50 protein-coding genes, 1 tRNA gene, 6 pseudogenes and 2 other annotated features (1 of these 59 running past the window's edge) are annotated in these 57,671 nt (G+C 37.4%); of the genes and pseudogenes, 41 read left to right on the top strand and 16 right to left on the bottom strand.

Translation table 11 applies throughout. The annotated features are described in order from the left end of the window. From DVW83_RS06995 to DVW83_RS06980, 4 genes are all read left to right on the top strand, one after another. On the top strand, nucleotides 1–572 hold the 3' portion of the coding sequence (locus DVW83_RS06995; protein WP_104661113.1) for a uracil-DNA glycosylase. Its footprint begins 109 nt before the window's first position; only the last 572 of its 681 coding nucleotides appear in the window; its start codon lies off the left edge, out of view; its stop codon occupies nucleotides 570–572. Between the two features lie 152 nt (nucleotides 573–724). Continuing rightward, nucleotides 725–1,705, top strand: a complete 981-nt coding sequence (pta, locus tag DVW83_RS06990) for a phosphate acetyltransferase (RefSeq protein ID WP_005878037.1) — start codon at nucleotides 725–727, stop codon at nucleotides 1,703–1,705. A 213-nt stretch (nucleotides 1,706–1,918) separates the two neighbouring features. Then, on the top strand, nucleotides 1,919–2,392 hold the full coding sequence (tsaE, locus tag DVW83_RS06985) for a tRNA (adenosine(37)-N6)-threonylcarbamoyltransferase complex ATPase subunit type 1 TsaE (protein WP_104661112.1): 474 nt from the start codon (nucleotides 1,919–1,921) through the stop codon (nucleotides 2,390–2,392). Then, the gene (locus DVW83_RS06980) at nucleotides 2,385–2,906 is read left to right on the top strand and encodes a GNAT family N-acetyltransferase (protein ID WP_104661111.1); all 522 of its coding nucleotides are present in this window, start codon (nucleotides 2,385–2,387) and stop codon (nucleotides 2,904–2,906) included. The genes tsaE and DVW83_RS06980 overlap by 8 nt, the downstream gene beginning before the upstream one ends. A 309-nt stretch (nucleotides 2,907–3,215) precedes the next feature. On the opposite strand, the gene DVW83_RS06975 is transcribed toward DVW83_RS06980, so the two are convergent. Both DVW83_RS06975 and DVW83_RS06970 read right to left on the bottom strand, forming a co-directional pair. After that, entirely contained in the window at nucleotides 3,216–3,749 is a 534-nt protein-coding gene (locus tag DVW83_RS06975) for a 3'-5' exonuclease (RefSeq protein WP_016177034.1), read from the bottom strand. 219 nt (nucleotides 3,750–3,968) lie between these two features. Then, nucleotides 3,969–4,721, bottom strand: a complete 753-nt coding sequence (locus DVW83_RS06970; RefSeq protein WP_104661110.1) for an exodeoxyribonuclease III — start codon at nucleotides 4,719–4,721, stop codon at nucleotides 3,969–3,971. A gap of 105 nt (nucleotides 4,722–4,826) precedes the next feature. Here DVW83_RS06970 and DVW83_RS06965 point away from each other — a divergent pair, with 105 nt between their 5' ends. From DVW83_RS06965 to DVW83_RS06955, 3 genes and pseudogenes are all read left to right on the top strand, one after another. Further along, a complete protein-coding gene (locus tag DVW83_RS06965) occupies nucleotides 4,827–5,753 on the top strand; it encodes a Gfo/Idh/MocA family protein (protein WP_104661109.1) in 927 nt (308 codons plus the stop codon). Nucleotides 5,754–5,823: 70 nt separating this feature from the next. After that, entirely contained in the window at nucleotides 5,824–6,744 is a 921-nt protein-coding gene (gene murB, locus DVW83_RS06960; protein ID WP_005878049.1) for a UDP-N-acetylmuramate dehydrogenase, read from the top strand. A gap of 80 nt (nucleotides 6,745–6,824) precedes the next feature. Then, a pseudogene (locus DVW83_RS06955) lies at nucleotides 6,825–7,391 on the top strand (GNAT family N-acetyltransferase); the annotation flags it as partial. Between the two features lie 233 nt (nucleotides 7,392–7,624). Here the strand turns inward: DVW83_RS06955 and DVW83_RS06950 are convergent. Next, nucleotides 7,625–8,428 (bottom strand): hypothetical protein, encoded by an 804-nt coding sequence (locus DVW83_RS06950; protein ID WP_104661108.1) that lies wholly within the window; start codon nucleotides 8,426–8,428, stop codon nucleotides 7,625–7,627. A gap of 270 nt (nucleotides 8,429–8,698) precedes the next feature. Here DVW83_RS06950 and DVW83_RS06945 point away from each other — a divergent pair, with 270 nt between their 5' ends. Further along, complete coding sequence (locus tag DVW83_RS06945; protein WP_137239171.1) at nucleotides 8,699–10,213, top strand: flavocytochrome c; 1,515 nt, start codon at nucleotides 8,699–8,701, stop codon at nucleotides 10,211–10,213. Between the two features lie 412 nt (nucleotides 10,214–10,625). Further along, nucleotides 10,626–11,783 (top strand): EndoS/ChiA family endoglycosidase, encoded by a 1,158-nt coding sequence (locus tag DVW83_RS06940; RefSeq protein ID WP_104661106.1) that lies wholly within the window; start codon nucleotides 10,626–10,628, stop codon nucleotides 11,781–11,783. 71 nt (nucleotides 11,784–11,854) lie between these two features. On the opposite strand, the pseudogene DVW83_RS06935 reads toward DVW83_RS06940, so the two are convergent. From DVW83_RS06935 to DVW83_RS06910, 6 genes and pseudogenes are all read right to left on the bottom strand, one after another. Beyond that, nucleotides 11,855–12,839 (bottom strand): annotated as a pseudogene (locus tag DVW83_RS06935) (NAD(P)H-quinone oxidoreductase). A gap of 4 nt (nucleotides 12,840–12,843) precedes the next feature. Next, the gene (locus DVW83_RS06930; RefSeq protein ID WP_104661105.1) at nucleotides 12,844–13,494 is read right to left on the bottom strand and encodes an NAD(P)-binding oxidoreductase; all 651 of its coding nucleotides are present in this window, start codon (nucleotides 13,492–13,494) and stop codon (nucleotides 12,844–12,846) included. Between the two features lie 189 nt (nucleotides 13,495–13,683). After that, complete coding sequence (locus DVW83_RS06925) at nucleotides 13,684–14,319, bottom strand: ECF transporter S component (RefSeq protein WP_104661104.1); 636 nt, start codon at nucleotides 14,317–14,319, stop codon at nucleotides 13,684–13,686. A 16-nt stretch (nucleotides 14,320–14,335) separates the two neighbouring features. Further along, nucleotides 14,336–14,887 (bottom strand): phosphopantothenoylcysteine decarboxylase, encoded by a 552-nt coding sequence (gene coaC, locus DVW83_RS06920; protein WP_104661103.1) that lies wholly within the window; start codon nucleotides 14,885–14,887, stop codon nucleotides 14,336–14,338. A gap of 150 nt (nucleotides 14,888–15,037) precedes the next feature. Further along, nucleotides 15,038–15,790, bottom strand: a complete 753-nt coding sequence (locus DVW83_RS06915) for a phosphopantothenate--cysteine ligase (protein WP_104661102.1) — start codon at nucleotides 15,788–15,790, stop codon at nucleotides 15,038–15,040. Next, a complete protein-coding gene (locus DVW83_RS06910; protein ID WP_104661115.1) occupies nucleotides 15,787–16,776 on the bottom strand; it encodes an acrylyl-CoA reductase family protein in 990 nt (329 codons plus the stop codon). Before DVW83_RS06910 ends, DVW83_RS06915 begins: the two co-directional genes overlap by 4 nt. A 239-nt stretch (nucleotides 16,777–17,015) precedes the next feature. Here DVW83_RS06910 and DVW83_RS06905 point away from each other — a divergent pair, with 239 nt between their 5' ends. From DVW83_RS06905 to DVW83_RS06875, 7 genes are all read left to right on the top strand, one after another. Then, the gene (locus DVW83_RS06905) at nucleotides 17,016–17,558 is read left to right on the top strand and encodes a helix-turn-helix domain-containing protein (protein ID WP_104661101.1); all 543 of its coding nucleotides are present in this window, start codon (nucleotides 17,016–17,018) and stop codon (nucleotides 17,556–17,558) included. Nucleotides 17,559–17,574: 16 nt separating this feature from the next. Next, nucleotides 17,575–18,660, top strand: coding sequence for an ABC transporter ATP-binding protein (locus DVW83_RS06900; RefSeq protein ID WP_104661100.1), 1,086 nt, complete (start codon nucleotides 17,575–17,577; stop codon nucleotides 18,658–18,660). A gap of 12 nt (nucleotides 18,661–18,672) precedes the next feature. After that, nucleotides 18,673–19,482 (top strand): ABC transporter permease, encoded by an 810-nt coding sequence (locus tag DVW83_RS06895; protein ID WP_104661099.1) that lies wholly within the window; start codon nucleotides 18,673–18,675, stop codon nucleotides 19,480–19,482. Continuing rightward, nucleotides 19,479–20,306, top strand: a complete 828-nt coding sequence (locus DVW83_RS06890; RefSeq protein ID WP_104661098.1) for an ABC transporter permease — start codon at nucleotides 19,479–19,481, stop codon at nucleotides 20,304–20,306. The genes DVW83_RS06895 and DVW83_RS06890 overlap by 4 nt, the downstream gene beginning before the upstream one ends. Beyond that, entirely contained in the window at nucleotides 20,303–21,376 is a 1,074-nt protein-coding gene (locus tag DVW83_RS06885) for an ABC transporter substrate-binding protein (protein ID WP_104661097.1), read from the top strand. The genes DVW83_RS06890 and DVW83_RS06885 overlap by 4 nt, the downstream gene beginning before the upstream one ends. Nucleotides 21,377–21,436: 60 nt before the next feature. Continuing rightward, nucleotides 21,437–21,667 (top strand) — a binding site (T-box leader). A 57-nt stretch (nucleotides 21,668–21,724) separates the two neighbouring features. Then, complete coding sequence (locus DVW83_RS06880) at nucleotides 21,725–22,861, top strand: 5-methyltetrahydropteroyltriglutamate--homocysteine S-methyltransferase (RefSeq protein ID WP_123862309.1); 1,137 nt, start codon at nucleotides 21,725–21,727, stop codon at nucleotides 22,859–22,861. Nucleotides 22,862–23,016: 155 nt separating this feature from the next. Then, on the top strand, nucleotides 23,017–24,012 hold the full coding sequence (locus DVW83_RS06875; RefSeq protein ID WP_104661095.1) for a hypothetical protein: 996 nt from the start codon (nucleotides 23,017–23,019) through the stop codon (nucleotides 24,010–24,012). Between the two features lie 409 nt (nucleotides 24,013–24,421). Here the strand turns inward: DVW83_RS06875 and DVW83_RS06870 are convergent, their stop codons facing one another. Together DVW83_RS06870 and DVW83_RS06865 are read right to left on the bottom strand one after the other, a co-directional pair. Continuing rightward, nucleotides 24,422–26,035, bottom strand: a complete 1,614-nt coding sequence (locus DVW83_RS06870) for an FAD-dependent oxidoreductase (protein ID WP_104661094.1) — start codon at nucleotides 26,033–26,035, stop codon at nucleotides 24,422–24,424. Nucleotides 26,036–26,394: 359 nt separating this feature from the next. Then, on the bottom strand, nucleotides 26,395–28,332 hold the full coding sequence (locus DVW83_RS06865) for an ABC-F family ATP-binding cassette domain-containing protein (protein ID WP_104661448.1): 1,938 nt from the start codon (nucleotides 28,330–28,332) through the stop codon (nucleotides 26,395–26,397). A gap of 222 nt (nucleotides 28,333–28,554) precedes the next feature. Between DVW83_RS06865 and DVW83_RS06860 the strand changes: the two genes are divergently transcribed. From DVW83_RS06860 to DVW83_RS16110, 4 genes and pseudogenes are all read left to right on the top strand, one after another. Beyond that, complete coding sequence (locus tag DVW83_RS06860; protein WP_005878084.1) at nucleotides 28,555–29,211, top strand: redox-sensing transcriptional repressor Rex; 657 nt, start codon at nucleotides 28,555–28,557, stop codon at nucleotides 29,209–29,211. 206 nt (nucleotides 29,212–29,417) lie between these two features. Continuing rightward, complete coding sequence (gene dinB / locus DVW83_RS06855; RefSeq protein ID WP_104661449.1) at nucleotides 29,418–30,533, top strand: DNA polymerase IV; 1,116 nt, start codon at nucleotides 29,418–29,420, stop codon at nucleotides 30,531–30,533. Between the two features lie 188 nt (nucleotides 30,534–30,721). Next, nucleotides 30,722–30,793 (top strand): annotated as a pseudogene (locus DVW83_RS16115) (hypothetical protein); the annotation flags it as partial. A gap of 426 nt (nucleotides 30,794–31,219) precedes the next feature. Beyond that, nucleotides 31,220–31,306 carry a putative holin-like toxin gene (locus tag DVW83_RS16110; RefSeq protein ID WP_219842350.1) on the top strand — a complete coding sequence of 29 codons (87 nt, stop codon included), beginning with the start codon at nucleotides 31,220–31,222 and terminating at the stop codon, nucleotides 31,304–31,306. A 312-nt stretch (nucleotides 31,307–31,618) separates the two neighbouring features. Here the strand turns inward: DVW83_RS16110 and nrdG are convergent, their stop codons facing one another. Both nrdG and nrdD read right to left on the bottom strand, forming a co-directional pair. Beyond that, nucleotides 31,619–32,221 (bottom strand): anaerobic ribonucleoside-triphosphate reductase activating protein, encoded by a 603-nt coding sequence (gene nrdG, locus DVW83_RS06850; protein ID WP_104661450.1) that lies wholly within the window; start codon nucleotides 32,219–32,221, stop codon nucleotides 31,619–31,621. A 322-nt stretch (nucleotides 32,222–32,543) separates the two neighbouring features. Further along, a complete protein-coding gene (gene nrdD, locus DVW83_RS06845; RefSeq protein ID WP_104661451.1) occupies nucleotides 32,544–34,733 on the bottom strand; it encodes an anaerobic ribonucleoside-triphosphate reductase in 2,190 nt (729 codons plus the stop codon). Between the two features lie 322 nt (nucleotides 34,734–35,055). Between nrdD and DVW83_RS06840 the strand changes: the two genes are divergently transcribed. The 11 genes from DVW83_RS06840 (at nucleotide 35,056) to DVW83_RS06790 (ending at nucleotide 46,627) form a co-directional block, all read left to right on the top strand. Further along, nucleotides 35,056–35,823, top strand: a complete 768-nt coding sequence (locus DVW83_RS06840; protein ID WP_005878090.1) for an ABC transporter ATP-binding protein — start codon at nucleotides 35,056–35,058, stop codon at nucleotides 35,821–35,823. Then, nucleotides 35,813–37,873, top strand: coding sequence for an FtsX-like permease family protein (locus tag DVW83_RS06835; RefSeq protein ID WP_104661452.1), 2,061 nt, complete (start codon nucleotides 35,813–35,815; stop codon nucleotides 37,871–37,873). The genes DVW83_RS06840 and DVW83_RS06835 overlap by 11 nt, the downstream gene beginning before the upstream one ends. A 284-nt stretch (nucleotides 37,874–38,157) precedes the next feature. Next, nucleotides 38,158–38,307, top strand: coding sequence for a teichoic acid D-Ala incorporation-associated protein DltX (locus tag DVW83_RS06830; protein ID WP_104661453.1), 150 nt, complete (start codon nucleotides 38,158–38,160; stop codon nucleotides 38,305–38,307). Between the two features lie 10 nt (nucleotides 38,308–38,317). Then, nucleotides 38,318–39,835 (top strand): D-alanine--poly(phosphoribitol) ligase subunit DltA, encoded by a 1,518-nt coding sequence (gene dltA / locus DVW83_RS06825; protein WP_104661454.1) that lies wholly within the window; start codon nucleotides 38,318–38,320, stop codon nucleotides 39,833–39,835. Continuing rightward, nucleotides 39,832–41,037, top strand: coding sequence for a D-alanyl-lipoteichoic acid biosynthesis protein DltB (gene dltB / locus DVW83_RS06820; protein WP_137239169.1), 1,206 nt, complete (start codon nucleotides 39,832–39,834; stop codon nucleotides 41,035–41,037). Before dltA ends, dltB begins: the two co-directional genes overlap by 4 nt. Before the next feature lie 54 nt (nucleotides 41,038–41,091). Then, nucleotides 41,092–41,325 (top strand): D-alanine--poly(phosphoribitol) ligase subunit DltC, encoded by a 234-nt coding sequence (dltC, locus tag DVW83_RS06815; protein ID WP_005881129.1) that lies wholly within the window; start codon nucleotides 41,092–41,094, stop codon nucleotides 41,323–41,325. Nucleotides 41,326–41,327: 2 nt separating this feature from the next. Beyond that, entirely contained in the window at nucleotides 41,328–42,608 is a 1,281-nt protein-coding gene (dltD, locus tag DVW83_RS06810; RefSeq protein ID WP_104661456.1) for a D-alanyl-lipoteichoic acid biosynthesis protein DltD, read from the top strand. Nucleotides 42,609–42,923: 315 nt separating this feature from the next. Then, nucleotides 42,924–44,006: a M42 family metallopeptidase gene (locus DVW83_RS06805; RefSeq protein WP_081133914.1), complete on the top strand. Its 1,083-nt coding sequence runs from the start codon at nucleotides 42,924–42,926 to the stop codon at nucleotides 44,004–44,006. Further along, on the top strand, nucleotides 44,006–44,818 hold the full coding sequence (locus DVW83_RS06800) for a DUF975 family protein (RefSeq protein ID WP_104661457.1): 813 nt from the start codon (nucleotides 44,006–44,008) through the stop codon (nucleotides 44,816–44,818). The genes DVW83_RS06805 and DVW83_RS06800 overlap by 1 nt, the downstream gene beginning before the upstream one ends. 50 nt (nucleotides 44,819–44,868) lie before the next feature. Then, entirely contained in the window at nucleotides 44,869–45,609 is a 741-nt protein-coding gene (locus DVW83_RS06795; protein WP_137239167.1) for an MBL fold metallo-hydrolase, read from the top strand. Between the two features lie 13 nt (nucleotides 45,610–45,622). Continuing rightward, nucleotides 45,623–46,627: a lipoate--protein ligase gene (locus tag DVW83_RS06790; RefSeq protein WP_104661459.1), complete on the top strand. Its 1,005-nt coding sequence runs from the start codon at nucleotides 45,623–45,625 to the stop codon at nucleotides 46,625–46,627. Nucleotides 46,628–46,922: 295 nt separating this feature from the next. Here DVW83_RS06790 and DVW83_RS06785 read toward each other — a convergent pair whose 3' ends face one another. Then, nucleotides 46,923–48,701, bottom strand: a complete 1,779-nt coding sequence (locus tag DVW83_RS06785) for a GHKL domain-containing protein (RefSeq protein WP_238699379.1) — start codon at nucleotides 48,699–48,701, stop codon at nucleotides 46,923–46,925. Between the two features lie 242 nt (nucleotides 48,702–48,943). Between DVW83_RS06785 and DVW83_RS06780 the strand changes: the two genes are divergently transcribed. From DVW83_RS06780 to DVW83_RS15950, 7 genes and pseudogenes are all read left to right on the top strand, one after another. After that, nucleotides 48,944–49,480, top strand: a complete 537-nt coding sequence (locus DVW83_RS06780) for a signal peptidase I (RefSeq protein ID WP_104661461.1) — start codon at nucleotides 48,944–48,946, stop codon at nucleotides 49,478–49,480. Between the two features lie 64 nt (nucleotides 49,481–49,544). Then, nucleotides 49,545–50,228, top strand: a complete 684-nt coding sequence (locus DVW83_RS06775; protein ID WP_137239165.1) for an O-methyltransferase — start codon at nucleotides 49,545–49,547, stop codon at nucleotides 50,226–50,228. A gap of 273 nt (nucleotides 50,229–50,501) precedes the next feature. Then, nucleotides 50,502–50,575, top strand: a tRNA-Arg gene (locus DVW83_RS06770). A gap of 587 nt (nucleotides 50,576–51,162) precedes the next feature. After that, nucleotides 51,163–51,824: pseudogene (locus tag DVW83_RS06765) on the top strand (glycoside hydrolase family 88 protein); the annotation flags it as partial. A gap of 561 nt (nucleotides 51,825–52,385) precedes the next feature. Further along, nucleotides 52,386–52,745 (top strand): DUF1304 domain-containing protein, encoded by a 360-nt coding sequence (locus DVW83_RS06760; protein WP_104661994.1) that lies wholly within the window; start codon nucleotides 52,386–52,388, stop codon nucleotides 52,743–52,745. Between the two features lie 130 nt (nucleotides 52,746–52,875). After that, nucleotides 52,876–54,495, top strand: coding sequence for a SulP family inorganic anion transporter (locus DVW83_RS06755; RefSeq protein ID WP_104661993.1), 1,620 nt, complete (start codon nucleotides 52,876–52,878; stop codon nucleotides 54,493–54,495). Between the two features lie 159 nt (nucleotides 54,496–54,654). Beyond that, a pseudogene (locus tag DVW83_RS15950) lies at nucleotides 54,655–54,777 on the top strand (DUF3788 family protein); the annotation flags it as partial. Between the two features lie 95 nt (nucleotides 54,778–54,872). Here the strand turns inward: DVW83_RS15950 and DVW83_RS06745 are convergent. Further along, a complete protein-coding gene (locus tag DVW83_RS06745; RefSeq protein WP_104661406.1) occupies nucleotides 54,873–55,517 on the bottom strand; it encodes a uracil-DNA glycosylase in 645 nt (214 codons plus the stop codon). 151 nt (nucleotides 55,518–55,668) lie between these two features. Continuing rightward, nucleotides 55,669–55,745 (top strand) — a sequence feature (ribosomal protein L21 leader region). A gap of 19 nt (nucleotides 55,746–55,764) precedes the next feature. Between DVW83_RS06745 and rplU the strand changes: the two genes are divergently transcribed. From rplU to rpmA, 3 genes are read left to right on the top strand one after another with little or no spacing between them, the layout of a single operon-like run. Beyond that, nucleotides 55,765–56,073 (top strand): 50S ribosomal protein L21, encoded by a 309-nt coding sequence (gene rplU / locus DVW83_RS06740; RefSeq protein ID WP_104661407.1) that lies wholly within the window; start codon nucleotides 55,765–55,767, stop codon nucleotides 56,071–56,073. A 30-nt stretch (nucleotides 56,074–56,103) separates the two neighbouring features. Next, nucleotides 56,104–56,448 carry a ribosomal-processing cysteine protease Prp gene (locus DVW83_RS06735; RefSeq protein WP_002289451.1) on the top strand — a complete coding sequence of 115 codons (345 nt, stop codon included), beginning with the start codon at nucleotides 56,104–56,106 and terminating at the stop codon, nucleotides 56,446–56,448. 12 nt (nucleotides 56,449–56,460) lie between these two features. Further along, nucleotides 56,461–56,742 carry a 50S ribosomal protein L27 gene (gene rpmA / locus DVW83_RS06730; protein ID WP_104661408.1) on the top strand — a complete coding sequence of 94 codons (282 nt, stop codon included), beginning with the start codon at nucleotides 56,461–56,463 and terminating at the stop codon, nucleotides 56,740–56,742. An 87-nt stretch (nucleotides 56,743–56,829) separates the two neighbouring features. Here rpmA and DVW83_RS06725 read toward each other — a convergent pair. Continuing rightward, nucleotides 56,830–57,593 (bottom strand): annotated as a pseudogene (locus DVW83_RS06725) (tyrosine-type recombinase/integrase); the annotation flags it as partial. Nucleotides 57,594–57,671 lie beyond the last annotated feature (78 nt).

The raw sequence follows: 57,671 nt of genomic DNA, 5'->3' as shown, positions 1-57,671 counted from the left end.
AAATCCATCCAGACATGTATCATATCTTTGAAGCACTGGAATTGACTCCTTATGAAAAGGTAAAGGTAGTTATTTTAGGACAAGATCCGTATCATGGGGCCAACCAAGCACATGGATTATCTTTTTCAGTACAACCAGGTGTGAAAATCCCACCATCATTAAATAATATCTATAAAGAGCTACAAAGTGATCTAGGTATCAAACCTGTAAATCATGGAAATTTAGTTTCATGGGCCAAACAAGGTGTCTTATTGTTGAATACAGTTTTAACCGTTAGAGAAGGGCAAGCCTATTCTCACCGAGGACAAGGGTGGGAGAGACTAACGGATACGATCATTGAGAAGTTAAATGAACGAGAACAACCAGTCGTATTTATTTTATGGGGTAAACCTGCGCAGGAAAAAATGAAGATGATCGATAGAAGCAAACATATCATCCTTACTTCTTCACATCCAAGTCCTTTATCCGCACATCGTGGGTTTTTAGGTTCAAAACCTTTCTCAAAAACAAATGATGCTTTGTTGGCACTTGGGGAACAACCAATCGATTGGCAACTACCTGAAACAGTGTAATAAAACAGCGCTTTCCTGTTATAGCCCAATTTTTAAGTTATGTGAAATTCTTCATTTTTATTGTGTTTTTGACTAATACAGATAAAATAAACTGTTCTTTTTTTTATGAATAGTGTATGATGAAGACATAAAAAATATCTGGAGGTCATCTTGTGGAATTGTTTGATAGTTTGAGATTCAAAATCGTACGTCGGAGTATTAAAATCGTTTTCCCTGAAGCAACAGATGCAAGAATTTTAGGAGCAGCTGCTCGTCTGAAAGCAGAAGAATTGGTTGAACCTATTTTGATTGGTAGTGAAGAAGAAATTAAAGATGCAGCCCATGCACGTGGTATCAAGACATCTAGTTTTACGATCATTGATCCGAATAATTACGAAAAGTGGGATGAAATGGTTGCAGCTTTTGTTGAACGTAGAAATGGAAAGGCATCCAAAGAACAAGCAGAGAGTATCTTGAAAGATGTCAACTACTTTGGAACGATGCTGACTTATATGGGCGTTGCTGATGGCATGGTATCCGGTGCGATCCATTCAACGGGTGATACAGTTCGCCCAGCTTTACAGATCATCAAGACAAAACCTGGAGTAAGCCGTACAAGTGGCGCAATGATCATGGTACGTGGACGCGACCAAGAGAAATATGTTTTCTCTGATTGTGCAATCAATGTAAACCCAAATGCGCAAGAATTAGCAGAAATCGCAGTAGAATCTGCTAAAACAGCAGAATTATTCGATATCGATCCAAAAGTTGCGCTTATGAGTTTTTCAACGAAGGGTTCTGCAAAAGCCCCAGAAGTAGATAAAGTAGTGGAAGCAACAAAAATTGCGAAAAAATTAGCACCACAATATACGATTGATGGTGAGCTTCAATTCGATGCTTCTTATGTGCCTGGTGTAGCTCAACTGAAAGCGCCTAATTCAGAAGTGGCTGGACAAGCTACTGTCTTTGTATTCCCTGAGTTGCAATCTGGTAATATTGGCTACAAAATTGCTCAACGTTTTGGTAACTTTGAAGCAATCGGACCTATTTTACAAGGATTGAACAAACCAGTTTCTGATTTGTCTCGTGGAGCCAATGAAGAAGATGTATACAAACTAGCAATCATCACTGCAGCTCAAACATTACTTGACTAAGAGTGATAGCACATTTATTCGTCTATTAAAGTAGGCAAGATGCTAAGTGAATCATTGATGAATAGCTAGTTAAAAAAGTTTATTGTTAGTCAAGATATTGGTTATTGGATAGTAGAGAGTTGGGACGAATGTTCCAACCTCTTTTTTTACTTTAAAAATTTTGCTGTACACGATATACTGACAAAAAAGCAGACTAAGGGAGTAATTTAGGAAATGATTGAATTGAATGGATTAGAACAGACAGAAACATTTGCTGGAGTGATCGGGGAAGTTGCGATGGCCGGGGATAATTTAGTATTAACTGGAGATTTAGGCGCAGGTAAAACGACTTTGACAAAAGGAATTGCGCAAGGTCTAGGAATTGACCAAATGATCAAAAGTCCAACGTATACGATCATTCGTGAATACAATCAGGGAAGACTTCCTTTGTACCATATGGATATTTATCGTGTAGCAGCTAGTGGAGCTGATCTTGGCTTAGATGAGTATTTTGAAGGGGAAGGTTTATCCGTAGTCGAGTGGGGTAATCTATTAGAGGAAGCTTTGCCTGAAGATTACTTGGAACTGGTTTTAGAAAAAAGTGATACAGATTTAGAAAAACGCTATGTGAAATTGCATGCATACGGTGAGCAGGGATCAGATTTTAAAAAGCGGATCATGGAGCAGTGGGGGAAAATGAATGACTGAAGAAATCGCATTGATCATCCGAGAAGCAGTTCCTGAAGATGCACAAAACGTATTGGCAATGATGCAAAAGGTGGGACAAGAAACAGATTTTCTAGTCATGGATGAAAAAGGATCAAGTCTAACACCAGCAGCCTTAGCTATTGAAATCGACTACCTCAGAGACAGCATAAATAATCTACTGCTTGTAGCCATTCTAGATGAAACAATCGTTGGAATGATTTCTGTTAGAGCAGCAGAACAATATCGGATTTCCCATGTCGGTGAAATAGGAATCAGTATTTTAAAGGAGTATTGGGGAATGGGACTAGGAACGATGATGCTTGAGGAAGTTTTGTTTTGGGCGAAAGAAAATGGTGTCCTTTTCAGACTAGAATTAGATGTCCAGACACGAAATGAACGGGCAGTCCATCTTTATAAGAAATTAGGCTTCCAAATCGAAGCTACAATGAAAAGAGGGGCAAGGAAAGATAACGGAGAATTTCTCGATGTCTATCGAATGAGCTTACTGATTTAGTGTGGGATAGATAGGGGTATTGAAAAGCCAAGCGAATTTTAGGCTTGATGCAGCCCAGCCTTTTCACAACCTTTATTCACGGTGTTCAAAGACCAACTCCTTGAAATAAGTCTGAATTTTTCAAAACATGAGAAGCAGTTTCGAAAAATCCATTCTTATTGTCGGCGGAGCTGAACGGTCTTTTTACAACCTTACTCTCAGTGTTCAAAGAGCTGACCTTCGGCAATAAGTCAAAAAATCTCAAAACATGGAAAGCTGTTTCGAGATTTTACTTCTTATTGCTCAGGTCAAAGCGCTCTTTTCACAACCTTATTTCAAAGTAACCAACTTCTTCAATGGGTCTGTTCCAAAGTGTTTTTCTTGGTAGAGTAAGATTTCTGCACAGGCACGGCTGTCTTCTAGCGCATCGTGGTGGTTGTTTAGAGTAATGTTTAAATTCTCACACACTGTATTCAATCGATGATTGGGCATTTCTGGGAATAAGCGACGGCTGGTTTTTACTGTACATAACGATAAATAATTAGGTTGTGCCAATCCATAGTAATCTAAACAACCAGCTAAAATTTTTGTATCAAAAGCGGCATTATGCGCCACGACTAAACGGTTCTGTTGGAAATACTTTTGGATTCCTTGCCAGACATCAGGAAACTTGGGCGCATTTCTGACATCTTCCTGGTGGATACCATGTATCTGGACGTTTCGCCAGAAGAATGGTGTTTCTGGTTGGATTAACGTATAATACTCATCGACGATCTGACTGTTTTGAACCATCACTAAGGCTAAAGAACAAGCACTGTGAGCTTGATGATTCGCTGTTTCAAAGTCCATTGCGACAAAATTCATATTCATAAAACCTCCTTAAAATAGCAAGACTAACATATATAATCAATAAATGAAATGGTTAGTTGAAAGTATGTAGGAATGATCGAAAATAAGATAAAAAAACGGTCTTTTCCTAAGTGTAAAGACGAAATATCAGTAGACTAAATTCTCCCAGAAAACAGTTCGCTAGAGAGACTAGCATTTTGCTGTTTTTTGAGAGAATTTATTTTAACAAGTCATTCAAGTTAAATCTAATTCAACTGGGCAATGGTCACTCCCCATGATCGTTGTGTGGATTTTTGCATCTGCTAAACGTGGTGTGAGATCATCACTTGTCAAAAAGTAATCGATGCGCCATCCAGCATTATTTTTTCTAGCATTGAAACGATAACTCCACCATGAATAAACGCCTTCTTGATCAGGATAGAAGTGTCGGAAGGTATCAACGAATCCATTCGCTAATAGATGAGAGAATGCTTCACGTTCTTCCATCGTGAAACCAGCATTTTTTTGATTGGTTTTCCAATTTTTCAAATCAATATTCTGGTGGGCAACATTCAGATCCCCACAGATGATTACAGGTTTTTGCTTTTTCAATTCTTCTAAATAAAGATAAAATGCTTTTTCCCATTCTAGACGATAGTCTAAACGCTTCAACTCACTTTGAGAATTAGGCGTGTAGCAAGTAACCAAGAAAAATTCAGGATATTCTAAAGTGATCAACCGGCCTTCTTGATCGTGAACATCGATACCCATACCATATGAAACATTCAAAGAGGGTTCTTTGGCAAAAATTGCAGTACCAGAGTATCCCTTTTTTTCAGCATAGTTCCAGTATTGATGATAACCTGGTAGATCTAATTCAATTTGTCCAGCTTGCAATTTTGTTTCTTGCAAGCAGAAAAAATCTGCATCTAATTCATTAAAGACTTCAAGAAAATTTTTATTGACGATAGCTCGAAGTCCATTAACATTCCAAGAGATAAATTTCAAATCAATACGCTCCTTTACTTTTATCTTGTGGCTCTATTGTACCTCATTTTCTTTAAAAATAGTGTAAGATAAGAGTAGCTAAATTTTGGCTGGAGGAAAAAGAAAATGAATATTGGAGTAGTAGGTGTAGGAAATATCGCAGAGAAAGCATATCTACCAATTTATGCAAAAAATCAGGGTGAAATCGATTTTTATTTTGCTACTAGAAATAAAGAAACCAAAAAAAGAATCCATGATCAATATGGATTTGAACATCTTTATGACACGATCGATGAATTGATCGAGCATAATCATAATATTGAAGCCTGCATGATTCATGCAGCGACAAGTGTCCATTATGAACTGGCAAAAAAATGTCTTGAAAACAAAATCCATGTATACATCGATAAACCTTTGAGTGTCAATCTGAAAGAAGTGCAGGAATTACAAAAGTTAGCAAAAAAAAACAAAGTGATTTTGATGGTGGGCTTTAATCGCCGTTTTGCGCCGATGGTAGAAAAACTTAAAGCAATCCCTGATAAACGGATCATCCAATTACAGAAAAATCGCGTAGCCGCTCAAGAGACAACAGAATATGTCATTTATGATTTATTTTTGCACTTAGTTGATACTGCTGTCTATTTGTTGGATGAACCAGTCGTGCAAATGAAGTGCCAGATCAAAGAAACAAAAGAATTTTTGGATCATGCGATTTTACAGTTAGAAACAGCAAACCAAACAGCTATTTTGGTCATGGATCTAGTTAGTGGTGCCAATACGGAACGCTACCAAGTGACTAGTCCTAGTGGTACGTATGAAGTCAATGATTTAACAGAGATGGTCATCCAGACAGCGAATGGCGTGGAACTAGAAAAATTTGATGATTGGGAAAATACGTTGGTCAAACGCGGGTTTGAGCCCATGGTCCAGTCATTTTTTGCACAAATAAAAACAGGCGCAATAAGAAGCGAAGGGTTACGGCAAGAAAACATCTACCAAAGTCACGCTCTTTGTGAAGAAATGTTACGGAAACAAATCAGACACCAGATGTGAGGTAGACTGGTAAGTTTGTTTTAAGCGTGATAAAATGATGAGGACGTTTGAAAAGAAAGGAAAATCCTCAGTGAATAAAGAAGACTTAGTTAAAAATTTACCAGAGATTGATCTGTTGTTTGATGAACCGTTGATGAATTATACCTTTACAAAAACAGGTGGACCAGCGGATGTGCTTGTTTTTCCGAAAACAAAAAATGAAGTAAAAGAAGTTGTTGATTATTGCAGAATCCATGATCTACCTTGGTTGGTACTAGGTAATGCCAGTAATTTGATCGTTCAAGATGGTGGAATTCGCGGTGTAGTCTTGATGCTGACGGAAATGAAGGCAATACGAGTGGAAGGCTCAATGGTCGTTGCAGAAGCAGGGGCCAAATTGATCGATACGACATATGCAGCGCTTGATGCTTCTTTAACAGGGTTTGAATTTGCTTGTGGAATACCAGGAAGCATTGGCGGAGCCGTGTACATGAATGCAGGTGCTTATGGTGGCGAGATCAAAGATGTCTTTGCAGAAGTAGATGTCTTGTTGGCTGATGGGTCCATGAAAACATTGTCGAATGAAGAGATGGCCTTTTCTTATCGTCATAGCGCTATTCAAGAGTTGAATGGGATCGTCTTAGAAGCAAGATTTCAATTGACAGCTGGTGATTTTGAAACGATCAAAGGCCGAATGGTGGAGTTGACAGAATTGCGTCAATCAAAACAGCCGTTAGAATATCCATCTTGTGGTAGTGTGTTCAAGCGTCCAGTAGGGCATTATACCGGACAATTGATCCAACAAGCTGGTTTGCAAGGATTAAAATGGGGCGGCGCTCAAATTTCTGAGAAACATGCAGGGTTTATTGTCAATATCGATCATGCCACAGCTACTGATTATACCGAGTTGATTGCGCATATCCAAGAAGTGATCAAGGAAAAATTCGATGTGACTTTGGAAACAGAAGTACGCATCATTGGTGAAAAAAAGAGTATAACAACACGCGGGTAATTATAAGTAAGAGCAGCTAGTAATCAAAGTTGCTCTTTTTTATTACAAAAAAGAAGAAACGAATGAAAGGGAGTGAAGGGATGTTAGACAAACAAGTACCTTACGCAGAAATTTGGATGGTCCGTTCTATCGATACAGAAGTACCTTCTGTTCTATTAGCAGACGGATATCATTTTGAGTATTATCAGCCAGGAGATGAAAGCGATTGGGTAAGAATTGAATGTGCAGTCGGAGAGTTTGAGAATGAAAAAGAGGGTCATATTTATTTTCAACGTTCATTTGCGCCATATCCGGAAGAGCTTAAGAAGCGAATGCTGTTCGTTGTGAATGATCTGGGAGAGAAAGTTGGAACTTGTACCGCATGGTTCAAAGAGCGTTTTGACGGGACTTACCCACTTTTCCACTGGTTGGCTGTTGTCCCTGAGCATCAGGGGAAAGGGTTGGCAAAAGCTTTGACAGTAGAAATACTTACTCTTTTCCAAAAAGCAGAACTACAACGGCCTATTTACCTGCACACGCAAACTTGGAGTCATCCAGCGATCAAGTTGTATCAAAAATTAGGATTTTCACTTCTTTCTGAAAATTTTGATGGTAGTGAGAATTCAGATTATCCATTAGCAATGGAAGTTTTGAAACGGCTAGAAAAGGAAAAAGGATGGAAGAAAAATGTAATCTCAAGGAGTGAGAAAAAGATGCAAGAAAACTATTTTTCCACTTTTCTCATAATATCGGTTGTTTTTTTTTTTGAATAGTTTATGATCGTTTCTGTGATTTACTTCAACAAAGAGGGCAAGACAATTTCATTTTTATCTTAACCTCTTTGTGTAGTATTCAAAAAATATGTGTAATCGCTGATGTATCAAAGCACTTTACGAGTGTATCACTTGGCTTTTCTAGGAATAAAGTTCCTGATAAAGGTGAATTTCCGATAGTCATTGCGACTATAAAGATAGCCAAAGATACTAAAGGTCAAAGCACCAATAAAGTTGACAAATAGGTCCTTCATCGTATCCATGATACCGATATCTAAATAGCCACCGGAAATGACAGTTGTTTCAGTTTTTCCAGCATCATTTTTGTATTCGATCTCGGTTTTTTCAATATTAGGGATGGTGTGAACAGTATTTCCATCTTTACTGAGTTCTACACTATTTATTTGTTGAACAAGTGTGTCCTTTTGCATATCTAATTGGAATAAATGATCGGCTGAGAATTCAACAAATTCCCAAGCGACACCAACGGTCATTGAAAAACAAAAAGAAACAATAGCAAGAAGCAAAGGGGTCAAATTCATTGTTTTTGTATTTTTGTTGAGTAAATAGACCAATGAAAAACCTACTCCACCAGCTAAAAAGCCGCTTAATGCATGAAGAAATGTGTCCCACATAGAAAAATACCCATAAAAATCGCTCAATTCACCTAAAACTGTCGAACTAAAAATAAAAGAAATTAAAATGATTTCTAACATATTAGGAATCTGGATCTTAAGTATTTTTTCTAAGAGATAAGGTATTTCAAATAAAACTAAAGTGAGTAATAACAGAAATGTATTACCCATGTTTTGTTGGATCAATTGATCGACTAACATGATTGTGACGATGGCGCGTAAGAGGATATAGATACCGTGGGTGACTCTGCCAGCAGTTTTTGTACCATTCATAAAAAATCGTTTAATATAATTCATCATTTAACTCCTTCACGTATACTAGAGATTATACTAGTTATCAAGAACGAACCACAACTTTTTGAACTGGATACAGCAAATATTAGTTGAAAGAGAGTCAAGTGACAAATTTGTTCGAAAGGAAAAACCAACGAAAAATGGTCGATAGGAAAGCTTTTTATTCACATTAATTATTTTTTAGCCTGATTATCAAGAAAAATTAATAATATAGTTGATATTGTGAAAATATTCACTTATCATAAGAGGGAAGAATTACTTTAGGAGGGAAAAATGAAAAAAGTAGTAAAAAGTTTAGTGGTTTTGACATCCGTGTTGGCAATGGGAGCTTGTAGTCCTGATAAAAAGGAAGCCGCGACTTCATCAAGTACGAAAGCAACAGAGAAAACAGAAGCTACATCAGGGGCATCGGAACAATCCTATACAGACCCAACAGAAATGAAAAAAGTGTACGATATCGTTATCGTTGGTGCTGGTGGTGCGGGGATGTCGGCAGCAATCGAAGCGAAAGATGTTGGATTAAATCCTGTTATTTTTGAAAAAATGCCAGTTGCTGGTGGAAATACGTCTAAATCATCAAGTGGTATGAATGCGTCAGAAACAAAATTCCAAAAAGAAAATGGAATCAATGATTCAAATGATGCTTTTTATGAAGAAACATTAAAAGGAGGCGGAGGAACAAATGACAAAGAACTTCTTCGTTATTTTGTTGATCACTCAGCCGATGCAATCAACTGGTTAGATCAAAATGATATCAAGTTAGATAATTTAACGATCACAGGTGGAATGAGTGAAAAAAGAACGCATCGCCCATCTGATGGCTCAGCAATTGGTGGCTACCTTGTCGAAGGATTACTAAAAAATGTCCATGAAAGAAATATTCCGATTTTTGTAAATACAGATGTCACTGACATCAAAGAAAACGATGGAAAAGTCAATGAAGTGACTGTCCAAGTCCAAGGAGAAAAACCTAAAGATATTACTGGTAAAGCAATTATCGTAACTACTGGCGGATTCGGTGCTAATGAAGAATTTATCAAAAAATATCGTCCCGATCTAGAGGGCTACGTTACCACCAACCAATCCGGTTCAACCGGTGACGGAATCACAATGATCGAAAAATTAGGCGGACAAACTGTTGATATGGATAAAATTCAGATCCATCCGACGGTTCAACAAGATGAAGGTGTCTTGATCGGAGAAGCGGTTCGTGGCGAAGGGGCAATCTTAGTCGACCAAACAGGAAACCGGTTTGTCAATGAGTTGGATACAAGAGATAAAGTATCTGCTGCTATCACAGTTTTACCAGAAAAATCGGCATATCTGATTTTTGATCAAGGTGTGAGAGACCGCGCGAAAGCAATTGATTTTTATGAGAAAAAAGGCTATGTGATTTCTGGAGAAAGTATCGAAGAATTAGCAGAAAAAATGAATCTTCCAAAAGAGGATTTGTCTCAGACGATAGAAACTTGGAATACAGCTGTTGTGGCGAAAAAAGATGAACAATTTAATCGGACAACAGCGATGGATCATGATCTGTCACAACCTAACTACTATGCAATCAAAATTGCTCCAGGAATCCATTACACAATGGGAGGAATAAAAATCAATACGAATACGGAAGTATTGAATAAAGAAGAACAACCAATAACAGGGTTATACGCTGCGGGTGAAGTAACCGGCGGACTACATGGAAATAACCGTATTGGCGGTAATTCAGTCGCTGAGATCATTATCTTCGGTCGTCAAGCTGGGATACAAGCAGCAAAATATGCAGCTGAAAATTGAGATAAAAGTTTTAACTCGCTCGTTGAGGAAGAAGGAATTTAAGTTCCTATATAAGAATCCACTGTAAACGAACGAGCTAATTAATTTCTTTATTATTGCAAGATAGCAAGCCGTAAGTCACGAATCTGGTTTTAGCCGTTTTTGTGATTTACGGCTTATTTTAATACCTTAATTCAGGATATGAAGAAAGCAAATTAGCAATAAACAAGTCGCTATGCTTCATTCGGTTCGAAAAATATGAAAGTCTAAATTTGTTGCTGAATGTTCTTTTTTTCCAAAAATATTTTTTCTTTTTTTTCAATAATTCCCTATCGGTTTACTAGAAATTTTTATATAATTAATTCAGAAAGCGTTTTCTTTTTGCCGGTGTTTTTTTGCAAGGTAGTTGGACTTATAAAATAGGAGGAATAAAATGCAGCTTTATATGTTACTTTTACTGACTGTAATGGGTACATTAGTTTTTTCTACAAAAGTATCAGCGCAAGTCCAGAGTGGTTCTCCCAAGATGATGGTCTATTATCGTGCTTGGCGAGATAAAGAAATGAAAGGTGTTAATACTAGTTTGACAGATGAAAATTGGTTATCGATGGAAGATATTCCTTATGGTATTGATATTGTGAATATTTTCAGTTACGTTCCTGAAGGACAAGAAGCTGCTGCGGCACCGTTTTTCAAAAAATTAAAAGAAAGCTACGTACCAACTCTTCATGCCCGTGGTGTGAAATTAACGAAAGCAATCGATTATTCTGTGTTATTGAAAATACCATATAGTGGTACTTTTCCGACGGAACAAGAATTTGACACATATGCGAATCAACTATTAGATGAACATGTCCGTGCCTATGGTATAGATGGTTTAGATATTGATATGGAGACATTCCCTAGTCAAGCTGATATTGCTTTGTCTGATGGAGTGATTCGAGCATTAGCACGTTATATCGGACCATCAGCAAATAATAATACCGTTTTTGTTTACGACACGAATGGTTCAAATGCAGGTCCATTACAAAATGTCGCCGAACATTTTACCTATTTAGGATATCAGCAATATGGCTCTGATGCAGGTAGAACAGCAAAGGCAATCAATGACTATGCAAAATTGATTCCCAAAGAACGATTCATGCCTGGACTGACTTTCCCTGAAGAACAAGATCATAATCGTTGGTATGATACAGGAGAACCATACGAACAAAGTAATTTGTACAAAGTAGCGAAGTATACGGCAGAAAATCATCTGTACGGGATGTTCCTTTACGCATTGGATCGGGATGGTCGTACGTATAATGAGTATGACTTGAATCATGTCATTCCTTCTAATTTTTTATGGACGAAGACAGCAATTCTAGAAGCGAAAGGCTTTACCTTGGAGCAAGCGAAAAAGATAGCGAACCACCACTGGAAGCGTATAGGGAACAACGCTTTGAATCAAGCAGTTGTGGAAGAAAAAATCCACCAAGCAAAATCAATCTGTGAAGTAAATAAAGTATTACTAGGATCAAGTGAACACTTTGGAACGGATGGGGTGAGTACTGAGTATGATCCAATTTACGAATGGTCATTGATGAATTGATCGATTGGAACTAAAACAAAACCAGCAAGTCGCGACCTGAGAGGTAACTGTTTGCTGGTTTTTGTGTTTTTTTATGATTGAATCGTTAAAATGATTTTTCCAATGTTTTTATTGGCTTCCATATATTCATGTGCTTCTTTCACTTGATCAAGAGGAAAAGTACTATCTATGATCGGCTTTACTTGACCATCTGAAAGATAAGGGCCTACATTGTCCATGAATTCTTGAGTCAATTGTGCTTTATAGGAATCGCTACGGGGAGTTAACAAAGTGCCTACCAGATGCACCCGTTTTGAGATCAATGTGCCTAAATCTATTTCTGAAACGATGGTGCCGCCTAGCATGCCAATCAAGACCCATCGGCCATCAACGGCGATCGAAGCGAGATTTTTTTTGCCAATAAGAAGCACCAATAAAATCTAAAATGACATCCACGCCTCGACCGTTCGTTATTTTTTGAACTTCTTTTTCAAAGTCTTGAATTTTATAGTTGATCAGTTCATCTGCGCCCAGTTCTTGACAAAAAGCAAGCTTTTCGGTTGAACCAGCGGTAACGATCACTTTTGCCTTCGACAATCGTTTAGCTAATTGAATGGCTGCTGTACCGACACCACTAGCGCCTGCATGGATCAATACGGTTTCATGTTCTTGCAGTTTTCCCAACCAATAAAGGGTCTGGTAAGCAGTAAGAAACACTTCGGAGATTCCAGCGGCAGCCACGTAATCTAAAGAGTCGGGAAGCAAAATTGCTCGATCAGCAGGCATGACAGCATATTCGGCATAGCCTCCTAAATTAACTAAGCCGCAAACCCGTGTTCCAGGTGTGAACTTGCTGTCTGCACTCTTGTTCTCAATGACCTCACCTGCAACTTCTACGCCTAAAATGGGATAAGGCGGTTCTTGATCTGCTGATTCCCGGCGCATGATATCGGTCCGATTCACTGCTGCAGTGTGGACTTTGAGCAAAAGCTGTCCTTTTTCAGGGCGTGGTTTGGGTGCATCGATTTCTTGAAGGACATCGACTGCTCCTGGTTGTTTGAATGTTATTGCCCGCATAAAATTATTCCCCCTGATGCCAGTTTTTAAGAGTACTTGAAAGGTCATCATTGCCTTCAGATACTACGATCGTTGTTTTTTTGATTTCTGGTTGGTCGACCAAAGCAGTCAAAACGGCTGCAACAGTTTTGCGACTGATTGTTTCAGCAGTTTCTTCCGTTGGTTTGGCTAGTTGAACGGGTGTCACTTCCTCGTCGTTTGTCAATGAAACAGGCTGGATAATGACATAATCCAAAGAAGTACGATTCTTGAGCCATTCGTCTGCATAATGTTTCGTGATGTAGTAGTCGATCATCGATTCTGGCCATTTGTTTCGATCATCTGCAAAGACAGCACTGATCATCAAATAACGGGATACATTGGTAATTTCTGCTCCGATCATTGTTTTGATTGCGCCATCTAGATCAACTTGTAAAAGATTTTTCCCTTGAGAACCAGCGGTGAAAATCAACACATCACTCCCTTTAAATGACTGTGCCATTTCTTCAGGAGTCCATGTTAAATCGAAAGAAACATAGCTGACATTCGAATCCTTTACAAGAGATTGAGTTGCGACATCTCTGACACCAGCAACGACTTGATGTTTAGAGGATGCAAGTTCTTTTATTAAGTGGCGGCCAATTTGTCCATTGGCACCTACGACAAAAATTTTCATTTTAATCTTCCTTTCTTGTAGCAATCAAAACAATGATAACACTAATTTGAAATTTTGTTAGATTTGAACTCTTAAAATATCGGTGGTTTTTTAGTAGATTTGGTAGCTGATTTTACTTATAAAATAAAAAGCTTGTTCATCCGTAAAGAGAAGGGTCTCTTATAAAGATAAACAAGCTTTTGTATGCGACTAGATCTTTGGTTGTGGATTCATACGGATCAAACGAAGCAATACGCTGCAAACACCTGCAGTTGCGAGTCCTGCAACGATGGCTTCCGGGACTCCACTGGTGAAAATAACCGCTAGAACAGCAGAATAAACAGCGTTGATATTTTTGCCGATCACTTGAGCATAGTCGTGCTGGAATAAGAAATAAATCATGTTCATCACTAGAATCGTATTCACAAGTGATCCTGCTAGACCAGCAATAAAGAGTGAAACAGTATTGACTTTGTTTTTGATCAGTTTTTGCATTCCTTTAAAGACGAAGTAAGGAACGACCCCAATAAGGATCCGTGGGATAAAAGCAATCAGCAATGCTTTTAAACTGCCATGATCTGTGCCAATCACTGGAATGAACGGCGAAAAAACAAATGATAAAGGTGTTTGTACTACCGTGCTACGAATCATACTGATCAAGCCGAAAGTCCCGCCTAAAAAAGCACCTAAACGAGGTCCAAGAACGATAGAAGCAATGATCACAGGAATATGCATTGTCGTGGCATTGATGGGTCCTATGGGAATAAAGCCAAGTGGCGTTACAGCTAGTAAAATCAAAATTGCTAGAAACATAGCAGTCAATGTAAAGTTCTTTGTATTTTTCATGATTACTCCTTTTGATTTAAATCGTTCTGTTGTTGATTGTCGTAACGACTTGATCGATGATCACTTGAATATCCGCAAGTGCACCTTTACCAAAATCACCACAAGCCAATAACGATTCTCTAGGTTCGATTTCTTGATAGCCCACCGATTTTAGAGTAGCTAGATTCTTTTGATTGATCGGATTTTGATACATATTGGTATTCATAGCTGGTGCAATCAACTTTGGTGTTTTAACAGGTAGTGCCATTGCGACAGTTGAGAGCAGGTCATCTGCGACTCCATTGGCTAGTTTTCCTAGGATATTCGCAGTTGCAGGAGCAATCAATAATAAATCTGCATGTTTTGCTAACTCGATATGATTGATGACACTCGGTTCTTTTTCTTGCATAACATCAGTATGTACTGCACGTTTTGATAAGGATTGTAAGGTAAGCGGAGTGATAAAGTGCGTACTGCTTTTTGTCATGATCACATCAACTTGATAGCCAAGTTTCACGAGTTGGTTCGTAATATCTGCACTTTTATATGCGGAGATACTGCCAGTAATGCCTAAAAGTATTTTTTTCATGGTTCATTCTCCTTTTTGTGAATCAAGATGTCTTCTATTTTAACAAGCGTGCAAAAGGTGTCAACAAGTTGATTTTTTCTGAGGACCCAACATATCTTTTTAGAAAACTAATGAAATAAAAAGAATGCAGGTCCTTTTTACTGAAAATATCTAGCTTGATCCATCAGAAATATTCGTTTGGCTGATCGTCTGTACGATCAATTCAGCGATTTCTTGTTTTGTCTGAGCTTCTTTGACTTCGCCATTTGCTGAAAGCAAATAACCATGGTGAGATTGCCCCGTGATTTCTGTGAGATCATTTGCCAATATATAGTCTGTGCGATTCTTTAGGATACTTTCTTGAGCGACTGCTAACAATTGTTCTTTTGAAACATCAACTAATAGCTTGAAGCCGATGATTTTAGCTGTTGGCTGCCACTCACGTAGATAACTGATAATTTTTGGCGTTTTTTTCAATACGATCACTAAATGTTCTGTATTAGAAGAAATCTTTTCATCTTGCTGAGGCACATTTTCTTGTGTCATGAACCACTCAGGAAGAGTATCAGGTGATAGTGGCTCTTTCGTTATCGATGTAGCCAATTGTTCTTCTGAAAGGCTAAAAGCTGGAGTGAAGTCACTAACTGCCATGCTATGGATGATTGCATCATAGGTATTATTTTTCAATAATTCCTTTAAAACCGTAAAGAGTTCTAGTGTAGATTCAATCAAGTGCAACTTGATTTTTTCATGGGTTTCTGGTTTCACAGCATTTGCGGTTGTAACATAGTCGATCCTCGCAGAAGAAGATTGTACAAAAGCTTCAGCAATCGTTTTTCCAAGGCGACCAGTGGAATGATTCGTGATCGATCGGACTTGGTCGATTTTTTCGTTAGTACCACCAGCAGTGATCAATATCTTCATTTTTGCCCACCTACATTTACTAAAGTTCGTCCTTGATGTGTGCCAGACAAAAGCTGTTGAGTGATTTCTGGCAGCTCTTCAAGGGAAATCTCTTTGACACGTAGGACATCTGTAATGGCCAAATTTGCTAATTGTTGCCAAACTCGGTTACGATCAGCGTGGGGAACATTTACCGAATCGATCCCAATCAATTGGATATTACGTAAGATAAACGGTAAAACAGTTGTTTCAAGTTTTATACCACCGGCATTCCCACATAAAGCGGCTGCCCCATTATAGGAAATCAGAGGAAGAAGTTTCGCCAATTGAGCCCCGCCTACTGTATCGATCAGATAGTCGATCTGTTGTTTACCCAAAGGTTTTGTTTTTTCTGGTAAGAACTCTTCTGGGGAAACAACTTCTGTTGCACCTAGATCAGTTAACCAATCTGTCGTTTGTTGTTTCCGTGTCAAAGCAATAACAGAAGTAAAGCCAAGTTGATGTAATAGAGCAATAGCTACACTGCCAACGCCACCAGTAGCACCACTAACAACGATTTTATCTGTTTTATTCATCCCTTGTTCGATTAGTGCATTGACACATAAAGAAGCTGTGAGACCGGCTGTGCCTAAGATCATTGCTTGGCGGGAAGTCAAGTTAGCTGGCAGTGGAACGATCCAGTCTGCTGGCACTTTCTGATATTGACTGTACCCACCTGGATGAGAAACTCCAAGTCCATAGCCTGTGACAAGTACAGGGTCACCTGACTGATAGCGTTCATCTTGACTTTCTACAACGATGCCCGCCAAATCGATGCCTGGCGTCATAGGGTAAGAGCGGATCACACCACCTGATTCACTACTTGCTAGTGCGTCTTTGTAATTGACATCTGAGTATTCTACTTTAATAAAGACTTCACCGTCTTCTAGGAACGGCTTTTCTTGTTCAACGATAGCGGAATGGAAGGTAGGCACATTCTCTATTTGAAGCGTTTTAAATTTATCCATGTATGCGACTGTTCCTTTCAAAATTTTCTTTTATCATACCATAAAGTTCTCCTTTTTATGGGTATTCACTGTGCTTTTATTACCAAAAAAAAAGAAATTTAGTAATTGGGAAAATCCTAGACTTTTTTGAAGAATTTTTTTGTAAAAAGGGTTGTCTTTTTAACTAAAATTTGTATACTAGTACGAGTAATAGTAAACTCTGTGTTTACTATTAGAAAACTTCAATGAGGAGGAATGAGATGGAGATTGGTGATAAGCTAAGGAATCTACGGATCCAAAAAAATTTGACTCAGGAAGAATTAGGCGAACGGACAGATTTGTCCAAAGGTTATATTTCTCAGCTGGAACGAGATTTAAGTTCCCCATCAATGGAAACTTTTTTTTCTATTCTTGAAGTACTCGGTGTGACACCTGAAGAATTTTTCCATCAAGATACTGTGAATCAGCAAGTGGTTTATTCAAAAGAAGACCACACGATTTATCAAGATGAGGAAAATGGCTACGAATTAGAGTGGCTTGTATCAGATTCAAATGAAAAAGAAATGGAACCTGTCTTATTGACTTTTGAAAAGGCAGGAGAATATAAAACATTCGAACCTTCACGATCAGAAACGTTTATTTTTGTGCTGGAAGGGGAATTAGAGTTAAGCTTAGGAGAGAAAAAATACGTAGCGCAAGCAGGACAATCAATCTATTACCAGGCAACAAAGCACCATCAGTTAAGGAATCATCAAACGAAACGGACCAAAGCATTGATTGTTGCTACACAATCGTATTTGTAATTTAGGAGGTTAAATAGTGGAAAACCCAATTATTTCATTTGATCAAGTAGTGAAACGCTACGACGATGAATCAATTTTAAAAAATGTAAGTTTCGAGATCGAACAAGGAAAATTTTACACATTGCTTGGTCCTTCTGGCTGTGGTAAAACAACGATTTTAAGAATCATTGCAGGCTTCACGGAAGCGACAGAAGGCGATATCTATTTTGAAGGAAAAAGACTAAATGACTTGCCAGCCAACAAGCGCCAAGTAAATACGGTTTTCCAAGATTATGCGTTGTTTCCACATATGAATGTCTTCGATAACGTTGCCTTTGGTTTGAAAATCAAGAAAATGAATAAAGGCGAAATCGAAAAAAAAGTAAAAGATGCGCTGCGGATGGTCCAACTACCAGGATATGAAACCCGTGAAATCAGTGAAATGTCCGGTGGTCAAAGACAAAGAGTTGCAATCGCCAGAGCCATCGTGAACGAACCTAAAGTCTTATTATTAGATGAACCACTGTCTGCATTGGATCTAAAGTTGCGTACAGCGATGCAGTATGAATTAAGAGAATTACAACAACGATTAGGAATCACCTTTATTTTTGTGACTCACGACCAAGAAGAAGCACTAGCGATGAGTGATGAGATCTTCGTCATGAATAAAGGGAAAATCGTGCAAAGTGGAACCCCAGTCGATATCTACGATGAACCAATCAGTCATTTTGTTGCGGATTTTGTTGGAGAAAGCAATATCGTCAATGGGGTGATGATCGCAGACAATTTGGTGGAGTTTGTTGGTAAACAATTTGAGTGTGTGGATGGTGGGATGCGCCCTAATGAACCAGTAGAAGTGGTATTGCGCCCAGAGGATCTGACAATCACAACTCCAGGTAAAGGGAAACTAGGCGTGACTGTTGATACACAACTCTTCCGCGGCGTCCATTACGAGATCATTTGTTACGATGAACAGCAAAATGAGTGGATGGTCCACTCCACAAAGAAAGCCAAAGAAGGTAGTCAAGTTGGCTTAGCTTTTGAACCAGAAGATATCCATGTGATGCGTTTCAACGAGACGGAAGAAGAATTCGATGCTCGTTTGGAGAGCTATGAAGAGTAAGGAGGGACAATAATGAAAACAATGCGTAGAATCTATTCAGTCCCTTATATCTTATGGTTAGGATTGTTTGTTATTGCGCCAGTTTTGCTGATCATTTATCAATCTTTCTTTGATATGAACGGTCAGTTCACTTTAAGTAACTATGCCGCATATTTTACGTCAGGTACTTATTTATCAATGACACTTAATTCAGTTTGGTATGCTTTTTTGATCACTTTTTTTACCCTTATCATCAGTTATCCAACTGCCTATTTTTTAACTAAACTAAAACATAAGCAACTGTGGTTGATGTTGATCATCTTACCGACATGGGTTAATTTATTATTAAAAGCGTATGCCTTTATTGGAATCTTTAGTATTCATGGAAGTGTCAACCACTTTTTTGACTTTTTAGGAATTGGACCAAGGCAGATTTTGTTTACAGACTTTAGTTTTTTATTTGTAGCTACTTATATAGAAATTCCTTTTATGATCATGCCGATCTTCAATGCGCTAGAAGAAATGAATCCTTCGTTGATCAGTGCTAGTCGTGATCTAGGAGCAAATAATTTTGAAACATTCCGTCGGGTCATTTTTCCATTATCTTTAAACGGTGTGAAGAGTGGTGTGCAAGCTGTGTTTATCCCATCCTTGTCATTATTCATGCTGACTCGTTTGATTGGCGGAAATCTAGTGATCACACTAGGTACAGCAATCGAACAGCATTTCTTGGTAACCCAAAACTGGGGAATGGGCTCAACAATCGGCGTTATTCTAATCATTGCCATGTTTATCGTTATGTTACTCACGGGTGAGAAGAAGAAGGGAGGCCGTTCACGATGAAAAAAATCAAATGGTCTTATCTTTACCTAGCAATTGTTTTTCTGTTGTTATATCTGCCGATTTTTTATTTGATTTTTTATTCCTTCAATGCTGGTGGCACGATGAACAGTTTCACTGGTTTTACGTGGGAAAATTACCAAGCAGTCTTTGACGATACGCGATTGATCACCATTGTACTGAACACGTTTATGTTGGCTTTTTTATCAGCTTTGATTGCGACGATCATTGGAACATTTGGCGCAATGGGCATCTATTACACGAAAAAAAGGCAAGCAAGAACGGCTCTGCTAAGTATGAACAATATTTTACTCGTTTCACCGGATGTCATCATTGGTGCTAGTTTCTTGATCTTCTTTACTTTACTAGGATTTGGCCTAGGATTTCAAAGTGTTTTACTCTCACATATTGCTTTTAGTATCCCTATCGTTGTTCTGATGGTATTGCCGAAGCTACAGGAAATGAATGATTCGATGGTTGATGCTGCAAGAGATTTGGGTGCCAATAATCTACAAGTTGTAAAAAATATCATCTTGCCGTTTCTTTCACCTGGGATCATTGCAGGCTATTTCATGGCTTTTACGTATTCACTAGATGATTTTGCAGTAACCTTCTTTGTTACTGGGAATGGCTTCACGACCTTATCCGTAGAAATCTACTCACGCGCGCGCCAAGGAATCAGTCTGGAAATCAACGCATTAAGCGCACTTGTTTTCCTATTTTCAATGATTCTTGTAATTGGCTACTATTTTATTAGCAAAGAAAACCGTCCGAAAAAATTAAGAAAGAACCGTCGCGGACGTGAGGAGGTGGCACGTTTACGATGAAAAAATTACAATCATTATTCATTGGTATCCTAGTCATCATCCTGGTTTTGCTTTTTGGCGTTCGTCAACTAGAGAAAGCCAGCGGGATGAGTGGTGCTAAGATCGTCACGATCTACAACTGGGGGGACTACGTTGATCCTAGCTTGATCACTAAATTTGAACAAGAAACTGGATACAAAGTCAACTATGAAACGTTTGATTCAAATGAAGCAATGTTCACGAAGATCCAACAAGGGGGAACGAATTATGATATCGCCATCCCTAGTGAATATATGATCCAAAAAATGATCAAAGAAAAACTTGTGCTACCGTTAGATCATACAAAAATCAAAGGGTTAGCAAACATTGATGATCGCTTCTTGAATCAGGATTTTGATCCAAACAACACCTATTCCGTCCCTTATTTTTGGGGAACATTAGGTATCGTTTACAATGATAAAATGTTCAAGGAAAATGAGATCAAACATTGGGATGACTTGTGGAAACCAGAATTGAGAGATAGCTTGATGCTGATCGATGGCGCACGAGAAGTAATGGGACTTTCATTAAATAGTCTTGGCTACTCATTGAACAGCAAAAACAGAGATCAGTTAAATGAAGCAGCCAACAAGTTGAACCAGATGACCCCTAATATCAAAGCAATCGTTGCGGATGAGATCAAAATGTATATGATCAATGAAGAAGCTTCTGTGGCAGTCACTTTTTCCGGTGAAGCTGCAGATATGATGTCTGAAAATGAACATTTGCATTACGTGATCCCCTCAGAAGGCTCAAATCTATGGTTCGATAATATCGTTATGCCGAAAACAGCTAAGAATAAAGAAGGTGCCTATGACTTTATCAACTTCATGTTAGAACCAGAAAATGCAGCGCAAAATGCCGAATATATCGGTTATTCAACACCAAATAAAAAAGCGAAAGCATTATTGCCAAAGGAGATTTCTGAAGATGAACAATTTTATCCTTCAGACGACACGATCTCCCACCTAGAAGTTTATGAAGACCTTGGACCAAAATATCTAGGCATCTATAATGACTTGTTCTTGGAATTCAAAATGTATCGGAAATAAGCGCAAGAGCCTATAAAAATTGACATTTTTTTGAAAAATGTTATCCTGATATCAATCAAATAACATCCGTTGAGAAGGAAAGTAAGTAATCAAGTCGTTTTAAGAGAGGCTTCGTTTGGTGAGAGAAGCTAAATAAAAGATTAGTGAAAATGACCTTTTAGGATTTTTGTCGATACGTAGGCAAAAACGAAGAAGTCTCCCGTTAACGAGACCACTGATCAAATCGTCAGACGAAGGGAAAGAAAAATCTTTCTAAAAAAAGGTGGTACCACGAGCATAATCGTCCTTTTACTAGTATGTATTGCTAGTAAAGGGGCTTTTTTTATAAAATTCAAAGGAGTGTCGGATATGAATCAAACAATTCCATTTACAGTCGATCACGTAGGTAGTTTTCTACGTCCTAAATCAATCAAAGAAGCAAGACAAAGAGTGAAGGAAGGAACAACTACCAAAGAAGAACTTCGTGAAATCGAAAATGAAGAAATAAAAAAATTAGTAGCGAGCCAAAAGGCAGTTGGAGTAAAGGGAATCACTGATGGAGAGTTTCGTCGAGGGTTTTGGCATATTGATTTTCTAGAAGGCTTGAATGGTATCGAAGGCTATGTACCAGAAACAGGCTATAACCAAAAATTCCACGGGAAAGCAGCACCTTCATATAACATCCGTGTAGTAGATAAAATCTCTTTTGATTCGAACCATCCTTTCTTAGATGATTTTACCTTTTTAAAAGAAGTTGTAGAAACAGATGGTACATCTGTAGCAAAAGCAACGATTCCTAGTCCAACAATGATTTTACGCCAAGAACTTTTATCAAATGATGGTACTTCTAAAATCAAAGAAGTCTATCCCGACTTAACCGAATTTTACACTGATTTATCTAAGACTTATCAGGATGCTGTCCAAGCATTTTATGATAGAGGCTGTCGCTATTTGCAATTTGATGACACGAATTGGGCCTTTTTAGCGGATAAAACAAAGCGTGAATCCCTTGAAGTAAAAGGGATCGATCCTGAGAAAGTTGCTGAAATCTGTACAATGATTATCAATGGTGCATTGGCGGATAGACCAGAAGATTTGACAGTGACAACACATATTTGTCGAGGAAATCATGCTTCATCATGGCTTTTTTCTGGTGGCTATGAGCCGATTGCTAAAAATTTGTTTGCGACAAATTATGATGGTTTCTTTTTGGAATATGATTCTGATCGAGCAGGGGACTTTTCTCCAATGCGCTATTGGACGAATAAGAAGAGCAAAGTTGTACTAGGATTGGTAACGTCTAAATTTCCAGAACTAGAAGAGCCAAATGAAATTAAGAAACGTATTGAAGAGGCACAACAGTATGTGCCGTTAGAGAATTTAAGTATTAGCCCGCAATGTGGCTTTGCGTCGACAGAAGAAGGAAATCGGTTAACGGAAGAAGAACAGTGGAAAAAAATCAAATTATTACAAAAAGTTGCAACTGAAGTTTGGCACGACAAGTAATAATTCAAGTGTTAGAAGAAGGAGAGTACAATGGTTATCTATTGTACTCTCCTATTTTCATGTTGTTTTTCATTTTATGATGGTCAGTAAGGATAAATCGACCTATACAAAAGTAAGATGGTTCGTATAATTTATGTATCTTATTGAAGTTAGGAGTGATACGTATCGGAGTCAAAGAATGGTTTAGAAAAAAAATAGGCAGTCAGTTAGACAGTAAGAGGCCATCCTTACAGAATAATACCAAGAGTGGACAGTTAAAGGACGAGGAACTCACTAAAAAAATTGAAAAATTGAAACAAAACTATTTTGCAAGTCCCAATGATCCTGTTATATATTTTTCTCCAGCGCAGACGAGAGAGCGTCTAAAACAAACGAGCGAATATGCCATTCATTTAGGGGAAGATTTTTCTAAATCTGAGCCAGAAGAATTTCGTAAGAAAATGAAGGAATATCGCTATGGTATGCTTTCATTGGCTGAATATCAATACTACTGGATCACTATTGAAAAAGAGGCTATCAAGAAAATTGGAAACAAGGAGATCATCGAAGCATTAGAGCAAACACTAACGATCAGAGAAAGAATTTTCCAGATGTGTATGGCGAATGAAATTGCAAACCCATTATTAAATGAGAAAGCATTTGATGAAGTCATTGGACGAATTGCTTATCGACACTATCAAATAGATACAGCTATCTTGAGAGATGAAAAAAATGTTGTAAAATTCGCTAACAAGCATGAGACAGCAGAAAAATGGGAGACTTGTTCAGATGGGATTCCAGATGAAACTCCCACAGGAAAGACTGAAAATAACCAGCGAGTATCAGGGAATACAGGGATTTTAAAGATGGGTAAGATGACTATAAATTTTGCGAATATGTATGAAACGTTGGAGAAAGGGGAAACTTATCCCGAGACCCTACAAGTGGGCTCTTCATCAGTGAAAGAAAATCAACCAGCGCCACAAATTATCACAGCTAGATTGAAAAGCAAGATACCACAAAATGATTTGAAAGAAATACATAAAAAAGATGCTGAAGAGAGACAAGAGAAAAAAATCATTCAGCTTATACAAAATAAAGCAAAAAACGAAACAAAAGTGCGCCAAAAGAACATCCAGAAAGCAAGAAAATGGTATGTTTTTTCTCGCTGATGATAAAGAGAGGCAAATGAATCAACGAAATGTTTTTTTCACTATCGAAGTATGATCGTTGAAACCAATTTTAAGATTGATTTGTAAGGAGACGAGAAGCACTTTATGCTAGGTGTAACGTTTCTTGGTACAACAACATACGGTGAATTGGCTATAAATAACCCCTTAGTCAAAAAACTAGCTTTTTGATCAAGGGGATTATATAAAGAACGTTACATAATTTTTTTTATCGGTGTTTATATTTTCTTAAGTTTTATGCCAAGAAAAAGGCAAATATTCATTGATAATTCTTCACTTTTTTTCTATATTCTATGGACATACCAACAAGTAACCCTATAAAGCTTTTTCATTTTTACTCCTCAAGTAAAAATAAACTCCTAGGTCGCGGCTATCCCACCGCGGCTCTTTTTTATTCCTCAATCAAGACAGCATGGATACCGAAGCCAGCTAAGATTCTGGCAGAAGTATAGGTATTCAATCCTTTGCGGAACGTGATGTAAACTGGTCGGTCTTTAGGAATCTCAGCAATCCGATCACGTAGTTCGTTCATGGGGATGTTTTTAGTAGCAGGAATACTTCCAGAAGGAGCTTTGTTGGGTTCACGAATATCTAAGAAGAAAGCATGAGCCAAATCTTCTTCTGAAATATCTTCTACCTTGATCGTGTCAATGACATTCGTCAATTGATTGATGGCCACATAACCAGCAATGTTTAGTGGATCTCTAGTTGTTGAATATGGGGGTGAGTAGGGTAGTTCTAGATCAGGTAGATCAAAGACTGTTAGGTTACCGGTAATTGCGACCGATAATTCTCCCATTCGTTTATCAACGCCTTTTTCACCAACCGCTTGTCCGCCAAGTATTCTTCCGGAATCAGCATCAAAAATGATTTTTAGATTAAGGCGAGTCGCTCCAGGATAAAAATAGGCATGATCAAAAGGGGTAATAAAAATTGATTTATAGTTAGTGATTCCCGCATTTTTTAAGGCATGTTCAGTCATTCCTGTATAGCTTGCGGTATAATCAAAAATTTTTGCAACCCCTGCGCCAACATAGCCGCGATAACGCATTGGTGTACCGTTCAAGATATCAGCTAATAAATGTCCTTGGCGGTTTGCAGCACTGGAGAGCATGCTTGCTATTGGCTGACCAGTCACAACACTTGTTGTTTCGATGATGTCGCCAATCGCATAAATATCAGAAATATTGGTTTCCAATTGATCGTTCACAATAATCTGTCCTGTATCAGATAACGAAATACCAGCAGTTTTGATTACTTCGTTATTTGGTGTCACACCGACTGCAAATACGATCATATCCGTTTCCAATGTTGAACCGTCAGAAAGTAATACTTCTTGGCCATTTCGGCGGATCTCTTTGATTTCAGTATTTAACTGAACTTTCAAGTTATTTTCCACCAACTTGTCATAAATCAAATCAGCAATTTCTTCATCATAGGGATAGGCTACTTGAGGTAAATGATCAACCAATGTTACGTCCATTCCTAAATGATGGAAATTTTCTGCTAATTCTAGTCCCATGACGCCAGCACCTAGAACCAAAACATTTTTAGGGTCATGTGTTTGGATAAATGTTTTGATGCGGTCAGCATCTGTGACACTTCGTAACACAAAACTATTTGTTGCCTCTGCCACACCTGTGATATCAGGAAAATAGGGACGAGCACCTGCAGAAATGATCAATTTATCATAATTAGTCACAGACTCTTGATCCGTTTGCAAATCTTTTACGGTTAATTGTTTCTTTTCAGGATCGATTTCGGTTATTTCATGTTCTGTCAAAACGTCGATATTATTCTTGACCTTTAAGATTTCTGGAGTACGTTCGATCAATGTATCGCGGTTTTCAATGATATTTCCCAGATAATAGGGTAATGCACAACTTGCATAGGAAATATGTTTTCCCCGTTCATAGATTACGATCTTATGTTCTTCATTTAAGCGGCGTAAACGAGTAGCAAAAGAAGGTCCGCCGGCCACTCCGCCAATTACTACAAATTTCATCAACATCCTCTCCTTTTCTATACTGATAGTACTATTTTATAAGTGAAACAGCAAAAAATTGTGCCGGATACACTTAGTAGTAACTTATTATGTTAAAAAGAGAGAAAATAAAAAGTAAGAAAGTCATTATTGTTCTTCTCTAAAGGTGAAATGAGAGCAAAACGAAAAAAGAAAAAACAAAAAAGGGCGTGGGACAAAAGTAAGAAACACTTTTGTCTCATTCTTTAAAAACGAATAAACGGTGGGAGCAGAAGCAACTCCTTCTTAAATAAGTCAAAATTAACAAAAATTTGAAAAGCAATTTTCGTTGATTTCTTCTTATTTCTCGGAGTTAAACACTTCTGTCCCAGCCTCTTCGGTCACTCATTTTCATATTCTTCCAGTTCGATGCTTAGATCTTCCCATTCTGAAAGTTTTGCTTCTTGTGTTTTTCTTGCTTCTTCTAATGCCTGGTTCAATTCATTCAATCGTACATGATCGTCCAAATTTTCCGGTAAAATCATTTGTTTTTCGAGATCAGCTAGTTCCTCATCTAATTTAGTCAACTGTTCTTCTACCTGAGTGACTTTCCGTTGCAAGCTACGAATCAGTTTTTGCTGTTCTTTGCTTTGGAAATAATTTTTTTTGTTTGAATTGACCTCTACGGCTGCTGGTGTTTTTTCTGCTAATAATTCCGAAATTTCTTCTTCCTCTTGTTTCTTTTCTAAGTAATAATCATAATCACCCAAATACATTTTACTGCCATTCTCAGAAAGTTCGATGACCTTTGTGGCGATACGATTAATGAAATAGCGGTCATGTGAAACGAATAATAGTGTGCCATCATAATCGATCAGTGCATTTTCCAGAACTTCTTTGTTATCGATATCTAAATGGTTGGTTGGTTCATCTAGGATCAAAAAGTTTTCTTGATTCATGGCTAGTTTTGCTAATGCTACTCTGGCTTTTTCTCCACCACTTAAAAGAGGGATTGTTTTTTCGACATCTTCCCCAGAGAACAAGAATGCGCCTAATACACTACGGATCTCTTTTTCTGGAGTTGTTGGATGTTCATCCCATAACTCAGCGAGGATCGTTTTATTGGTATGAAGTTCCGCTTGTCCTTGGTCATAGTAACCGATCGTGACATTTGTTCCTAAATGTTCTTTTCCTCGGATAAATGGTAGTTGATGGATGATCGATTTTAACAACGTTGATTTCCCGACTCCATTCGGTCCGACTAACGCAATCGCTTCTTGACGACGAATATCTAAATTGATTGGTTCAGACAAGATTTCGCCATCGTAACCGATTGCGGCATCTTCAACTTGTAAAACAACATTTCCAGAAGGCTTAGCGGCACTAAAAAGAAAATGTGCTTGTTTTTCGTCTCCTTGTGGGCGATCCAAGCGATCCATCTTTTCTAATACTTTTCTACGACTTTGCGCACGTTTAGTGGTAGAAGCACGGACTAAGTTACGTGCAACAAAGTCTTCGAGTTTTTGGATCTCGGTTTGTTGTTTCTCATAAGCTTTCCATTCCGTAGCTAGTTGTTCTGCTTTTACATCAAGGTATTTGGAATAATTCCCTTTATAATGCCGCATTTTTTTGCGACTTAGTTCATAGACTTCTGTGACGACTTTATCCAAGAAATAGCGGTCATGGGAAACAATTAGCAGTGCCCCGGTATAACTTTGCAAATAACTTTCCAACCAAGAAAGTGTTTCAATATCTAAATGGTTGGTCGGTTCATCCAGAATCAAAATATCTGGGTGTTGTAATAGCATTCTGGCTAATGCAAGCCGAGTACGTTGACCACCTGATAAGGCATCGATTGTTTGATCATAAAAGGAAGGATCAAATTTAAAGCCGTGTAAGACTGAGCGTATCTCGTTTTCATAACCATACCCATTTTTATTCGAAAAGTTATGCTGTAATTTGTCATACTCTTTCAAAAATGATTCGTAAGCAGGGGTATCAGGCGTACCTTCGCTGATGAAAAGTTCTAGTTCATGCATTCTGTTTTCCATTTTACGAACACTATCGAAGGCTTTTAGCATCTCATTCCAGACAGTTTCTGTGGAATCTAAGCCGGTATCTTGAGCAAGATAGCCTAGAGTAGCAACTTTATTTTTAGCAATTGTTCCTTCATCTGGGCTTTCTATACCAGCAAGGATTTTTAACAAGGTCGATTTTCCAGCACCATTTCTACCAACTAAGGCAATTCTAGCGTTTGTGCTGATTTCAAGATGGATATTTTCAAATAAAATCTCTGCACCAAAATGGCGAGCAATCTGATTGGCTTGTAATAGTATCATGGAATCCTCTTTTCTACTTTGTGAATTCACTAAGAATGAAATCTCGTTTTCATCTAGTAGTCTACCATAAATTCTTTTATACTGCGAGGTTCCAAGAAATGATAAGAAAATGAACAAAGAATAAAATTTCACAATATGTAAGCAATGGAATTGATTTTTTCCTATATATACTGCTATGATGGATAAATCAAAGTAAACTTAAAAAATAGTGGGGGTAATTAAGTGAAAGATCATATCATCCCAAAGGCAACAGCTAAGCGCTTGCCTTTGTATTACCGGTATTTAAGAATTCTAAATAACGCTGGTAAGAAAAAAGTGTCATCAACTGAATTAAGCGAGGCCGTACAAGTCGACAGCGCAACGATTCGTCGTGACTTTTCCTATTTTGGGGAATTGGGAAAACGCGGGTATGGCTACGATGTTGAAGATTTAATGCATTTCTTTGCAAAGACCTTAAATGACGATCAGTTAACGAATGTTGCATTGATCGGGGTCGGTAACTTAGGAAGTGCACTTTTGAAATATAAATTCCATCAAAGTAATAGTATCCGTGTGAGCTGTGCTTTTGACGTCAATGAAGACATCGTTGGACGAATCGTAGATGGCATCCCAGTTTATCCAATGGAAGATATGTCAGAACAAATCAAGATCCAACAAATAGAAGTAGCTATCTTGACGATTCCCGCTGAAAGAGCTCAAGATGTGGTCAATCGTTTAACGGAGGCTGGAATCAAAGGGATTTTGAACTTTACATCAGCACGGTTGAATGCACCAACTGATGTTTTGATTCAAAACGTTGATCTGACAAATGAATTGCAAACATTGATCTATTTTCTCCATTCGGATGCTTCTTTACATGGGACAGAAGAGAGCGAGTAACCGTTTTTGTTGCATGAAAAATCAATGATGATATTAATAAGAAAGAAGTTTTTGAAACAGACAATGTTTCAAAAATCTCTTTCTTATTTTTATGAAGTTGGTAAGACAGGTATAATATATTATGAAATAAGTAGAGTACTTTAGAACATTTCTTTTTCTTGTAACCGAACAAAAGTTCTTATATACTATTCATAGGGGTGAGAGCGATGGAATTACAATTTCCTTTACATAATGATACATCAAGAAAAATCATTCATATCGACATGGATGCTTTTTTTGCCTCCGTCGAAGAACGTGACCATCCTGAGTTTCGCGGACATCCCTTAGTAATTGCTCGACACCCTAGTGATACAGGAGGAAGAGGGGTGGTGACAACGGCAAACTATGAGGCGAGAAAGTATGGCATCCATTCAGCGATGAGTGCACAAAAAGCATATGAATTATGCCCACAAGCAATTTTTAAACCAGGCGATCATCATAAATACAGTGAAATCTCTAAGATCGTACGTGAAATCTTCTATCGTTACACAGATGTAGTGGAGCCAGTCAGTATCGATGAAGCATACTTAGATGTAACGAATAACAAAGTCAACTGTAAATCTGCAATCAAAATTGCTCGTTTGATTCAAAAAGATATTTGGGAAGCTGTCCATCTCACTTGTTCTGCTGGGGTAAGCTATAATAAATTTTTAGCAAAATTAGCCTCTGATTTTCAAAAACCAAGAGGCATTACAGTAGTTGCACCACAAGATGCTGTTTTATTTTTAAAAGCATTACCAATTGAAAAGTTTCATGGTGTGGGAAAAAAAACTGTACCAAAAATGCATGAATTAGGTATTTTTACGGGAGCAGATCTTTATGAATGTACAGAAATGATGTTGATCAGAAACTTTGGTAAGATGGGATATTCACTTTATCGAAAGGTTAGGGGAATCCATGATTCTCCTGTCAATGTGACAAGAGAGAGAAAATCAGTCGGGAAAGAGCATACGTATGGGCAGCCTTTACAGACAGAAGAAGCAGTTTTAGCTCAACTTCGACAATTATCTGAGAACGTGGAGGAAGCGTTGAAACGGGTTCAAAAGCATGGAAAAACAGTTGTTTTAAAAGTACGCTATACGGATTACTCTACTACTACGAAACGAGTAACATTGCCTGAATATATTTACAAGAAAGAAGCACTTTTTTACCAAGCTAGTCTCATCTGGGAAGAAATTCTTGGTGTAGAGAAGGGGATTCGTTTATTAGGGATCACCTTGACTAATTTAGATCCGATGACTTATGAAAACATTGTCTTACCATTATGGGAGACAAAGGAATAAACAAAAGCATTTTTTTCTGGTTATGACTTAAGCTAGGTGAAAATTGAAATGGCTTCAAGGAATTAGGATATGATATACTTCAAAGGTAGAAAAGTGAAAAGATGGTGGCTAATCTCTTGAAAAAGGGGTGATGCCTATGGTTCATCGCTTTATCCCTAGAAGGGAGTAAGTAAGCGTCAACTTTTGAAGCAATTCAACTGATGATCGCGTTTGCGACATTGGTCTTGCTGATTATTGACTCTAAAGACCAAAAAAAGTAACCATCTAATCCACTTTGGCGAGTAATTAGATAGTTACAATATCAAACTAATAAAAGCTACCGTCTTTTTAACGGTTCTGCATTGGGGCTATGTTCACGCATAGCTCCTTTTCTTTATATTAGCTGATATTATTCATTAGTGCAAGTGTAGTATCCATATGAACAGAATATTTCGTGCGGTTGAAGGTATAAAAATTGTTGCTAGGTGATGTTTGAACAGGGGTTCTTATGCTGTTAAGGCTATCTTTACAGTTTTAATTCAATTTTTCTTCTGGTTGTAACTTAAGCTAAGTAGAATTTGAATGGCTTTTGAAAATTAGGATATGATATACTTCAAAGGTAGAAAAGTGAAAAGATGGTGGCTAATCTCTTGAAAAAGGGGTGATGCCTATGGTTCATCGCTTTATCCCTAGAAGGGAGTAAGTAAGTGTCAACTTTTGAAGCAATTCAACTGATGATCGCGTTTGCGACATTGGTCTTGCTGATTATTGACTCTAGAGACCAAAAAAAGTAACCATCTAACACTTTGACAGGTCATAGATGGTTAAATCCATATTATAAAAGTTACCGTCTTTTTAACGGTTCTGCATCGGGGCTATGTTCACGCATAGCTCCTTTATCGTCTTAAGTATAGCAAAATAATTTTAAATCTGCAAATACTGAAGAATCTTGACGTCTTTTTCGATTGCATAGCGTACCACTTTATACTCACTATAGATATAATAATACAACAAGTTAAGGAAGCCTTTCCATTTAAGGTCTGTAACTAGATGCTTTTAGACACAGAAAAACCATTCGTGTGAACGAATGGCTACAATTGATAAGGCTAAATCAAGTCTTGCTTTTTGATTTGTTCGTAGGTTTCAGTTGCATCAGTACATTTTTCCCAAATAACTACCTGATTCTCAGCTAAAGAGCGTTGAACATCGATGATGCGTTGGTTACTGCTTCCACGAAATTGTAATTTTAAATCTCGTTTGCTAATCTCAAAACGACCATCCACTAAAATATCGATTTTTGACAAGAGCTCCAACTTGTCATCTGAATCTTGCAATAGTTCATCAAAAGTATAGCCAGTCCATGACCAGATATCTTTTGTGTGGCCAAATTCCTGACGGATACGATCAACGACTTGCAGGCAGACATCCGTGTTTAAAAATGGTTCGCCACCTAATAAGGTCAGTCCTTGAACATAATCATGACGTAAATCATCCATGATTTGCTCTTCAAGTTCTTTAGTGAAGGGAGTGCCATAGTGGAAATTTTGGGCGGCTTTATTGAAGCAACCTTCACAAGCAAATAAACATCCACTAACATAAAGGCTATTTCTTACGCCCTCACCATCCACAAAATTAAATGGTTTGTAATCTGCAATATAGTTCTGGCTGTAATCTTGTGCCAGCCATTCTTTAGGTTTAGGATTTCGCATATAAAAACTTCTTTCTAATATAAGGTTATGAAAGCCCCGCTTTGCACCATTCGTAAATGGACCGAGAAGTGTGTTGCTCAAGTTATCGGAAACAACGGGTTGACGAGAGTCGTACGCATACAATAAGTAAGGCGAGGTTTGGGCAGAAGGTTTTACCCTGAGAAAGTAAGAAGAGATTCACGAAAATTTTTTTAAAACTTTTTATGCATTTCAGCTTCTTTGCCAAAGGCGTTGTTTCTGCACTCACCGTTTATTCATTTTTAGAGCGTGAGACAAAATTATTTCTTTTGGCTCACGCTCTTTCTTTACAAATATATACTGCTTATTTCATATGCTTTACGCGAGAAGAAATTTCCTTATGACGTCCATGAACCATTGGACGTGCTTGAGGATTTCCTAAATAACCACATGTTCTTTTTACAACATCACATGTTTTAGGATCGTGATTCCCACACTCAGGACATTCAAAGCCGCGTTCTGTTGGTTTAAAGTCACCTTCGAAACCACAGTTGTAACAATGATCGATTGGTGTATTTGTTCCTAGATAGCCGATTTTGTCATAAGCATAGTCCCAGACAGCTTCCAAGGCTTTAGGATTTTGTTGAAGCATTGGATATTCGCAATAATGGATGAAGCCACCTGAACAATATTGAGGATAATCTTTTTCAAAATCAAGTTTTTCAAAAGGTGTTGGATTCTTTCTAACGTCATAATGGAAACTATTTGTGTAATATTCTTTGTCAGTAATATTTTCGACCAAACCGAATTTTTCTGTATCTAAACGGCAGAAGCGGTCAGTCAAACTTTCACTTGGAGTAGAATAGACACTAAAATGATAACCGTATTCATCGCCCCATGCATCAGCTTTTGCTTTCAATTCTTTGACGATGTCAAGAGTGAAGTTTTTTGCTTCTGGGTTTGTTTCCCATTCACCACCATAGAATGCAGAGGCAACTTCGTACAATCCGATATAGCCTAATGAAACAGTAGCACGACGATTTTTGAATAACTCATCAACTGCATCTGTTCTTGAAAGGCGTTTGCCAAAGGCTCCATACATGTAAAGGATAGGGGCGTTTGCAGGGATTGCTTCTTTACAACGATCTACGCGGTAAACTAAGGCATCTTTCATAATTGCTAAACGATCGGCCAAAATCTGCCAGAACTTTTCTTGATCTCCTTTTGCTTCCATTGCAATACGAGGTAAGTTTAAAGTAACCACTCCTAAATTCATTCTTCCTACATTGACTTCCTGACCATTTTCATCTTTCCATCCTTGTAAAAATGAGCGACAACCCATTGGTACTTTGAAGCTACCAGTTAATTCAACGATTTTATCGTAGTTCAAAATATCAGGATACATCCGTTTTGTCGCACATTCTAATGCTAACTGTTTGATGTCATAATTAGGATCAGTTGGATTTAGATTGATGCCATCTTTTAAAGTAAAAATCAATTTAGGGAAGATTGCTGTTCGTTTTTCGCTACCTAATCCATTGATTCTAATTTGTAAGATTGCTTTTTGGATTTCTCGTTCAAACCAATTTTTACCTAAACCAAAACCAAGAGAAGTAAATGGTGTTTGACCATTTGATGTAAACAGTGTATTGATTTCATATTCCAAGCTTTGCATTGCATCAAAAATGTCTTTTTTGGTTTTTGCTTTTGCGTATTCTTTTTGACGTTCGGGTGATTCGATCCATTCTTCGGCGTCTTTTAAATGTTTGCTGTAATTTAGTTCAGCGAATGGAGCAAGCAATTCATCTGTTCGGTCAGCAGAACAACCACCGTATTGGCTAGAAGCAACATTTGCAATGATTTGTGAAATTTGTGCTGTAGCAGTTTGAATCGATTTTGGTGATTCTACTTCGGCATTACCGATCTTGAATCCATTGTTCAACATCCCTTTAAAGTCGATCAAGCAACAGTTTGTCATAGGCGTATATGGATGATAATCTAAATCGTGGTAATGGATATCTCCTTTTTGATGCGCATTTGCAATGTGAGGAGGTAACATTTTTAGCCCAATTGATTTTCCTACGATCCCTGCCGTTAGATCACGTTGCGTATTGAATACGTTACTATCTTTATTGGCATTTTCATTGACCACAGTTTGGTCTTTATTGATCAATTTTTCGATTGAGAAGTTGATATCAGTAGCTTTGCTTCTTGCAAAGTCACGTTTTGTACGATAATTTATATATTCTTCAGCTAACTCATATTCGTTCTTTTCTAATAAGATATGTTCAACGATATTTTGAATTTCATATATTTTAACATTGTCAGTGAAGCGATTTTTGATTTCTTGAACAACAAGATCAACGATTGTTTGGATTTTTTCATAGGTCAGTGGAGATAAGGAGCCGTGAATTTTCTTTTCTGCTTTGATTAAAGCTTCATTGATTTTTTTGTCATCGAAATCCACACGTCGGCCATCTCGCTTGATAATCGTGATATTCATGGACTCGGTGGTACCCAGATTTGTGTTTTTCTCTTTGTATTCTACGTTCATATTCTTCAACTCCTGCTAAATTCTTCTTGTCTATCATAAAACAAAATTCAGCTGTGAGCAACTAAATACTTGCTATATATAGTATGCAAATGGTTGTATAATTGGATGTCTATACTATATATTGTGTATATTTCTTTGTGAAAAGAAGTGAAAACGTAAAGTTATAGCATTTTAAAATCAAAGATCAGCATGCAGTGAATAAAATAAATGAATAAAAAAATTTTAAATTTTTGTTTTATGCGTATGAAGTGACAAAAACTAAAGAGAAAAAAAACTGAGGGTGTGCTACTATGCAAGTAAGACAAGTGCAGGGGGAAAAACAATGGATAAGATGATCGAAGTTAGACATTTAAGTAAAAGTTATGGAAATAAACTTTCATCTGTAAAAGTTCTTGATAATATCTCCTTTTCAGTTGAAGAAGGGGAATTTGTCGGTATCATGGGACCAAGTGGTGCAGGCAAAACAACTCTATTGAATATTTTAGCGACTATCAGTTTGCCAACGATGGGAAGTGTTAAGATACAAGGAAATGAGATCACTAAAATGAAAAGTAATGAATTAAGTGATTTTCGCCGAAAAAAATTAGGCTTCATTTTCCAAGAATTCAATCTTGTGGATACTCTGAATGCAAAGGACAATATTTTACTTCCTTTAGCTGTGGAACGGATATCGAAAGTAGAAATGGAACGTAGGGTCTTGCATGCAGCACAGCTATTAAATATTGAAGAGATCCTGAAACGTTATCCTGATGAATTGTCGGTTGGCCAGCGTCAAAGAATTGCTGCTGCAAGGGCACTTGTCGTTCATCCTCAGGTTATTTTTGCCGATGAACCAACAGGATCACTAGATTCTAAGTCAGCCACTGAGCTATTGAACTATCTTAATACGATCAATCAAGTCGAAAAATCAACGATTCTATTAGTGACGCATGACCCATACACCGCAAGCTATTGTAACCGAATTTTGTTTATCAAAGATGGAGTTATTTTCTCAGAAGTTGTTCGCAGAGGTTCAAGAAATGAATTTTTTGAACGTGTCATTGATATGCAAGCAACGATTGGAGGGGGTGGCAAGGTAAATGCTTTATAAGTTGGCTGCTAAAAGCTTTATGCGACAGTCACGAGGATATCTGGTTTATTTTTTTAGTCTAGTATTAGCAACGATGATTTACTATTCTTTTAGCGCGATGACTTATGATAAATCGTTGATTAGACGGACAAGTCAAGATTTTTCAATTGATGCTTTTTTTAATATTGGAAGCTGGATCATCATCATTGTTTTGTTCTTTTTTGTCATTAGTGCCAACCGTTTTTTTCTCAATCGAAGGCAAAAAGAATTTGGCATCTATCAATTATTTGGTATCAAGAAGCGCCAGGTTGCAGTTATCTATGTTCTAGAAACAATGACAATGGGGTTATTTGCTTGTATAGCAGGTATTGGTTTAGGTATCATTTTTTCTAAATTATTCTCTATGATCTTGATACGAATGATGAAAATGACGATCAAAAGTCTCTTTTTTGTTTCATTTCCATCAATCGTTGAAACTGTTCTGATCTTTTTGTTACTGTTATCGTCCGTTTCACTCTATTCCTTATGGAAAATATGGCGTTACCCTCGTTTCCGCTCATTCGGTAAAAAAGAGCACACAGAGAGTTCAAAATTACGAATCCGTACACGGCATCGGCTGTTGGGCTTTCTTGGTCTATTGCTTATTTCTAGTGGCTATTTCTTTGCAGTCCATTATCGAGAGTTTATTACCAAAAATTTAGCCGCAACGGGAACTTTACATTTTGCGATTTTTTTGACACTTTTGATTATTGCTTTTTGCGTGGTGGGCACCTATCTTTTTTTCTGTTATTCTTTTCGCCTGATCTTGAATTTATTCAACCGCTCGGCTGTCAAATATAAAGGAATCAACTTTTTGCTGATTGGAAATACGCAGATACATTTGCAAAAAAGTTGGCGGATCAATTCATTGATTACATTGGTTATAGCTATTTCATTATCAATGATTGGCGCGATCATGAGTATTTCCACGATCACTGCACGAACGGTCGATATTGCAAATCCAGTTTCTTATCAATTAGAGCCTGAGCTGGCGGAAAAACTCCGACCGATATTATCTGATGGAAAGCAAAAGATCACAGATGAAATCACTTTGAACTATAAAGTGATCGGGGGCATCAATAATATTGATGATTTAGGTAAAGGTGAGGGGTCAAAGGTATTTGAATTAGTGAATTTGATTTCAGAAAAAGAGTATAATGCCTTTCGCAGAATCAATCCTAAAATGCCTAAGGTTACATTGACTTCTGATGAGAGCACTGTCTTACTAGATAGTACGCTTGATTTGTTTAAAAACTTTTCACTGTATGGTTCCACGATCTATCTCCCTGAGGTGAAGCTAGACATACAGGCAAAAATGGTCAATTTCTTAGGTGATAGTGATGTGAATTATTTAGGCCCCACCTTAGTCGTGAGTGACAAGGTATTTACAGAAGCAAAAGGGGTCCATTATCAGCTCCTTAATTGGAATGTTCAAGGTGGAGATAATGAGCAAATCACAGAACGATTGACGAAAGAAGTTACTACTACGTGGGACAAAACCGTTTACTACGATTATGATATAAAAGGAGACCAATTAGTCGGTCACATTGAGTCAAAGAAAATCTCTGAAAATATGGATAAAAATAAAGAAAATAATTATTTTTCGGAAGATAGCCGTCTGAATTTTGTGGCACGCTATCCTGCCGTACGTTGGGAAGATCGAATTATCGGGATCATCACGTTTTTGGCTATTTTTCTCGGAATGATCGTGATCGTGGCAACCGGCAGTATGCTGATGGTGCGATTATTAGCTGAAGCAGAAGAAGAGAAAAGTAATTACCAGTTGTTGACGAAAATTGGAATTGCCCAAAAAAGAACAAATCGAATGATTTTTGAGCAAAATGCCATCATGTTTTTCCCACCAATGATTTTGGGAATCATGCACACGATATTTGCTGTCAATGTGTTTTCTCAGTTTATAGCGACCGCTAGTTACTGGTTGCCATATCTCATCTGTGGTTTTCTGATCATCATTTATCTACTATTTTATTACATTACGAGTCGACTATATTGTCGAATCATTGAAGAATAACAAGTAGAAGCTGATATTTCAGTTAAATAAAAAAACAAGTAACCACGAAAATCATGTCCATGATTCGTGGTTGCTTGTTTTTTTGTGAGTGGCTGAAGCAAGTTTGATGAATAGGAAAGGCTGATAGTTTCATTAGATTGATTATTTTTTAATCGTGTATCTAACTTGTGACAAAACTGTTAGTGAGAAAACGCTTTCTGTTAGCAGAACAAATGTTGCTTTTTTCCAAAAGTGGTTAAACTTGTTTTGAGGTTTTAATTGGAGGGAAACAGGAGGGATTTCAAATGAAGAAATGGCGGAGTAATCCTCGGTTCAGGTATTGGGGTATCTTTGTTCTGCGAACACTTTTTTATAGCGCGATACTCTTTGTATTGATTTACTTATACCATTATAAAAATATTCAAGGTGGATCGTTTATTTATAACGAATTTTAGGAGGAAGATGATGAAAAGTAAAACGGTTGTTGAATCCATCGATTGGTTTGGACGTGAAGAACCCAATCGAGTCGCATATCAATCTGATGTCGCAAGATATACTTTTGGTGAATTAAAGAAAAAATCAGATGCATTAGCAAATTATTTAGTGAAGAATGTAGTTGGCAATGATCCAATCGTTGTATTTGGAAATTTAGAGTTCGAGATGATTGTTTCATTTATCGGTGCTGTGAAAGCCGGACACGCATATCTTCCTATAGAAGAGCACACGCCGAAAGAACGCATAGAAACGATTCTTCGGGTGGCTCAGCCTTCTATGGTCATCAGTATTGGGGATTGGAAAATCGATTCTACAGATATCCCTGTTATTTCTAAAACTGAACTGGATTCAATCACTAAAGAAGATGTGACTATTGAACCAAGCTTGATGGTAAAAGGGGATGAAACTTTCTACATTATTTTCACCTCTGGAACGACCGGTGAACCTAAAGGGGTACAAATAAGCCAAGATAATTTATATAGTTTTGTTCAATGGACGTTAGACGATTTTCAAATCAGTGAAGGAATGCGTTTTTTAGCACAGGCACCTTTTTCATTTGATTTATCAGTTTTTTCAATCTATCCCGCACTTGTTTCAGGTGGGGCGTTGAAGCCGCTAGAAAAAGCAGTCATTCAAGATTTCAAGCAATTATTTTCAACTTTAGCTCATTTAGCTATCGATGTGTGGGTCTCAACTCCTTCGTTCATTGATATTTGTTTGATGGAACCAACTTTCGATGAGCAGCATGTACCAGATTTATCGGTTTTCTTATTCTGTGGAGAAGAATTAACCAAAAAAACGGCACAAGAATTACTCACTCGATTTCCTCATGCGTATATCTACAATACGTATGGCCCAACGGAAGCTACTGTAGCCATCTCAGGTGTGCAGATCACTCAAGAGGTACTAGATCAATATGAACGATTGCCAATAGGGTACATCAAATCGGACACTCGCGTTCTGATTGCTAGTGAAGGAGAATACGTTTCTGATGATCAAACGGGTGAGATCATTATTTCAGGACCCAGTGTCTCAAAAGGATATCTAAATAATCCGAAAAAAACAGAAGCCGCTTTTTTCAACTATGACGGTCAACCAAGCTATCACACAGGGGATGCGGGAAGATTGACAAAGGAAGGTCTACTCTTTTATGAAGGACGAATTGATCAACAGGTCAAGCTCCACGGTTATCGGATCGAATTAGGTGATATCGAGCATTACCTATTAAAGGATCAACGTGTCAAACAAGCAGTTGTCGTCCCTAAATATCAAGGAACAAAAGTACAGCAACTTGTTGCATTTGTGGTATTGGAAAAAACAGCAGGGCAACCAAACTTTCAATTAACAAAAGCAATCAAAGCGGAGTTAGCAAAAACACTGATGGATTATATGATTCCCCAAAGAATGAATTATGTTGATCTGTTGCCGCAAACAGTCAATGGGAAAATCGATCGAAAAAGGCTGATTGCTGAGGTGAATCCGCAATGAATTTTCCACATATGATCCCGTATGCTGAACCGTATTATTTCTTATTTTTAGTCATTGGACTAATACCTATTGTTTTATCATTGCTGATTCGTGGTAAACGTTTATCCATTTATCAAACACTTATTACGCTGGTTTTTCTATTTATCAGTTTCGGTGGTGTTTATTGGCAACAAGGTGTGGCACTGATTGCTTATGTCATCTGGCAAACATTGCTTGTTTGGGCATATTTTTCTTATCGTCAAAGAAAGAATCAAGGTGGCTGGTTTTATCTAGCCGTATTACTGGCTATTTTTCCTTTGTTTTTGACAAAAGTTACGCCATTTGTTGAACATGGTAAGTCATCATTATTTGCTTTTTTAGGGATTTCTTACCTGACATTCAAATCTGTACAAATGATCATGGAAATGAGAGATGGAGCAATCAAAAGCTATCACCCTTTACGCTATATCCAGTTTCTCCTCTTTTTTCCAACGATTTCTTCTGGACCAATCGATCGTTACAGAAGATTCGAAAAAGATCAATTGGAGCCACCTGTACCAGATAAATATGTCGATATGTTGGGAAAAGGTGTTCAAAATATTTTTGTAGGTTTCTTATATAAATTTATTATCGGACACTATTTTGGACAAGTACTTTTACCAATTGTATCAAAAGCAGCATTGCATGATGGTGGCATTTCGTGGGCACTTGTAGGCTATACTTATGTATACAGTATGTATCTGTTCTTTGACTTTGCCGGTTATAGTTTGTTTGCTGTCGGTACAAGTTACTTAATGGGTTATGACACACCGATAAACTTCAACAAGCCATTTTTATCTTGGAACATCAAAGAATTTTGGAATCGTTGGCATATGACGTTATCATTCTGGTTTAGAGACTACGTCTACATGCGATTGATGTTTTTCTTAATGAAGAAAAAATGGTTCAAAAGTAGAATCGTCACGTCGAATATCGGCTACTTTGGCCTGTTTTTATTGATGGGAGTCTGGCATGGATTGACGTGGTACTATATTGTCTATGGCATATACCATGCAGGGCTGATTTGTGTAACAGATGCCTGGTTGAGGTTCAAGAAAAAACATAAACAAAAGATACCGTCAAATCGATTTACTCATGCATTCGCAGTCTTTATGACTTTCCAAGCTGTCTGCTTTAGCTTTTTGATTTTTTCAGGTTTCTTGGATCAGCTTTTCTTTAGATAACAGTAAAGTGAAATGATTGTGTTTATCAAAAAAATATGAAGGAGCGATTTTATCATGGAAGAACAAGTTTTGACAATTTTAGAAGAAATAACAGGAACAGATGAAGTAAAAGAAAATAGAGATATCGATTTATTTGGGGAAGGCTTACTTGACTCTCTGGCTTCGGTCCAACTGTTAGTAGAACTAGAAGGGCAATTAGATGTACAAGTACCTGTATCAGAATTTGACCGCGACAATTGGGGGACACCAAATAAAATTATTGCGCAAGTGCAAGAATTGAAGGGATAATGATGAAGAAGAAACTATTCGCTATTTTCGGTCCGATCCTTTTGGCTTTTGGATTAATAGCACTCTTTTTCACTTCTTCTTATCGTGTGAATTTAAATGATCCTACCCTCATCAAAAAAGCATCTACGTCAATGGCTGAGAATGTTTTAAAAGGGGATGCCATTAAGAATGAGGCGTTATCGGAAAAACAATATGTTCCTTTTTTTGGATCAAGTGAATTAAGTAGGATTAGTCCATTCCATCCATCGGTATTAGCTGAAAAATACCAACGAAATTATCGGCCGTTTTTATTAGGGGCACCTGGTACACAATCCTTGAGTCAATATATGATGATGCGTTCAGCCGGGGATGACTTGAAACACAAAAAAGTAGTATTCATCATTTCACCTCAATGGTTCGTAAAAGAGGGTGTAAAAGACGACTATTTTAATACGTATTTCTCAGAACTCCAAACATTTGATTGGTTGTTCTCATTGAAAAAGATCACACCAACTGATCGCTATTTAGCAAGACGTCTGTTACATTTTTCTAAAGTAAAAGAGGATGAGGCACTGACAGAGGTGTTAAAAACGATTAAAGCAGGTGAGTTACCAGCGGCAGACAAAATCGATCAATTCCAAAATAAATGGAACTTGCTGAAAAGGGAAGATGAGCTTTTTAGTAATATTGGCTTGAGCAATCAACAAGCGAAGATCGATCATGAAACAAAGCCTCTGCCAAATTCTTACCAAGAAGATTCTTTGGCAAACTTAGCTGAAAAAATTGGAAGAGCGGATACGACGAACAATCCTTTTGAACTAAAAAATGATTTTTATACACATCGGATAGAAAAATATGTTGACCGACTAAAAAATTCACAAACGCATTGGGATTACCGTTTTTCTCCAGAATTTTCAGATTTCCAATTAGTTTTGCAGCAGTTAGCGGAAGATCATGCGGAAGTCTTATTCATTATTCCTCCCGTTAATCAAAAATGGAGTGACTACACAGGATTATCACAACAGATGATTCAAGAATTTGCGAAAAAAATCAAATTTCAGTTGAATACTCAAGGGTTTCATCGAATCGCTGACTTCACTCACCAAGCGAACCAACCTTATTTTATGGAAGATACGATCCATTTAGGTTGGAAAGGCTGGTTAGCAGCAGATCAGCACATCCAGCCATTTTTAGAAAATGACCAGTCAACAAGCCATTATCAGTTAGACGATTCATTTTATAGTAAGGCGTGGCAAAAGCAATCCCCAGATCAACTGAAGAATGTACAAGTAAAACAGCAGTAAGTTGCGCTGTCTGAAACAATAAGAATGAACTGTAAAAAGTAACACTTATTGTTCCGGCTTAAAGCGATTGAAAAAATAGTAAATCCTTTCACTCAACTGTGGAATCGAACTAAACGACGGGAACAGAAATAACTTCTTTGAACAAAAATAAAATCCTCAAAATTTGAAAATTTTTTCATGGATTTTTATTTATTCCTTGAAGTTGAATATTTCTGTTCCGGTCGTTTTTCTATAAAGAAAAACAGAGAAACTAAAAAGTCCACATAATAAATGGTATAATCCTGATATCAATAGTTGAAATGGGGGAAATTGATTTTGGATAAAAAAGAAGAGAAATTACTGATCGATCTAACTTCAGCCAAAGGAGTACCTGGAAATGAAGAAGAGGTCAGAAAAGTTTATAAAAACTATGCCAAAGAATTTGCAGATGATATTTTTTATGATGGATTAGGAAGTATTATTGCTAAACATGGCGCTGGTGGAGGTCCCAAGGTATTCATCTCTGGTCACATGGATGAAGTCGGATTCATGGTTACAAAAATCACGGATAAAGGATTTTTAGAATTTCAAACATTAGGTGGCTGGTGGGGGCAAGTCATGCTGGCTCAACAAGTAGAAATCAAAACGCAAGAAGGAAAAGTCATCCATGGCGTTATTGGTTCAAAACCACCTCATGTCTTGACTCCAGAAGTTCGGAACAAGCCTTATGATATCAAAGACATGTTCATTGATATTGGTGCAACTAGCGCAGCAGAGGCAAAAGAATGGGGAATCCGCCCGGGAGACATGGTTACTCCTTACATTGAATATAAACGTTTGAATGGTGGAAAATTTCTGTTAGCCAAAGCTTGGGACAATCGGATCGGAACGGCTGTTTCGTTACGCGTTCTTGAAAATTTGGCAAAAGAAAATCATCCGAATGTGTTGTTTGCAGGTAGTGACGTGCAAGAAGAAGTTGGATTGCGTGGCGCTCGTACAAGCACGCATTTAGTAAATCCTGATATTGCCTTTGCTTTAGATACAGGGACAGCTGGTGATACTCCAGGAATGACACCGAAAGAAGCAGATTCTGTCTTAGGAAAAGGACCACAGATTCTGATCTTTGATGCTTCAATGATCCCACATAAAAAATTACTGAACTTTGTAATTGGTGTAGCTGAAGAAATGGACATACCTTTCCAATATACTGTGATCACAGGTGGAGGAACGGATGCTGGGCAAATGCATTTAACGAGAGATGGGGTACCATCTGTTGCGATTACTGTCCCTGTTCGATACTTACACTCACATACATCGGTTATCCATGAAGATGATTATTTAAATACAGTGAAGCTAGTCACAGAAGTGGTTAAACGATTGGATAGCGAAACTGTTGAAAAAATTCGGAGTTATGAATAATGAAAGATAGCTTAACTATTTCAGAATATCGTAAAAAAGCGCGCATCTCGCTTGAACATCAGTGGGGGATGAATGCGTGGCTGATTTTTCTTTCTATGTTTCTCGTAGGATTAATCCAAGCATTTTTTGAAGGAGCTTTCTCAATAAATGATTCGCAGCATCAAATACTTCGTTTTTTACTTGAAAATCTCCTTCTGTTTGCTTTCTCATACGCTTTGTACTATATCGCTTTAGTCGTTGTACGTGGAGGCAGAGCAAAGTCTAATCTGTTATTCGTTGTTTTCCAAAAAGAATATTTTGGACCGATTTTAGTCATCAATCTGATCAATGTAGCCATTAACTGGCTGATCAATGCGTTGGTTTTATTACCTGGTCTATTGGTTGGTGGAGTCAGTTCATATACAAAGTTACTTTTTAATGCAAATTCTGTTGCTCCAAGTATTGTGTCAGGCGACTTATTTGATGTCAGTTTTGTTGTGTTGACTGTGATCATGGTCTTTGTTTCTTTAGTTGTCATGAGTATCATTGGTGGTCTATTTCAATTTGCTGCTTGGACAAAATTCGATTATCCAGAACTTTCGATCATCCAATGTCTTAAATATGCCTGGTATCTATTAAAAGATCGATTGGCCAAGTATATTTTATTGCAGCTTTCATTTATTGGCTGGTATATTTTGGGTGCTTTAGCTTTATTCATTGGATTACTATGGGTAATTGCTTACGTCAATGTAACGATTGCAGGGTTTTATGAACAAGCGAGAATCGAGAAGAAAGATCCAACCGACTATTTTTCACTAGAAGCTAGAATATAGCCCAAAAAGTTTTGGTTATGTTAGGATAAAAAGTTGAGGGGGAATCACTCATGAAATTAACAGTTTTAGGGTGTTTAGGCGCCTATCCATATAAGAATCAAGGAACAACAAGTTATCTGCTGCAATCAGACGGCTTCAATCTTTTGATCGATGCAGGAAGTGCAACACTTGTCAAGTTGGAAGAACAGCTTGATCCGTTAGCATTAGATGCAGTGATTTTGAGTCATTACCACCATGATCACATTGCAGATTTAGGTGTGCTGCAATATTATTGGCAATTGCATCCAGAAAAAGATCCTGAGGCGATTTTGCCAATCTACGGTCATACAAAAGATACGACTCATTTCGAGGAATTGACATTGCCAAATGTGACTGAAGGACGTCCTTATTTTGAAGCAGAAGAACTAAAAATAGGACCATTTACGATTACTTTTATGGAAACGATCCATCCAGTCGTATGCTACGCGATGCGAATCGTAGAGGAAACAACCGGCAAGATATTTGTGTTTACAGGAGATTCTGGTTATTTAGAAAGCTTTGTTGAATTTGCGAAAGACGCGGATCTTTTTTTAGCGGATACGTATCTATTTGCAGGAAATGAACGTCATAAAGCACACTTTACTTCAAAAGAAGCAGGCGAATTGGCCAGAGCAGCAGAGGTCAAAAAAATAGTTTTGACTCATTTGCCACAATTTGGTGATTTGGAACAGTTGAAAAAGGAGGCGCAAGAGGCCACGGGTGCTAAGATCGAAGTGGAACTTGCTGCAGTGAATAAAGTATTTGACATCTAGGAGGAAAATGAAGATGATTTTTGTACCTAATGAGAACCACGACCCACGGATCAATTTAGCGATTGAACAGTTTTTATTACAAGAAATGCCTATAGATGAACCAATTTTACTTTTTTATATTAATGAACCTTCGATCATCATTGGAAGAAATCAAAATACCATCGAAGAAATCAACCGAGAGTACGTAGACGAACATGGGATACATGTCGTTCGTCGACTTAGTGGTGGCGGTGCGGTGTATCATGATTTTGGTAATTTAAATTTTAGCTTTATCATGCCGGATGATGGCGATTCCTTCCGAGATTTTGCCAAAGTAACCAAACCGATTATTCAAGCTTTGCATGAATTAGGTGTGGCAGGAGCTGAATTAAAGGGACGGAATGACTTAGTGATCGATGGTATGAAATTCTCTGGTAATGCAATGTATGCAACGAATGGACGAATGTTCGCACATGGAACGATCATGTTTGATTCTGATATCAATGAAGTAGTCAATGCATTGAAAGTCAAGAAAGATAAGATCGAATCAAAAGGGATCAAATCCATTCGTTCCCGTGTGACTAACATCAAACCATTTCTTCCAAAAGAAAAACAAGGGATGACTACAGAAGAATTCCGTGAAGAAATTTTATTGAAGATCTTTGGTGTTCCATCAGTGGATCAAGTGAAAACTTATCAACTGACAGAGGAAGACTGGACAAAAATCAATGAGATCTCTGACCAGTATTATCGTAATTGGGATTGGAATTATGGAAAATCACCCGATTTCAATTTCTCCCGTCAACATCGTTTTCCAATTGGCTCTATCGAAGTCCATTTGAATGTTGTCAATGGTTTGATCCATGATATTAAGATTTTTGGTGATTTCTTTGGATTAGGGGATATCAAGGATGTCGAGCAAATGCTAGTAGGCCAACGCTATGAAAAAGAAACATTGAAAAAAGTAGTAGAACAGATTGATATCAAAAAATATTTTGGTGCAATCGAACCAGAAGATTTACTTTCACTTTTGTATTGATCAAATGAAACAATCAGGTTCTATTATTTTCTAGAACTACATCAAAAAGGTCTAGATAAAAGTCGTGTAGGTTTGAGAAATTGGAGAAAAAACGAACAATACGTTTTTTGTATTGCTCGTTTTTTTTGAAATTTCCGAAAGGCCTGACTTTTGGACGCCGTTTATCCCGAATTGGAGTCCGTAGCAAAACTATTTTTAGATTTGTCCCACATTCTTTATTTTGATTTAGAACATGCAATAAAAGTTTTTCTACCTTGTCTCATCCTTTTCAAGGAGTCGCTCATTTCGCATCACTTTACTTTTTCGGATTTTTGAATGGGTGTTTTAACTGGATCGTGAGGCGATCACTCTTATTGTCTTTTTCTTGTCTCAATGTACCAGCGTATCGTTCAGCGATATCTTTGATCATCGTGAGATCAAACTGTTCTTTTTCTTGCAATTCTTCTGTGATACCGTGAGAAAATAAGTTCGTTTCATAATGAGCGCTGTGTTCACAGTGGATCAGTAATTCATCCTCTTTTTCTTTTAAGTGTAATGAAATTTTTCGTTGCATAGGATCCTCGATAGCGTGAGTTTCCCGAAAAGAATGCTCTAGTACATGAATCAATAACTGCGTTAGATCATTGTCACTAACAGCCGGTTTTTCTGGAAGATCCGCTTTGAATTCTACTTGGATATTACGCTTAGAAGCAATATCTTGATAACGAGCTAGAATCAGATTTGTCAGTTGGTGTGCAGAATAAGAGAAGATAAATTTAAAGTTCTGTGCCTCATCCAAGATGCCTCTAATTTCATTTTGTGCTTCTAAAGATTTATTTTCTAAAATTAGATCTTCAATGTTTTCCATATTTTGAATAAATTCGTGTCTTAATGAACTGATTTCTTGGATATGTTCTCGTAGTTGGTCATAGTGTTGCTCCAATAAATCGGACTTCACCTCAAGAAAGCCCACCACTCGTTGATGTTGGTCGAAACTGACGATATATTCGATGATATTATAAACAACGATCACAATCAAAATGAGCACGAATAAAATAGTTGACCAATTGATATCTGCTTGATAGATTCCTAATGCAGATTGGATATAAATCATGCAATGGAAAATCGCGATCAGGACGATCCATGGTGTACAAGCCACAAAAAAGCGATTGTTCTTATATGCCTCACCTATGGAAGCTAATGAGGTGACCAAGGTACTAATAACACTTACAACGTTGACGATAGGCATCAGTTCCGGAAGTTCATTTGGTGTCACTAAAGAATAAACGAGCACACCTAATTGTATCGAAATTTGAACGATACAAAATAAACCATATATTTTTTTATAATAAATCATTCGTGTCAGATAGTAAGAGATAATAAGTATTGAAGTTAGAATAATAAAAACATGCGATAAAATCGAATGCACGATCGGCTCGAAGAGAACACCACTCAAGATGTCTTCTGAAACGGATTGGAATCCAAGAACTAATGCAAAACAACTAAGGATCAGTAAAGAAACATCGAGCTTTCTCTTCTTGTAGAGAATAAATGTCGAGTAGGACAAGGTTCCTACAGCTAAAAATACAGCAATGATCATCGTGACTATTTGGGGAATGGACTGTGAGAAAATAAAGCTGATCATCGGTCCAGTTGTTCCGATATAGACTTTAGGAGGAAACCCAGCATAATTACGATAGGGAGAAGCAACTTCGATTTTTAATATTTTCCCAGCGTAGTCTGTAGGTAGATCGATCACAGCTAAAGAAAGTCCTGGGTTATTTTCTTCTAAAATATGAGATCGATCATACAAGAGTTGTTTGTCTAGGTATACTCTGATCCATTGATGGTTCCCTTTGATCAATAGATTTGAATCATTTACTTGTTCTTTGAGGATGGTTTCCATGGAAAATGTTTCATTTCGATCAATTTTCGGAAGGTGTGTCACGTAGCGGCTATCAAAATGAAAATCAGGATCACTTTTCGAGTAATAACTCCAAGAATCAGTCAATTCTGTCACGTTGCCACGATCTGCTGGGGCAAAGATATAATAAAAAAAGTAAAAAATACTTAATAAAAATAACGAACATAACATAATCAAAAAAATCCATTTTATTTTTATACTGGACTGTTATTTTTTATTATTATTGTTATTGAAAATCTTCATAACATTATCCTTTCTGTCATGTAGTTTTTTTCAGATTATACGTTTTTTCATTTAGAGTCAATCAAAAATAGTAATAAATTTAGATAACTATGGTTATTTTTTGGTTTTCGTTTCAATTTAAAGTTATTCTATTATTAGATTGGATAATTGAAGAAGGGGAGTGGGAAGCGGTGCCTTTATACAAAAAAATAACTTTTTTCAGCTCGATATCCTTGATTGTACTGTTAGCACTTACCTTAAGTATTATCTTACTTCCTAGGTTTTTTGGCTTGACGCCACAAATCATCGAAGATCACGGAATGAGCCCTTATTATAGTAAAGGTAGCCTGATTTATGTAAGACCAAAAAATCCTAATGAACTATTGGTTGGGGATGTCATCACTTATTATGAAAATTCCGGCGAATACATTATGACAAGAAGAGTTATTGCAGTAGAAGAAGAACATCAAAAATTTTATACGAAAGCGGACAATCAAAGTCAAATGGAATCTGGTGTTGTGTCAAAGAGAAACATTATTGGTGTACCAATCTTTCAAATTCCATATATTGGAATCGTATTATCCAGAACAGCGTTTGTATGGATTCGCTGGTTGTTCTTTGGGATTGCGTTTAGTTTGTCAGCCATCACTGCTTGGAACACACTTGATACGTTTAAAAAAAGGAAAAGAAACCATTCATTTTTGTCTTCGCACAATGTCAACGACTAATAATTTTTCCTAGCTTGTAGATTTATTTTATTCTTCGTATAATGGAAGGATAAGGAGGAAGATTATGCGTAATGAAATGATGCATCGTCCTGTAGTGAAAGAAGAGTTAGTTGACTTTATGCGGACGAAACAGAAAAAACTTGAAGGTGAGCTTGGCTTGATTGAAGAAGAGGCACATCTCTCCGAAGTTCCAATCATTCCACATGAGACAGTGGTCTTCATGCGATTTTTATTGGGCCAATTACAACCTAAAAAAATTTTAGAAATAGGTGCAGCTATTGGTTTTTCGTCTAGTTTAATGGCACAAACGATTGAAAAAGATGGGCATGTCACCACGATCGATCGTTTTGACGTTATGATCAAGAAAGCAAAAGCGACTTATGAAAGACTAAATTTAACAGATAAAGTAACGTTATTAGAAGGACAAGCTGCTGATATTTTACCAACACTGACTGGTCCTTATGATTTCATTTTTATGGATAGCGCTAAATCAAAATATATTGAGTTTTTACCCGAATGTTTACGTCTCTTAAAAAAAGGCGGAGTGTTGATGGTAGATGATATTTTTCAGGGAGGAACGATTCTTTTACCAGATGAAGAAATTCCCAGAGGAAAGCGGGCGATCCACCGTAAATTGAATGAGTTCTTACGAGTGGTCATGGAGCATCCAGACCTTACTTCCACTTTAGTACCTTTGGGAGATGGAGTGATCCTTATCACTAAAGAAAAAGATCAGATTGTTTTGTAGTAAGGGGAGATTGTCGTACATTTTCCTAAAAAAATAAACAATAGGTGAATCTGAACTTTGCGACAATAAGAACAAATGGATGAAAAAATAAAAGAAACTATTTGTTCTTATTGTTTACTATACCCGATAGGATAAGAGCTATCTATTTATTTAGTAGGTTCAAGAAAAAAATCAAACGATTTAGACGATTGGGCATTTTATCAATAAAATAACTATTTCGTATTGACAGAAACAAAATGATTCTATATAATTATTTTTGTTCCGAAAAAGCTTGTCATAGTAGCTCAGCTGGATAGAGCATCCGCCTTCTAAGCGGACGGTCGGGGGTTCGAATCCCTCCTGTGACGTAATCAAACTGCTAGAAACGTTTGTTTCTAGCGGTTTTTCTTTTGTTTTGTGCCAAATTTGTAGCAAAAAAATCAAGGGATAACGATCTAGTGGATGAGCAATTTTTGGTAAATTGCAAAATGGTATTCAGATGAGAGGCTGAGACAAACGTAGCATCAAGAAATAAGCCCTTCTTATTTTTTGATGCTACGTTTGTCTCACTGTTTATCCACTCTTTGTTTTTCCATAGTTCTAGCAGCTGCTAAAAATGACCATGAGCTCCCATAGTTTCGCTTTTTTTACGATGCAAAGATTTCTTGAATGAAGTCATTGATATAGAATATGGGATTGTTCTAAGGAATAATCTGAAAAGGAGTATTCTCAAGTAGTTAATCGGAAATTTTATGAGTGGTTCAATGTAGACGCTCTTTCTAGCTGCGGAGACGTATGTAGCTCCGTCAAAGTTGCACTTGCAACTGATCAACTTTCGCTTTTTTCGATCAATTACAGATAGTTTTTGGTCAATTTATACTATTTAAGTACGAATTAATTACTGATATAGTAGGGACAACAAAAAATGAAAGCGTTTTAATGAGTGCGTGTCGAAATGCCAATTATAAAAGAAATGTTTGTACCGAAAGAATTGATCAAAGACAAAATTGATTTACTCATCGAAAACTTAACAACTATCCAAGATGATAGTGGCGAGTTTCTATTAGATTTTGATGGGATGAAAGTAGACGATAAGAGCTGGTCGTATGGAACTGGCCTCAAGGAGTGGGACTATATGATATCTACAAAAATTTCCAAATAACCAAAAATCCTCGTGCATTTGAAATCGTTCATGAATGGTTCGAAGCACGAATGGAAGAAGGTGCTCCACCAAAAAATGTGAACACGATGGCTTATTTATACGAGGATACCAATGATCTTCGTTATCTTTCCTATTTGAAACAATGGGCGGAATGGGTCATGCATGACATGCCAAGAACAAATGAGAATGGTTTACAACACGCCACTTGCGGCCCAGAAAACAAAAAACAGCTATGGGATGATACGCTAATGATGACAGTGTTGCCGCTAGCGAAGATTGGCAAGCTACTTCAACGTCCTGGCTATTTAGAAGAAGCACGCTATCAGTTTATGATTCATATCAAATATTTAATGGATAAACGAACTGGACTATGGTATCACGGTTGGACATTTGAGGAAAATCATAATTACGCTGAAGCTTTTTGGGAACGGGGAAATTGTTGGCTGACAATAGCTCCAGTAGCATTTACCGAAAATGTTGGTTTTGTTCTTATCCTCATTTTCTAAAGGCATTCAAAAAAGAGTTTGGCTTAACACCAAAAGAGTTTTTAAAGCGTAGTGCACAAAATCAATTGATCCATTATGAACATTTTGGGCAGGAACATTGATCCTTTGTATAGATACCACTTGGCATAGAGCCTAGCCAACATCACAAATAGAGGCTGGGGCAGAAGTGTTTAACTCCGAGAAATAAGAAGAAATTCACGAAAATTGCTTCTCCAATTTTTGGTAAATTTCGGCTTATTTTTCGAAGATGCTAAACACGTTTGTCTCACCGTCAGTTATTTATGAAGAACTATGTACTTAACTGCTGAAAAAAGTATGCGTGGAACATATATCAAAAAATGAAGGATAGTTTGTTTTAGCAGCAGTCTGATAAGGAGAATCCATAATTATTCAGGTATACATACCAAGCTAAAAGGTTTGATTTTTTATTTTCAGGATATCCAGCTATACTATTTTTATCCATCCCTTTTCTTTTGGGATGGTAGAAATATCTTCAAAGGGGGAAGTAGAATGTCAGTCATTTCACAAATTTTGATCACGCTTGTTGCGATTGAATTCTTTTATATCATGTATCTTGAAACTTTTGTACCTAGCTCTAAAGCCACCGGTAGAGTCTTCAAAATGAGCCAAAAAGAATTGGCCAATCCAACGGTTCAAACGTTGTTCAAAAATCAAGGAATCTATAATGGGTTGCTTGCTGTGGGGCTTTTATACGGAGCTTATTTTGCAACGGCTCAAAAGGAGATTTCACTTTTACTGCTAATCTACATTTTATTCGTCGCTGCGTATGGAAGTTTTACTAGTGATAAAATGATTTTCTTGAAACAAGGCGGACTAGCAGTGATTGCGCTTTTGACGCTAGTATTCTAAATAATGAAAATGCAGAAAATTTCATGAAAAAATGGACTAACTTTGTGAAAAAACATTACTTTATGGTGGAATATATGCTATCCTAGTACTCGCGTGTTTAAAAAAACAATAGTAAAAAGGAGTTTATAGGTTGTTTAAAAAGTATGTTTTTTTATTAAAAGAAGAGTTCACAGGATATGATTTTTCAAAGTTTCAAAAGGACTTGTTAGCAGGAATCACTGTGGCGGCGGTAGCCTTACCGCTTGCATTAGCTTTTGGTGTATCTAGTGGGGCGAATGCGGCTGCTGGTTTGATTACAGCAGTGATTGCTGGATTAGTTATTGGTAGTTTATCAGGCGGATTCTATCAGATCTCTGGTCCTACAGGTGCCATGGCTGCTATCTTGATGTCGATTGCGGCAACACAAGGAATGCAAGGTGTATTGCTTGCGACATTTTTAGCCGGTATCTTGTTATTTCTTGCGGGTATTCTCCGATTAGGGACATTGACTTCATTTATTCCAGCTCCCGTGATTACTGGGTTTACCTCGGGGATTGCGATCATCATTGCATTGGGTCAAGTGGATAATTTGTTTGGTGTTCACTCGGAGGGAGCAAATGTCATTGAAAAACTGTCTAGCTATCATACCTTAGGCTTTCCAGTGAATATCGCTTCATTCTTGATGGGATTCGTCGTAATTGTAGGAATGATTCTTTATCCTAAAAAATGGGCTGCGAAAGTGCCAAGTTCACTTTTAGCGATCATTCTCACTACTGTCGTGATGCTGCTATTCAAATTACCAATCGCAATAGTTGGGAAGATCCCCCAGACATTAATCAGCAGTGATCGCCTGATGATCGATGCTTTCAATCTTTCTGCGTTAAAAGAAGTGATGGTACCTGCTATCAGTATTGCACTTTTAGGTATGGTCGAGAGCTTGCTTTGCGGAGCATCTGCTGGGCGTATGGCTAACAAACCATTGGATAGTAATCAAGAACTTGTAGCACAAGGAATTGGGAATTTAGTATTGCCTTTTTTTGGTGGGATTCCTGCAACAGCGGCGATTGCTAGAACGAGCGTGGCTATCAAATCTGGAGCACAAACTAGATTAGCTGGGATTATCCATGCGTTCGTTTTATTCTTATCAATGATCGTTTTTGCACCGATTATGTCAAATATCCCAATGCCTGCTTTAGCGGGTGTTTTGATCGTTACAGCTTGGCGGATGAATGAATGGAGTACGATAAAAACGTTAGTAGCCAATAAATACTGGTCAGGGATCTTGCTATTTGGACTAACTATGGTTTGTACAGTAATCTTTGATTTGAGTATTGCGATCGTCATCGGTATCATCGGTGGGTGTATTTTCTTTGTCGTCAAAAGTGCAGCTATCACGATTTCTGTTGAAACGATTGATTGGCAAAGAATGGATCTGCCAGAAACAAAGAAACTAGAAAATTGGACAGTTGTTTATATCAGCGGACCACTCTTTTTCATGTCAGCGGAAAAATTAAAAAACAAATTAGCGCAATTGAATCATAAAGATGGCCTGATTTTTTCAATGCGCGGAGTACCAAGCATTGATCTGACAGCAAAAGCAGTTTTTGAAGAGTTTCAAGAGAAGGCGGAAAGCAGAGGACAAACGATCATTTATACTTCCTTACAACCAGAAGTTGAGAAACAGTTACAACATCTATGGAAAAAAGAGGGAACTGAACAACATCAGACTGTTGCCCATGCACTTTCAGCATTACACGAACAATATACTTAATTTAGGTCATAACAAAAGTATTTAACTCTATGAAAAAAGAAGCACGAAAGACTGTTTTTCAAATTTGGAAAACTTGACTTATTTCCCAGGAATTGCTTATGATCCGTCGTTTATTCGTGTTAAGAGAGGTCGAGACAAAAGTCGTTTAGGTTTGAGAAATTGGAGAAAAAGAGGGCGGGACAGAAGTCTTTAACTCCGAGAAATAAGAAGAAATTAACGGAAATTACTTTTCAAATTTTTGTGGATTTCGGCTTATTTCCGAAGGAGTTGCTTCTGCTTCCACGCTCTTTTTTTGAAATTTACGAAAAACCTGACTTTTGGACGCCGTTTATTCGGAGTCTGTAGCAAACCTGATTTTTTAGATTTGCTTCACGCTTTTAATTTTCTTTTTTCAGATATTCAGCCAAAGTAAGCCAGTCGTGATTGATCATCTCTGCTAAAGAACGATTATAGAAAATGGCAGCTGGATGGAATAAGGGAAAGACGTGATATATTTTTTCACTCCATTTATAAGCATCCATTTTCTTGTTCAATCTCAAAATAGGGCCAGTATACAATTGACCATGATTTTTTGAAATTTTATATGACTGTCCTAGTAAGCGTTGTAGTCCGATATTTCCCAAAGTTGCAATCAATTGGGGCTGGACATGTTCAATTTCATAATCCAAGATCGGTGCGTGAGCGAATACCTCCGCTTTTGAGGGTGTGCGGTTCGGATAGACAGTTTCGGTTGCTTGTTTGCGTTTGTTCAGGCGGTGGACCGTACGGTAAGGCCGACTTCTGACTGCACTTGTGATATAAACATCCTCACGTGTCAATCCAGCGAGGGAGAGTGCTTGCATCAATTCTTTGCCAGCTTGTCCGCTAAAAGGAATATGGTTTTCGATTTCTGTTTTTCCAGGAGCCTCTCCTACGAGCATCAGCTTCGGGAAAAGCGGTCCCTGTCCAGCCACAAATCCTTCTACTGGGCGGTTTTGCATCCGGGTTTTTGCTTCTTGGACCAATTCATCTGGATAATGCATTGGATCTCCTCCTTTATACGACTTATTATAAATAGAAAAGAATAAAATTGCGATTGAACCACATTATGTAAAAAAAGGGAAAGTTACATGTAAACTAGAGTTGACGGATGCGTATGTTTCTGGTAATCTAGTACTGTTGTAATTGTGGACTCCACAGCTACAACCGCACAGAACGAGTTTATTAAGTACAGTTTACTGTCACTCTGGATGGCGAGTCTAAGTCTATTATAAGGAGGTGCTTTATAGCATGTACGCAATTATTAAAACTGGTGGTAAACAAGTAAAAGTTGAAGTTGGACAAACAATCTACATTGAAAAACTTAACGTTGAAGCAGGCGAAAAAGTTGTTTTTGACGAAGTTATTTTAGTAGGTGGCGAATCTACAAAAGTAGGCGCTCCAACAATTTCAGGTGCAACTGTTGAAGGAACTGTTGAAAAACACGGCAAACAAAAGAAAGTCGTTACTTTCAAATACAAACCTAAAAAACATTCACACCGTAAACAAGGTCACCGTCAACCATACACAAAAGTGGTTATCGACGCAATCAACGCTTAATTAGCGCTTGAGAAAGAAGGCCTGAATAGAATGATCAAAGGAACATTTAAACGTAATGACGCTGGTCAAATCGTTTCATTTACTTTGACAGGGCATGCTGATGCAGGTCCTTATGGTAGTGATATCGTTTGTGCAGGAGTTTCCGCATTAGCTATCAGTACAGTAAACGGAATTGCCTCATTAGCTGGTTTTGAACCGATTGTCGAAATGAATGAAGAAGAAGGCGGCTATTTATATACCGAAGTAACTTCAGGAATGACACAAGAACAAAACAATATTGCCGAGATTCTATTAGAAAATCTCTTGTTGGGATTACAATCAATAGAAGCTGAAAATTCAGAATATATCCAAATTAAAACAATCAATGATAAATAGGAGGTGCAGACCATGTTGTTATCAATGAATCTACAATTATTTGCCCACAAAAAAGGTGGCGGTTCTACATCTAACGGCCGTGACTCAGAATCAAAACGTCTAGGTGCTAAACGTGCTGATGGACAAACTGTTACAGGTGGATCAATTCTTTATCGTCAACGCGGAACAAGAATCTATCCAGGTGTAAACGTGGGTATTGGTGGAGACGACACTTTATTTGCTAAAGTTGATGGCGTAGTACGTTTTGAACGTAAAGGCCGCAACAAAAAACAAGTGTCTGTTTATCCAGCTTAATATTTCATAATTGCTCAATTCTTTATGGCTCAAAGGATTGAGCTTTTTTTGTTTTGGAAAAAATTTTTTGACCATACTTTTGACCATCTAAAAATTGATATATTTTGATAATTTTTGTGTAGTTTCTTCTTTTTTACTACTAGTTATGTGTGTATATGTGTCCATAGTGGTTTTAATATTTGCATGCCCCAGTCTTTCTTGAACCTCTTTGTGATATGCACCAGCTTCATAAAGCATTGACGCATGTGTATGTCTAAAACCATGCAGACCGATATAAGGTAAGCCGGCACGCTCACGATACATATTGTATCTTTTTGCCACTGTCTGATTAATTGTGAAATTATTTTCGTCATTGGTGAACAAATAGTTAGCTTTGGTAAATCCTAATTGAAATAAGTATTTGCTTTGTTCAAGCTTCCAAAATTTTAATTGTTTTATAGTTTTTTCATCTAAATAAATTATTCGATTTGATTTTTTGTCTTAGGAGTTTCAGATATATAATATTTGTCTGATCGAGCTACAGTTTTTTTGATGGCCATTTCATTTGTTTTAAAATTGATATTATCCCAAGTGAGTGCTAATATTTCACCGATTCTACATCTACTGAATGTTAATAATCTAAAGAGCGTATAGTCTCTATTTTAAAAATATGGATTCTGTTCTTGAGATACTTCATTTAGAAATAATTCCAACTGTTCTTTTGTATATAATTTTAATTTCTTTTTTGTTTTACTTTGTGGTTTTGGAATAATTAAATTTAATGTTGGATTATCAGGTGTTAAACCAATATTTATAGCATATTTAAAAACTTTGTTTATGTAGTTAATGAAAAGTAGGTACTGTTTTGAAGTTAGTCAAGTCCATAATCCTGTGTAAAATACTATACAATGTTTTACCGGTCTCTCATTGATCAAACTTAATATATTTTC

Source organism: Enterococcus sp. VV15 (assembly GCF_005236045.1).
Lineage (GTDB): Bacteria > Bacillota > Bacilli > Lactobacillales > Enterococcaceae > Enterococcus_B > Enterococcus_B durans.
The sequence above is the reverse complement of the archived record's forward strand: the minus strand, read 5'-3'. Positions and strand labels throughout refer to the sequence as shown.

Coding starts and splice junctions, on each gene's coding strand:
- DVW83_RS06895 (WP_104661099.1), top strand. CDS start 18,673: ATGAAAACAATGCGTAGAATCTATTCAGTCCCTTATATCTTATGGTTA.
- DVW83_RS06910 (WP_104661115.1), bottom strand. CDS start 16,776: ATGGATAAATTTAAAACGCTTCAAATAGAGAATGTGCCTACCTTCCAT.
- DVW83_RS06980 (WP_104661111.1), top strand. CDS start 2,385: ATGACTGAAGAAATCGCATTGATCATCCGAGAAGCAGTTCCTGAAGAT.
- DVW83_RS06795 (WP_137239167.1), top strand. CDS start 44,869: ATGAAATTAACAGTTTTAGGGTGTTTAGGCGCCTATCCATATAAGAAT.
- DVW83_RS06790 (WP_104661459.1), top strand. CDS start 45,623: ATGATTTTTGTACCTAATGAGAACCACGACCCACGGATCAATTTAGCG.
- dltD (WP_104661456.1), top strand. CDS start 41,328: ATGAAGAAGAAACTATTCGCTATTTTCGGTCCGATCCTTTTGGCTTTT.
- DVW83_RS06905 (WP_104661101.1), top strand. CDS start 17,016: ATGGAGATTGGTGATAAGCTAAGGAATCTACGGATCCAAAAAAATTTG.
- DVW83_RS06885 (WP_104661097.1), top strand. CDS start 20,303: ATGAAAAAATTACAATCATTATTCATTGGTATCCTAGTCATCATCCTG.
- DVW83_RS06830 (WP_104661453.1), top strand. CDS start 38,158: ATGAAGAAATGGCGGAGTAATCCTCGGTTCAGGTATTGGGGTATCTTT.
- DVW83_RS06915 (WP_104661102.1), bottom strand. CDS start 15,790: ATGAAGATATTGATCACTGCTGGTGGTACTAACGAAAAAATCGACCAA.
- DVW83_RS06745 (WP_104661406.1), bottom strand. CDS start 55,517: ATGCATTATCCAGATGAATTGGTCCAAGAAGCAAAAACCCGGATGCAA.
- dltB (WP_137239169.1), top strand. CDS start 39,832: ATGAATTTTCCACATATGATCCCGTATGCTGAACCGTATTATTTCTTA.
- coaC (WP_104661103.1), bottom strand. CDS start 14,887: ATGAAAAAAATACTTTTAGGCATTACTGGCAGTATCTCCGCATATAAA.
- dltA (WP_104661454.1), top strand. CDS start 38,318: ATGAAAAGTAAAACGGTTGTTGAATCCATCGATTGGTTTGGACGTGAA.
- DVW83_RS06965 (WP_104661109.1), top strand. CDS start 4,827: ATGAATATTGGAGTAGTAGGTGTAGGAAATATCGCAGAGAAAGCATAT.
- DVW83_RS06800 (WP_104661457.1), top strand. CDS start 44,006: ATGAAAGATAGCTTAACTATTTCAGAATATCGTAAAAAAGCGCGCATC.
- DVW83_RS06940 (WP_104661106.1), top strand. CDS start 10,626: ATGCAGCTTTATATGTTACTTTTACTGACTGTAATGGGTACATTAGTT.
- DVW83_RS06760 (WP_104661994.1), top strand. CDS start 52,386: ATGTCAGTCATTTCACAAATTTTGATCACGCTTGTTGCGATTGAATTC.
- DVW83_RS06930 (WP_104661105.1), bottom strand. CDS start 13,494: ATGAAAATTTTTGTCGTAGGTGCCAATGGACAAATTGGCCGCCACTTA.
- nrdG (WP_104661450.1), bottom strand. CDS start 32,221: ATGCGAAATCCTAAACCTAAAGAATGGCTGGCACAAGATTACAGCCAG.
- DVW83_RS06840 (WP_005878090.1), top strand. CDS start 35,056: ATGGATAAGATGATCGAAGTTAGACATTTAAGTAAAAGTTATGGAAAT.
- rpmA (WP_104661408.1), top strand. CDS start 56,461: ATGTTGTTATCAATGAATCTACAATTATTTGCCCACAAAAAAGGTGGC.
- DVW83_RS06870 (WP_104661094.1), bottom strand. CDS start 26,035: ATGAAATTTGTAGTAATTGGCGGAGTGGCCGGCGGACCTTCTTTTGCT.
- DVW83_RS06950 (WP_104661108.1), bottom strand. CDS start 8,428: ATGAATTATATTAAACGATTTTTTATGAATGGTACAAAAACTGCTGGC.
- DVW83_RS06735 (WP_002289451.1), top strand. CDS start 56,104: ATGATCAAAGGAACATTTAAACGTAATGACGCTGGTCAAATCGTTTCA.
- tsaE (WP_104661112.1), top strand. CDS start 1,919: ATGATTGAATTGAATGGATTAGAACAGACAGAAACATTTGCTGGAGTG.
- DVW83_RS06880 (WP_123862309.1), top strand. CDS start 21,725: ATGAATCAAACAATTCCATTTACAGTCGATCACGTAGGTAGTTTTCTA.
- dinB (WP_104661449.1), top strand. CDS start 29,418: ATGGAATTACAATTTCCTTTACATAATGATACATCAAGAAAAATCATT.
- DVW83_RS06890 (WP_104661098.1), top strand. CDS start 19,479: ATGAAAAAAATCAAATGGTCTTATCTTTACCTAGCAATTGTTTTTCTG.
- nrdD (WP_104661451.1), bottom strand. CDS start 34,733: ATGAACGTAGAATACAAAGAGAAAAACACAAATCTGGGTACCACCGAG.
- DVW83_RS06835 (WP_104661452.1), top strand. CDS start 35,813: ATGCTTTATAAGTTGGCTGCTAAAAGCTTTATGCGACAGTCACGAGGA.
- rplU (WP_104661407.1), top strand. CDS start 55,765: ATGTACGCAATTATTAAAACTGGTGGTAAACAAGTAAAAGTTGAAGTT.
- DVW83_RS06775 (WP_137239165.1), top strand. CDS start 49,545: ATGCGTAATGAAATGATGCATCGTCCTGTAGTGAAAGAAGAGTTAGTT.
- dltC (WP_005881129.1), top strand. CDS start 41,092: ATGGAAGAACAAGTTTTGACAATTTTAGAAGAAATAACAGGAACAGAT.
- DVW83_RS06975 (WP_016177034.1), bottom strand. CDS start 3,749: ATGAATTTTGTCGCAATGGACTTTGAAACAGCGAATCATCAAGCTCAC.
- DVW83_RS06925 (WP_104661104.1), bottom strand. CDS start 14,319: ATGAAAAATACAAAGAACTTTACATTGACTGCTATGTTTCTAGCAATT.
- DVW83_RS06945 (WP_137239171.1), top strand. CDS start 8,699: ATGAAAAAAGTAGTAAAAAGTTTAGTGGTTTTGACATCCGTGTTGGCA.
- DVW83_RS06785 (WP_238699379.1), bottom strand. CDS start 48,701: ATGTTATGTTCGTTATTTTTATTAAGTATTTTTTACTTTTTTTATTAT.
- DVW83_RS06865 (WP_104661448.1), bottom strand. CDS start 28,332: ATGATACTATTACAAGCCAATCAGATTGCTCGCCATTTTGGTGCAGAG.